This is a genomic window from Arthrobacter sp. NPDC058192 (genome assembly GCF_042883665.1).
GTDB lineage: Bacteria > Actinomycetota > Actinomycetes > Actinomycetales > Micrococcaceae > Arthrobacter.
The window spans coordinates 230,687-288,010 of the sequence record NZ_JBHVVJ010000004.1 but is presented as its reverse complement, the minus strand read 5'-3'; the positions used below and the strand labels follow the sequence as shown (position 1 = coordinate 288,010).

Annotated in this window: 50 protein-coding genes (2 of these 50 only partly in view); 22 read left to right on the top strand and 28 right to left on the bottom strand. The window is 63.2% G+C overall.

Annotated features, from left to right (window positions below; all coding sequences use genetic code 11):
• Positions 1-1,729: the 5' portion of an alpha-amylase family glycosyl hydrolase gene (locus ACFVVK_RS06390; protein WP_390264979.1), read on the bottom strand. Its footprint begins 155 nt before the window's first position; 1,729 of the gene's 1,884 nt are visible here — the first part of the coding sequence; its start codon is at positions 1,727-1,729; its stop codon lies off the left edge, out of view.
• A 267-nt stretch (positions 1,730-1,996) separates the two neighbouring features.
• Between ACFVVK_RS06390 and ACFVVK_RS06385 the strand changes: the two genes are divergently transcribed.
• Positions 1,997-2,521, top strand: coding sequence for a DUF2087 domain-containing protein (locus ACFVVK_RS06385; RefSeq protein ID WP_390264978.1), 525 nt, complete (start codon positions 1,997-1,999; stop codon positions 2,519-2,521).
• Between the two features lie 116 nt (positions 2,522-2,637).
• Here ACFVVK_RS06385 and ACFVVK_RS06380 read toward each other — a convergent pair whose 3' ends face one another.
• The gene (locus tag ACFVVK_RS06380; RefSeq protein ID WP_390264975.1) at positions 2,638-3,066 is read right to left on the bottom strand and encodes a hypothetical protein; all 429 of its coding nucleotides are present in this window, start codon (positions 3,064-3,066) and stop codon (positions 2,638-2,640) included.
• A gap of 518 nt (positions 3,067-3,584) precedes the next feature.
• Between ACFVVK_RS06380 and ACFVVK_RS06375 the strand changes: the two genes are divergently transcribed.
• The 3 genes from ACFVVK_RS06375 (at position 3,585) to ACFVVK_RS06365 (ending at position 6,973) form a co-directional block, all read left to right on the top strand.
• A complete protein-coding gene (locus ACFVVK_RS06375; protein ID WP_390264972.1) occupies positions 3,585-4,190 on the top strand; it encodes a DUF1326 domain-containing protein in 606 nt (201 codons plus the stop codon).
• Position 4,191: 1 nt separating this feature from the next.
• Entirely contained in the window at positions 4,192-4,959 is a 768-nt protein-coding gene (locus tag ACFVVK_RS06370; protein ID WP_390264970.1) for a DUF2182 domain-containing protein, read from the top strand.
• 124 nt (positions 4,960-5,083) lie between these two features.
• Complete coding sequence (locus tag ACFVVK_RS06365) at positions 5,084-6,973, top strand: DUF222 domain-containing protein (protein ID WP_390264967.1); 1,890 nt, start codon at positions 5,084-5,086, stop codon at positions 6,971-6,973.
• 362 nt (positions 6,974-7,335) lie between these two features.
• Here the strand turns inward: ACFVVK_RS06365 and ACFVVK_RS06360 are convergent, their stop codons facing one another.
• On the bottom strand, positions 7,336-8,790 hold the full coding sequence (locus ACFVVK_RS06360; RefSeq protein WP_390264964.1) for a purine-cytosine permease family protein: 1,455 nt from the start codon (positions 8,788-8,790) through the stop codon (positions 7,336-7,338).
• A 347-nt stretch (positions 8,791-9,137) separates the two neighbouring features.
• The gene (locus ACFVVK_RS06355) at positions 9,138-10,271 is read right to left on the bottom strand and encodes an alkaline phosphatase family protein (RefSeq protein WP_390264961.1); all 1,134 of its coding nucleotides are present in this window, start codon (positions 10,269-10,271) and stop codon (positions 9,138-9,140) included.
• Positions 10,272-10,425: 154 nt separating this feature from the next.
• Between ACFVVK_RS06355 and ACFVVK_RS06350 the strand changes: the two genes are divergently transcribed.
• Positions 10,426-10,560 (top strand): hypothetical protein, encoded by a 135-nt coding sequence (locus ACFVVK_RS06350; RefSeq protein ID WP_390264958.1) that lies wholly within the window; start codon positions 10,426-10,428, stop codon positions 10,558-10,560.
• Between the two features lie 44 nt (positions 10,561-10,604).
• The gene (locus ACFVVK_RS06345; RefSeq protein WP_390264955.1) at positions 10,605-11,309 is read left to right on the top strand and encodes an SDR family oxidoreductase; all 705 of its coding nucleotides are present in this window, start codon (positions 10,605-10,607) and stop codon (positions 11,307-11,309) included.
• A gap of 163 nt (positions 11,310-11,472) precedes the next feature.
• On the opposite strand, the gene ggt is transcribed toward ACFVVK_RS06345, so the two are convergent.
• Positions 11,473-13,302 carry a gamma-glutamyltransferase gene (ggt, locus tag ACFVVK_RS06340; protein WP_390264952.1) on the bottom strand — a complete coding sequence of 610 codons (1,830 nt, stop codon included), beginning with the start codon at positions 13,300-13,302 and terminating at the stop codon, positions 11,473-11,475.
• 254 nt (positions 13,303-13,556) lie between these two features.
• On the opposite strand from ggt, the gene ACFVVK_RS06335 reads away from it, so the two are divergent.
• The 7 genes from ACFVVK_RS06335 (at position 13,557) to ACFVVK_RS06305 (ending at position 20,533) form a co-directional block, all read left to right on the top strand.
• A complete protein-coding gene (locus ACFVVK_RS06335; protein WP_390264949.1) occupies positions 13,557-14,000 on the top strand; it encodes a hypothetical protein in 444 nt (147 codons plus the stop codon).
• A 42-nt stretch (positions 14,001-14,042) separates the two neighbouring features.
• Positions 14,043-15,284, top strand: a complete 1,242-nt coding sequence (locus ACFVVK_RS06330) for an NAD(P)/FAD-dependent oxidoreductase (protein ID WP_390264946.1) — start codon at positions 14,043-14,045, stop codon at positions 15,282-15,284.
• Positions 15,285-15,443: 159 nt separating this feature from the next.
• Positions 15,444-15,860, top strand: coding sequence for a hypothetical protein (locus ACFVVK_RS06325; protein WP_390264943.1), 417 nt, complete (start codon positions 15,444-15,446; stop codon positions 15,858-15,860).
• 1,007 nt (positions 15,861-16,867) lie between these two features.
• Positions 16,868-18,016 carry an alkaline phosphatase family protein gene (locus ACFVVK_RS06320; RefSeq protein ID WP_390264940.1) on the top strand — a complete coding sequence of 383 codons (1,149 nt, stop codon included), beginning with the start codon at positions 16,868-16,870 and terminating at the stop codon, positions 18,014-18,016.
• A 174-nt stretch (positions 18,017-18,190) separates the two neighbouring features.
• Positions 18,191-19,297: an alkaline phosphatase family protein gene (locus ACFVVK_RS06315; RefSeq protein WP_390264937.1), complete on the top strand. Its 1,107-nt coding sequence runs from the start codon at positions 18,191-18,193 to the stop codon at positions 19,295-19,297.
• A 138-nt stretch (positions 19,298-19,435) separates the two neighbouring features.
• Positions 19,436-19,612 carry a CsbD family protein gene (locus ACFVVK_RS06310; protein ID WP_390264934.1) on the top strand — a complete coding sequence of 59 codons (177 nt, stop codon included), beginning with the start codon at positions 19,436-19,438 and terminating at the stop codon, positions 19,610-19,612.
• Between the two features lie 507 nt (positions 19,613-20,119).
• Complete coding sequence (locus ACFVVK_RS06305) at positions 20,120-20,533, top strand: nuclear transport factor 2 family protein (RefSeq protein ID WP_390264931.1); 414 nt, start codon at positions 20,120-20,122, stop codon at positions 20,531-20,533.
• Positions 20,534-20,730: 197 nt separating this feature from the next.
• On the opposite strand, the gene ACFVVK_RS06300 is transcribed toward ACFVVK_RS06305, so the two are convergent.
• A complete protein-coding gene (locus ACFVVK_RS06300) occupies positions 20,731-22,122 on the bottom strand; it encodes an FAD-binding oxidoreductase (RefSeq protein WP_390264928.1) in 1,392 nt (463 codons plus the stop codon).
• Between the two features lie 200 nt (positions 22,123-22,322).
• Here ACFVVK_RS06300 and ACFVVK_RS06295 point away from each other — a divergent pair, with 200 nt between their 5' ends.
• A complete protein-coding gene (locus ACFVVK_RS06295; protein ID WP_390264925.1) occupies positions 22,323-23,387 on the top strand; it encodes a spore photoproduct lyase family protein in 1,065 nt (354 codons plus the stop codon).
• Between the two features lie 109 nt (positions 23,388-23,496).
• On the opposite strand, the gene ACFVVK_RS06290 is transcribed toward ACFVVK_RS06295, so the two are convergent.
• The 4 genes from ACFVVK_RS06290 to ACFVVK_RS06275 form a co-directional block, all read right to left on the bottom strand.
• A complete protein-coding gene (locus ACFVVK_RS06290; RefSeq protein ID WP_390264922.1) occupies positions 23,497-25,023 on the bottom strand; it encodes a PTS ascorbate transporter subunit IIC in 1,527 nt (508 codons plus the stop codon).
• 38 nt (positions 25,024-25,061) lie between these two features.
• The gene (locus tag ACFVVK_RS06285) at positions 25,062-25,334 is read right to left on the bottom strand and encodes a PTS sugar transporter subunit IIB (RefSeq protein WP_390264920.1); all 273 of its coding nucleotides are present in this window, start codon (positions 25,332-25,334) and stop codon (positions 25,062-25,064) included.
• A gap of 34 nt (positions 25,335-25,368) precedes the next feature.
• Complete coding sequence (locus tag ACFVVK_RS06280) at positions 25,369-25,824, bottom strand: PTS sugar transporter subunit IIA (protein WP_390264916.1); 456 nt, start codon at positions 25,822-25,824, stop codon at positions 25,369-25,371.
• Between the two features lie 136 nt (positions 25,825-25,960).
• On the bottom strand, positions 25,961-27,121 hold the full coding sequence (locus tag ACFVVK_RS06275) for an ROK family protein (RefSeq protein WP_390264913.1): 1,161 nt from the start codon (positions 27,119-27,121) through the stop codon (positions 25,961-25,963).
• Positions 27,122-27,208: 87 nt separating this feature from the next.
• On the opposite strand from ACFVVK_RS06275, the gene ACFVVK_RS06270 reads away from it, so the two are divergent.
• Both ACFVVK_RS06270 and ACFVVK_RS06265 read left to right on the top strand, forming a co-directional pair.
• A complete protein-coding gene (locus tag ACFVVK_RS06270; protein ID WP_390264911.1) occupies positions 27,209-29,236 on the top strand; it encodes a transketolase family protein in 2,028 nt (675 codons plus the stop codon).
• Between the two features lie 575 nt (positions 29,237-29,811).
• A complete protein-coding gene (locus tag ACFVVK_RS06265; protein ID WP_390264908.1) occupies positions 29,812-30,324 on the top strand; it encodes a hypothetical protein in 513 nt (170 codons plus the stop codon).
• 42 nt (positions 30,325-30,366) lie between these two features.
• Here ACFVVK_RS06265 and ACFVVK_RS06260 read toward each other — a convergent pair whose 3' ends face one another.
• Genes ACFVVK_RS06260 through ACFVVK_RS06240 form a run of 5 tightly spaced genes read right to left on the bottom strand, consistent with a single transcriptional unit; the run spans position 30,367 to position 32,775 of the window.
• A complete protein-coding gene (locus ACFVVK_RS06260; RefSeq protein WP_390264905.1) occupies positions 30,367-30,984 on the bottom strand; it encodes a hypothetical protein in 618 nt (205 codons plus the stop codon).
• A gap of 47 nt (positions 30,985-31,031) precedes the next feature.
• Positions 31,032-31,625 carry a DUF6286 domain-containing protein gene (locus tag ACFVVK_RS06255; protein ID WP_390264903.1) on the bottom strand — a complete coding sequence of 198 codons (594 nt, stop codon included), beginning with the start codon at positions 31,623-31,625 and terminating at the stop codon, positions 31,032-31,034.
• On the bottom strand, positions 31,622-32,038 hold the full coding sequence (locus tag ACFVVK_RS06250) for an Asp23/Gls24 family envelope stress response protein (RefSeq protein ID WP_390264900.1): 417 nt from the start codon (positions 32,036-32,038) through the stop codon (positions 31,622-31,624). Before ACFVVK_RS06250 ends, ACFVVK_RS06255 begins: the two co-directional genes overlap by 4 nt.
• Entirely contained in the window at positions 32,035-32,214 is a 180-nt protein-coding gene (locus tag ACFVVK_RS06245; RefSeq protein ID WP_390264897.1) for a hypothetical protein, read from the bottom strand. Before ACFVVK_RS06245 ends, ACFVVK_RS06250 begins: the two co-directional genes overlap by 4 nt.
• Before the next feature lie 57 nt (positions 32,215-32,271).
• Entirely contained in the window at positions 32,272-32,775 is a 504-nt protein-coding gene (locus ACFVVK_RS06240; protein WP_390264895.1) for an Asp23/Gls24 family envelope stress response protein, read from the bottom strand.
• Between the two features lie 191 nt (positions 32,776-32,966).
• On the opposite strand from ACFVVK_RS06240, the gene ACFVVK_RS06235 reads away from it, so the two are divergent.
• The 3 genes from ACFVVK_RS06235 to ACFVVK_RS06225 are packed head-to-tail and all read left to right on the top strand — an operon-like array spanning position 32,967 to position 34,556.
• Entirely contained in the window at positions 32,967-33,563 is a 597-nt protein-coding gene (locus ACFVVK_RS06235; RefSeq protein WP_390264892.1) for an RNA polymerase sigma factor, read from the top strand.
• Positions 33,554-34,168 carry an Asp23/Gls24 family envelope stress response protein gene (locus ACFVVK_RS06230; protein ID WP_390264889.1) on the top strand — a complete coding sequence of 205 codons (615 nt, stop codon included), beginning with the start codon at positions 33,554-33,556 and terminating at the stop codon, positions 34,166-34,168. The genes ACFVVK_RS06235 and ACFVVK_RS06230 overlap by 10 nt, the downstream gene beginning before the upstream one ends.
• A complete protein-coding gene (locus ACFVVK_RS06225; RefSeq protein WP_390264887.1) occupies positions 34,161-34,556 on the top strand; it encodes an Asp23/Gls24 family envelope stress response protein in 396 nt (131 codons plus the stop codon). Before ACFVVK_RS06230 ends, ACFVVK_RS06225 begins: the two co-directional genes overlap by 8 nt.
• A 307-nt stretch (positions 34,557-34,863) precedes the next feature.
• Here the strand turns inward: ACFVVK_RS06225 and ACFVVK_RS06220 are convergent, their stop codons facing one another.
• Complete coding sequence (locus ACFVVK_RS06220; RefSeq protein WP_390264885.1) at positions 34,864-35,934, bottom strand: FUSC family protein; 1,071 nt, start codon at positions 35,932-35,934, stop codon at positions 34,864-34,866.
• A 108-nt stretch (positions 35,935-36,042) separates the two neighbouring features.
• Here ACFVVK_RS06220 and ACFVVK_RS06215 point away from each other — a divergent pair, with 108 nt between their 5' ends.
• Positions 36,043-36,618, top strand: a complete 576-nt coding sequence (locus tag ACFVVK_RS06215) for a MarR family winged helix-turn-helix transcriptional regulator (protein ID WP_390264882.1) — start codon at positions 36,043-36,045, stop codon at positions 36,616-36,618.
• Between the two features lie 424 nt (positions 36,619-37,042).
• On the opposite strand, the gene ACFVVK_RS06210 is transcribed toward ACFVVK_RS06215, so the two are convergent.
• Positions 37,043-37,849, bottom strand: a complete 807-nt coding sequence (locus tag ACFVVK_RS06210; RefSeq protein WP_390264880.1) for an IS3 family transposase — start codon at positions 37,847-37,849, stop codon at positions 37,043-37,045.
• Between the two features lie 1,443 nt (positions 37,850-39,292).
• On the opposite strand from ACFVVK_RS06210, the gene ACFVVK_RS06205 reads away from it, so the two are divergent.
• Together ACFVVK_RS06205 and ACFVVK_RS06200 are read left to right on the top strand one after the other, a co-directional pair.
• Positions 39,293-41,044 (top strand): hypothetical protein, encoded by a 1,752-nt coding sequence (locus ACFVVK_RS06205; protein WP_390264878.1) that lies wholly within the window; start codon positions 39,293-39,295, stop codon positions 41,042-41,044.
• 547 nt (positions 41,045-41,591) lie between these two features.
• Positions 41,592-41,957: a hypothetical protein gene (locus ACFVVK_RS06200; protein WP_390264875.1), complete on the top strand. Its 366-nt coding sequence runs from the start codon at positions 41,592-41,594 to the stop codon at positions 41,955-41,957.
• 387 nt (positions 41,958-42,344) lie between these two features.
• On the opposite strand, the gene ACFVVK_RS06195 is transcribed toward ACFVVK_RS06200, so the two are convergent.
• The 11 genes from ACFVVK_RS06195 to ACFVVK_RS06145 form a co-directional block, all read right to left on the bottom strand.
• Positions 42,345-44,291 carry a DUF262 domain-containing protein gene (locus ACFVVK_RS06195; RefSeq protein ID WP_390264873.1) on the bottom strand — a complete coding sequence of 649 codons (1,947 nt, stop codon included), beginning with the start codon at positions 44,289-44,291 and terminating at the stop codon, positions 42,345-42,347.
• The gene (locus tag ACFVVK_RS06190; RefSeq protein ID WP_390264870.1) at positions 44,288-45,679 is read right to left on the bottom strand and encodes a DUF262 domain-containing protein; all 1,392 of its coding nucleotides are present in this window, start codon (positions 45,677-45,679) and stop codon (positions 44,288-44,290) included. The genes ACFVVK_RS06195 and ACFVVK_RS06190 overlap by 4 nt, the downstream gene beginning before the upstream one ends.
• A 164-nt stretch (positions 45,680-45,843) precedes the next feature.
• A complete protein-coding gene (locus ACFVVK_RS06185; protein WP_390265030.1) occupies positions 45,844-47,406 on the bottom strand; it encodes a zinc-ribbon domain-containing protein in 1,563 nt (520 codons plus the stop codon).
• A 29-nt stretch (positions 47,407-47,435) separates the two neighbouring features.
• Positions 47,436-48,758 carry an SNF2-related protein gene (locus ACFVVK_RS06180; protein WP_390264867.1) on the bottom strand — a complete coding sequence of 441 codons (1,323 nt, stop codon included), beginning with the start codon at positions 48,756-48,758 and terminating at the stop codon, positions 47,436-47,438.
• A gap of 115 nt (positions 48,759-48,873) precedes the next feature.
• Positions 48,874-50,226, bottom strand: coding sequence for a cyclic GMP-AMP synthase DncV-like nucleotidyltransferase (locus tag ACFVVK_RS06175; protein WP_390264865.1), 1,353 nt, complete (start codon positions 50,224-50,226; stop codon positions 48,874-48,876).
• Positions 50,223-51,209: an SAVED domain-containing protein gene (locus ACFVVK_RS06170; protein WP_390264862.1), complete on the bottom strand. Its 987-nt coding sequence runs from the start codon at positions 51,207-51,209 to the stop codon at positions 50,223-50,225. Before ACFVVK_RS06170 ends, ACFVVK_RS06175 begins: the two co-directional genes overlap by 4 nt.
• A gap of 455 nt (positions 51,210-51,664) precedes the next feature.
• Entirely contained in the window at positions 51,665-52,639 is a 975-nt protein-coding gene (nrdF, locus tag ACFVVK_RS06165; protein ID WP_390264860.1) for a class 1b ribonucleoside-diphosphate reductase subunit beta, read from the bottom strand.
• A gap of 91 nt (positions 52,640-52,730) precedes the next feature.
• A complete protein-coding gene (nrdE, locus tag ACFVVK_RS06160) occupies positions 52,731-54,851 on the bottom strand; it encodes a class 1b ribonucleoside-diphosphate reductase subunit alpha (RefSeq protein ID WP_090953763.1) in 2,121 nt (706 codons plus the stop codon).
• A 62-nt stretch (positions 54,852-54,913) separates the two neighbouring features.
• Positions 54,914-55,411 (bottom strand): class Ib ribonucleoside-diphosphate reductase assembly flavoprotein NrdI, encoded by a 498-nt coding sequence (gene nrdI, locus ACFVVK_RS06155; RefSeq protein ID WP_390264858.1) that lies wholly within the window; start codon positions 55,409-55,411, stop codon positions 54,914-54,916.
• A 79-nt stretch (positions 55,412-55,490) separates the two neighbouring features.
• The gene (gene nrdH / locus ACFVVK_RS06150) at positions 55,491-55,736 is read right to left on the bottom strand and encodes a glutaredoxin-like protein NrdH (RefSeq protein WP_018773329.1); all 246 of its coding nucleotides are present in this window, start codon (positions 55,734-55,736) and stop codon (positions 55,491-55,493) included.
• 413 nt (positions 55,737-56,149) lie between these two features.
• A protein-coding gene (locus ACFVVK_RS06145) for a class I SAM-dependent methyltransferase (protein WP_390265027.1) crosses the window boundary here: on the bottom strand, positions 56,150-57,324 show its 3' portion. The gene runs 262 nt beyond the window's last position; 1,175 of the gene's 1,437 nt are visible here — the last part of the coding sequence; its start codon lies off the right edge, out of view; it ends in the stop codon at positions 56,150-56,152.

The following is a 57,324-nucleotide window of genomic DNA, read 5'->3' as shown; positions in this document are numbered from 1 at the left end:
TGGTCACCCACGCTGTTCTGTGGGACACGATGTCTGTGTTCATGGCACAAATGACCTCCCGGTTTGCAATGATCCGGCTCCAGGCCACGATGGATGTCATTCTTCCCGAGCCGATGCGGCTCGGGTACCAGAAGCTGATTCCGTCCTCGGATATGGGCCGCAGGTACTGCCGGCCACGGCGGAGAGCGAGATCGTTCTTCCGTATGGCCAGAACCTTGGCGAGCTGCACGTACGCATCGGCCGACTCGTCAAAGAAATGCCGGCCGCGGCTCCGGAACGAGCCGAAGCTACCGCCGAACATTGCTTCGCGTATATATCGGTCTGCCTTAAAATCGCTGGCAGGCTGCGGATCAACCGCCGTCGGGAACTTTCCGTCGAAACGCTGCTCGCTGCCGTAGTAGATGCACGGGATGCCGAGCGTCGTCGCGTTCAAAGCCAGGACGGCGAGTTCCAGTGCACTCCCCTCCTGGTCGGAGGCGAACCGCGCCTTGTAGCTTCTGCCCATGCGCACGAGGTCATGGTCATCAAAGTTGGTGACGACGTGGTTGCGGAACCAGGTGTGCGTTGCCTTGTCGACCTGGTAGGAGTTGCGGAAGAGGTCAAAGTAGTTTTGCGGGTTGGTCCACCCCTTCACCGTGTCAACCATTTGTCCCTGAACGTCAGCCAGGCCCAAGGCCGCGTCGAGCCCGGTTTCGTCCCGTATCTCGACGGCGTCCTCGCGGCTGCCGGTGATCTCTCCGACCAGAAGAAACGAGTCCTTGCCAAGGGTCTGGGAGAACTCATGAATGGCGGAGGCAAAGTAACGCATAGCGCCGCGGTCCATGTGCTTGACCGTGTCCACCCGGAAACCGTCGACGTCCGCGTATGCGATCCAGTATTGGTACGCCTCGGTCAGAACCTGCATCGCCGCCGACGGCGTGTAGTCATCCACCGGGCCGGTTCCCTGATGGATGTCTTTGAGTCCCTCGAAGTCCCCTTCAGTCGTCTCCGGCACGTGGTCCCAATTGCCGATCTTCCCCTTGCGGGTGAAGACGCCGTCGGCCTGCAGTTCTTGGGGCCACACGGCAGCGCGCGTGTCGGCTGGATTGACCGGCGCGGGGAACGGCAGGCTGGGGACGCCGCTCCCGTCCCGCCAGCCGGCGACCGGAAACGTGGTGCCGTTCCACAGCGGCGCATAGAACTCGCCGGTGTTCGGATCGACAATGTCGTATTGGAAGACGTCGGCTGAATGGTTAAGGATCACATCGAGGATGACGTACAGCCCGGCCCCGTGGGCGGCGTCGACCAGGTCTTTGAAGTCTTGTGCCGTGCCGAAGTGCGGGTCCACTTCGAGGAAGTTCTGCGTGCCGTAGCCGTGGTAATCGTCCACTCCGGGTCGCTGGCGGAGCACGGGGCTGATCCAGAGTGCGGTTACGCCGAGCCTCTTCAGGTAGCCGATCTTGGACTGGATACCTTTGAGGGTTCCGCCAAGCCACTGAGCTCCGGCGGACTCCCAATTCTGAATGTCGGTCTGGGTCTGGACGGCGTTGCCCTCGTCCCCGGGTGAAAACAGCTGGGTGGTGCCGTGGACGATTTGGCCGGCAACATCCTTGTAGCCGTCTTCGTTGCCATCGGAGAACCGGTCGATCAGGAGGAAGTAAATCACCTGGTCCGACCAATCGCGGGGCGACGGGTGGTAATGGTTCTGCCTCAGGAGCTGCACCCACGGGATGTCCTTGATCGAGATCATTGTGTCCTCCCTGGATCCGAGTATTCGACGATCTGCACAATGAGCCAAGTATGGGGAACTCTTCCGGAGCGCGGAAGGGGCCTGAGGAAATAATCCATGAGCACAACCAAGGTGCATTCGCCGCGGTGGCTGACTCGGCCCTTGAGGGACGCCGGCCACCCGCCCGGAAACCTGTCCGTCCCACCCCAGCTGGACTACGATTCTGCCTGTTGGCCAAGCACCCTGTGACCCGCACAGGCGGGAACAGATGAGAGCGAGGAATGCGCTATGACCGGAGGGACAAAGCTGAGCGGACCGCACTGGCGGCGAGTGATGGCAGCGCTCGCCAATAACGACGCGCGGACCGCGTACGCGCAAATCGTCCTCGGCGCCGACCTCCTCGACGTGGTTGCTGACCTGAATGACCACCGGCGAAACCGTGCCATCGCCGTACTGCTTGAATCTGGGCTCGTCGAACGGAACGCCGCCAACGAACTTGAGGCACCAGAGGCGATCTTCCGCGACCTGCTCACGCAGCAACCCCGGCGACAGGCGCAGACCGGACTGGCCCGCTTCATGCGCCTGGGCAGGATCGAGAGGTATCCAGCCAACATGGCGGAACGGCGGGAGCTCCTCGCCTGGATTGTCAACGAAGCCTTCAAACCGGGCGAACACCTCACGGAAAAGCAGGTCAATGAACGGCTCCTCAGTTATACCGACGACGTCGTCATGCTGCGCCGATACATGGTCGACTTCCGCCTGTTGGAACGGACACCCTCGGGCTCCTCCTACTCGCGACACGACAAAAGCTAGCAACGGATGGGGTGCCTGCCAGCCAACACTCCCGTAAGCCGGTCGATTAAGGGATCTTGATCGCCGTGTTCCGCGACGCCACCTAATACTTGCTGGAACGGAGCGCGACGTCATCATCAAAAAAGATTCACGCAGTCGAGAAGGAGCGTGGCGTTGATCGTGCCCATATAGATCTCGACCCGTACATTGTGTGGCTGGGCGGCGCCAAGACTAAAGGTGTTGACAACGAGCTGCCAGGAATTTTCGTCGTCGGCAGTAAAAACTGTGGACGAATTCGTATTTGTGTCCAAGTTCCAAATGGCGAGTGTTCCTGACATTGGTTGCGGGCTAGTTGGACGCACGAAGGCAAAACAGGACACACTCGGTGCATTGACAGTCACATCCTGCCCCACGGAACCGGACTTCAGTGTCGTACTAATGGCACCAACATTCGTGCCCGACATCGCGCGAGGGTCAGCTCCCGTCCCCCATGAGACCGCACCTGCTTGGTTGATCGCTGTCCACGCCGAATTGGTATCGAAGTTCGGGTTGAGCAAAAACGACATCTCTCCACCTCCGGTTCCTCATACGCCTAGAAATCGAAACTTTCTGGTTGCGCCCACACCCCTGCACCGCGTTTTACCGTGTAGGAGCGCCCTTCACCGCGTAACAGCGAGTATGCCGTCACGGCGTTATAGCAGCGTTACAGCAGGAGGCCCTTGCAACTCCGGCGGGAACGGCACCGCTTCCCCCGGCTTGAAGACGCTGGTCCTGCATTCACGATCCGGACATCGATTAGGGTCGCTAAGCTGACGACGAACAGCACGTCCGGGTTGCCCGGCTGTAGTGCTGGCGAACCCCACCCGCACATGGCCGAAGCCGCGGCTCGGTCAGCCTCAGGCGGTTGCCGAAGCCGGCTAAACGGGAAACAGGATGCCCTAACAGAGCCGTCCGCTCCCGGCGTCTCCCCACTTTCATGTGCGCGCAGTAAGACGCCGTTTTTTGGTTATATCGGCGGTCTGGACAGTGGCCGGAGGCGGGAGGAAACTTCACATTGTGGGGGGCTCTTTGGAAGGAGCCTGAGATGGCTTGGCATATTGAAGGTACATATTTCGAGAACTGTAATTGCGACATGATCTGCCCCTGCACGACCTCCGGGCAGACGGCGCCGGCGGACAATGACCGCTGTCTCGTGGTCCTGGCGTTCCATGTTGATACCGGCGACGTGAACGGCGTTGACGTCGGCGGCCTCACCGTTTGCGTCGTTGCTGATGCACCGGCCGTGATGAGCGAGGGCGGCTGGAAGGTCGGTGTTTTGATGGATTCGGCCGCGTCAGCCGGGCAGGCCGAGGCGCTCGGTGCCGTGTTCGGCGGCCAGCTCGGGGGTCCGATGCAGGGAGTGGGTCCGCTGATTGGCGAAATGGTCGGGATGGAGTCATTGGACATGGCCTACGCCGACGACGGAAGGCGGCATCAGGTCCGGATCGGTAAGGCCGTGGACATGACTGTGGAGGACTTCGTTTCGCCCATGGACGCCACAGGACGCGGGGTGTGGGTGAGCGGCGTTGGTTTCCCGGCTGACCCTTTGGCGGCTGGCCGGTCCGTCGCTTCGCGCGGCGATGTCTTTGGAATGACCTGGGACTATAAAGGGCTGAACTCGTTCTCGGCGCCGTTTGCCTGGTCGGCATAACGTGCCGGGCCGCACGTATCTCGCGGCGAGCCACCGTGCATCACTGCTCGCTTTGCTGGGTTGCGCCCTCCTCGCCTGGTATTTCACCATCTCCGGCTCCGCTGGCATGCCCGCCGGCCAGGGCTCGATGGGAGCCGGCGTGGCGGGGTTCCTCGCGGCATGGACGCTGATGATGATGGCGATGATGTTGCCGGCTCTGGCCCCGCTCACGTCGATGTACCTCAGGTCCATTAGCGCCGTTCCCAGCAGCAGGGTCAGGGCGGCCCGCACCGTGGCCTTACTTTGTGGCTACCTTGTGACATGGATCGGGTTCGGCGTTTTTGCCTACGTTGCTTCGGTCGTCTCCGCGACGCTGGCCACGGATGCGCCGGACGTCGCTCCTTGGGTCGGCGCCGGACTCATTCTTGCTGCCGGAATTTACCAACTCACCCCTCTCAAGGATTTTTGTCTCCGACACTGCCGCTCGCCGATGGCGTTCCTGTTGCACGTGTCCGCATATAGGGGACGGTTTCGAGATGTGCGGGTCGGCCTTTACCACGGGCTGTACTGCATCGGCTGCTGCTGGGGGCTGATGATCGTTTTCGTTGCCGTCGGAGTGATGAACCTAGCGTGGATGGCGGTGCTGACGGCGACCATCCTGCTGGAGAAGACCTGGAAACATGGCCGGGCTTTCAGCCGGTTCACCGGGGCGGCGCTGATAGTTTTCGCGTTCTTCGTGCCCGCGCACCCATGGCTCCTGCCCGGGCTTTACATGAGCCCGGCAATGTGAGGCCAGCGACGCACTTCTCCCACGCACGGCGCTAGTCAGTGCCAGCGTCTCGAGGTGGTACAGCCTATTTTGGCTTATGGCGGTACCGCCTATTTTTGTCAGTGCACGGTGAGATGCTTGGGGCATGGACAGCAGTGCGGCTTTCACCGGGGAATCCTGGAGCGCGGAAAGCAGGGCGACCTTGGAGGCCGTCTTCGCGTCGGTTGCTGCGCTGGCTGACCTCGCCGGCCTGAACGTGAACCGCTCTGAACCGCCGGGCACTTGTTCGCCCGGCACGGGTCAGTCCGGTGCCGATGCGCACGACTCCGGTTCGCCCGGCAGGGATGCGTTGCGGGGTTCTGATCCGTTGCGGGCCTTCGCGGACGGCTGCCTGGACGGGCTGGCGGTGCTGGCCCGGCTGGAGCCCCGGGTGGCGGCGCTGAAGGCGCGGCTGGCCACGGATTACGTGCAGGCCGCCGGGGCGCTGGTTCCGCCGGCGGCGTCCCCGCGGGACCGCGCCGCGCAACAGATGGCCGCGGTCGCCGAGGTCGCGTGTGTCCTGACCGTCAGTGAACGCACCGCCGGGGCGCTCCTGTCCGACAGCCAGGCGCTGACCACAACACTGCCGCTGACCCTCTCGGCCCCGGAGGCAGGGGAGATCTCCTGGCAGCACGCCCGGATCGTCGTGGATGAAACCAGCGGCCTGGATGAGGCGGGTGCGGCCGGGCTTGAGGCGCACTTCCTGGACCCCGACGCGCCGGAGGCGTCCCGCGACTGCCGGGCCGGGGAGCTCGTGGCGTGCCGGTTCCGCGCCAAGGCCCGCGCCTGGCGCGAACGCCACCACCCGATCAGCATCGAAACACGCCATACCAGGAGCGCCGCGGACCGGCGGGTCGAGTACGTCCCGGACCGGGACGGCATGGCCTGGCTCTCCGCGTACCTCAGCGCCGAGACCGCCGCGGGCATCTGGGACCGGACCACCGCAGCGGCCCGGGCCCTGCAGAGACCGGGCGAGACCCGCACCCTGGCCCAGCTCCGCGCCGACATCAACGCGGCCTGGCTCCTGACCAGCGGCACCACCGGCACCGGCAGCGGGGACAGCGGACGGCCCGCCAGCGGGAGGCCCGACGGCGGAGGGCCCGACGGCGGGAGGCCCGGCAGCGGAACATCCGACGGCGAAGGACCCGGGCACGGAGCGGGTGCAGGCCGTGGGGATGCGGGGTGCTCCGGGAAGGTGCCGTCGCCGCGGGCGCAGGTCCTGGTCACCGTCCCGGTCCTGTCCCTGCTGGGCGCCACGGACGAACCGGCCGTCCTAGACGGGTACGGGCCCATCCCGCCCTCCATGGCCCGCCGACTGGTCACCGACGGCGCGGACTCCTTCTACCGGGCCCTGACCGACCCCCGCGACGGCGCGCCGCTGGAAATCGGGCGGAGCAGCTACCGTCTCAGCACGGCCCAGCGCCGCTGGCTCCGGCTCCGCGACGGCAGGTGTCCCTTCCCCGGCTGCGGCAACCACTCCCTGGACAACGACGCGGACCACCTGCTCGCCTGGGCCGACGGCGGCGGGACCGACATCTCCAACCTGGCCCAGCCCTGCCCTAGGCACCACCGCCTCAAACACCTCTCCGCCTGGACACCCACCGGAGCCGACAAAGACCACCCGCCCGGATGGACCTCACCATCAGGACGGCGCTACGCCAGCGAACACCAGGACTGGGAACCACCCCACTGGCCACAGCAGTCCGCGCCCGTCCCGGACCCCGGCCACGATCCCGGCGGCGATGCCGGCCGGAATACCGACCCGGAACCGCCTCCGGATCCCATCGCGGACTGGCACTCATTCATAGGCTGGGACCGACTCCCCGACTTCGACGCAGAGGATCCGTACTGGTCGGCGCCGCCCCCGGATCCCATCGCTGACTGGCACTCATTCATAGGCTGGGACCAACTCCCCGGCTCCGACGCAGAGGATCCGTACAGGTCGGCGCCCCCGGACGAAGCCATCCCGGAACGTTTCCTGCCCGAATATGCCTGATCGACCAGTTGCTTGGCGTTTCGGGGCGCAACTGAGGACAACCGAGCTTTCCGCACCATCGTGCGGGGGGCCTTCCAAACAGCAAGCGATTACATTGACCACGCCGACCTTCGGCGCTCCTGCTCAATTTTCATGGGGGACAGGTCGTGGACGGACCCAACTACGGCCAAAATGGGGCCTTCAGCAACGAGACAGCGACCATGTCGTCAATATGAACGACTGATCCTCGCCGATCTCGGCTTTGTTGGGGGGAGCCGGGTAATGCCGTTTGCGATCCTTCTGCCTGGCGCCGTTGGCATCGGGCGAAGGGGAAGCCGTGGACCTTCGGCCGGCGGCGGACCACCGCTTGCCCGGCCCCAGCTTCAGGGTTCGACGTGCTTGCTAGCGGCTTCCTCAAGTTCGATTGCCTGAGTCTCGGCCAGGCGCATCTCCGCGGCCGTGTCGATGTGGCGGGTGAGCACCCAGTACAGGAAGGCCGCGATCGGCAGGCCAATGAACAGGGAGATGTCTGCGCCGCCCATCGCTTCAGCCGCCGGCCCGATGAAGAGTTTTCCGGCGGAGAAGAAGGGAATCATCACCGCGAAGCCCACGAGGTACGAGGCGATTCCGGGCCAGCCCCAGCGTCCGTAAATGCCACGGGGATGGAAGATCTCCGCGATCGCGTAGTGGCCCTTGCGGACGATGAAGTAGTCCGTGAGGTTGACCGCCGTCCACGGGATGAAGAAGTACAGCACCAGCAGCAGGAAATCATTGAAGTTGGCAAGGAAATCAGCGGATGCGATGTTGGCGAAGATGAGTGAGATGGCCGCAGTGATCCCGATGGTGACGATGCGGATCCTGACGGTGGGCCGGATGCGGCGCAGGCTGTCGATCGAGGAGATCAGCGTCAGGGATCCGCCATACATGTTAAGCGCTGTGACCGACACGAGCCCGAGGGCGGCGATGAACAATGCGATTGATCCGAACCCCGGGAACAGCTTGTCGGCGGTGTTCTGGATCGAGGCGATAGTCTCGAAGTCCTTTCCGGCTGCCGCAGCGATGAATGCGCCCAGGAACATGACCCAGATGCCGCCCAGGGCGCTCCCCCAGAACGTCCACTTAAACGTCCCCCGGCCGGATTCCGGCGGGAGGTAGCGGGAATAGTCCGAGACGTAGATAGCCCACGAAATCTGGTAACCGGCCGCCACGCCCAGTTGCCCCAGGAACGGGACAAGGTGGAAACCGGCGAGATCGAACGCACCGCCGGGCAGGTCAAGGTGGGTAAGAACCGCCGCCGTGAGCAGTGTCAGCATGATGATGGTCAGGTAGGTCAGGTAGCGCTCGAAGCCGTGGATCAGGTCATAGCCGAAGAGTGCGACGACGACCGCGACAATTGTGATGACCCAGAACCAGAGCGTTTCGTTTCCCATGTGAAGGGACCCGGCCGCGGCCTCACCGGCCAGGACAGTGTTGAACACGTTGAATCCCGCGTACTGCAGGTAGGCGAACAGCCACACCAGTAGAGCGCCCACGTACCCGAACTGCGGACGGGACTGGATCATTTGGGGCAAACCGAGCTGCGGGCCCTGCGAGGAGTGTGCCGCCATGAACAAGGTGCCCACCAGGACGCCGATCGCGATCGCAATCAAAGACCAGATCAGGTTCCCGCCGGTCGTGATGCTGATCAGCCCCACGGCGAGTGTGGCTATCTGGGCGTTGCTCATAAACCACAGCGGCCCAATGTGCGAGACCTTTCCATGTCTCTCACTGAGAGGGACGTAGTCGATCGACCTGACTTCCAGTCCCCGACCCGTTGCCGGACCCGTGGCTGTACTCATGACATGTCTCCTAGAACGGGATGCTGCTGGCATCGGTGCGGGATCGAAAGCCGCAGCGACCGGAACCGCACCAGCGCCGCGAACTAGTGAAGCGAATCACATGCGGAGCGTGGACAAGAGTAAACTCCTGCCATTGCTTGCCCATATTCGATTGACAGAATCTTGGGCCCATTTCTATGCGAATGTCCATAGCCCAGGCAGACTGCCATTCTGTTCAATGGCGGCCATCAGTGGATCACTGCCCATAAGACCGGCGGGCGGCCGGAAGCGGAACGGACCAGCAGAACCGGTCACTTCGACCGCCGCCTATCAAAGTCACTTCAAAGGTAACTGACCACAGCCATCGCTCAGGGCTTCGTTGCCGTCAGGGGAACGTCGTTGGGCGGCGGGAGCGTCCGGCCGCCGCGCAGCACCACCGGCGGCACCGGAGCTGAGGTCAGCACGGGAGATACCGGCAACGGCCTTGGTTTCCGGGCCGGCTCCGGCGGAGCAGGGAGGGTGAATTCCGACCCGAAGGCAGGCGGTGGAGGGTTGTGCAGTGCCGGGTCAATCAGGTCCGCGAGCCCGGGGTCGTTGTCGACGCGGTCCACCCCCAGTTTTGGCAGCCCGAGCAGCTGCATCACAGTCTTGGGGATGCCGGCGTGGTTGGACCAGCGACTGTCGATGCCTGGCTTGACCGCGCCGCCGAACATGACCAGCGGGACCCGCGGGCCGTAGGCGAGTTGCACCCCGTCCGGCGTGTGTTCAACATTCGGAGTGGCGACGTGGTCATCCCAGCCGCCCCAATCGTCCCAGGTCAGTAAGAACACCGTCTCGTCCCACCCGCCGGACCGGACTACGGCGTCCACGGATTCCCAGATCTTGTTCATCCCGATCGTCACGTCGGCGGTCGGGTGTTCGTCCTCGGGCGCACGGTGCCACAGATAGGTCAGGGCTGGCAGCTTCCCGCCGGCGGCGTGAGTGACGAACTGTGACTCGGGAATCAGATGAGGGGAGCCGTTGAGTTGCTTGTAGTATCCAGCCGGGTAGTTGCCGTTGCTCGTGTAGCAGGCCCAGCCGATTCCCGTGTCAGCTGCCAGCCCGGGAACCGAGGGCATGTCCCACACCGGCGGAGGCAGGGTACGGGACGGGTTGCGCAACGTCGGTGACTGGCCGCCGACGATCAGGAGGTGGTTCGGCGTCGAGTTCGTGCCGAAGCCGCTGCAATGGTTTTCAAGGAACGCCCCGCTAAGGGCCAGATAGGCGTAGAACGGGATGGCCGTCATGGTGTCGAACTGGGTGTGGGTTGCCTGGTGCTCTCCGGTAAGCCAGCGGTAATAAGCGTGCCGGTCGTGGGGTTGATCCGATGCGGGCGGGTTGGGCTGGCTCGGCCAGTCTGAGGCAACGTTCGCCCCATACGGTGCTAGACCCCGGAAGTAATTGTCGGTGGTGTGGTTTTCCTGGACCATCACCACAACTCGCTTGACTCTATTGTTCGCCATGTCGTCCCGTTTCCTCCGCCGGTCGCCCCGGCGCTTGATCGGTCACCACCGAGACTATGCCGGATCCAGCCCCGAGTCGCCTCCCAGCGGCACCTTGACGGCCAGGCCCGATGTTCCCGACGGCCATCAGGGGTCAGACGGGGGCGTCTGCAGCATGGACGTTGATGGGTTCCGGCCCGGCACGTCCCGGCCCGACCAGATCTTGATGATCGTCCAGCCGACGGCGGCCAAGGGGACGGCGAGCAGGGCGCACCCGTCCCTCCGCACCGTCAGGGTCGTCCGCGAGTAGCGGGGGCACTTGCTCTCCTCGCCTGCTGCGCGTATGAGGAAGACATGGGCTCACAACGGGACATCCTGCGCGGGCGCGTGGCGGTCGTAAAGGGCTCCACGCGCGGTCTAGGGTTGGGCATGGCCCGGCTGCTGGGGCATCGGGGCGCGGCGGTAGTGCTGGCGTCCAGATCCGGCGCCGACGTCGCGGCCGCCGTCGAGCAGCTGCAAACGGAAGGGATCAAAGCGTCCGGACGTCCGTGCGACACCGGTGAGCTAGCCGACGTCGAGGCCCTGCGCGACGGGGCCCTCAGCCGCGGGATACTCGACATCTGGGTCAACAACGCTGGAGCGTCCGGCGTCTTCGGGCCGACGGCGTCCGCCCCGATCGATGACTTCACGCTGGTGGTGCGGACCAACATCCTCGGCACGTTCCATGGTTCGAGAATTGCTTTGCCCGTGTTCCTCGCCCAAGGCCCCGGGGACCTCGTCAACGTCAACGGTCACGGCGACCAGGGGCCAGTGGCGCTGCAGAACGCGTATGCGTCGAGCAAGGGTTGGGTGCGTCAGTTCACGGAGACACTGCGGCTGGAGACCAAAGGAACCGGCGTCCGGGTGCACGGCATGAACCCAGGTCTGGTGCTGACGGACATGCTGGGCGCATCACCTCCCAGCCCGGCTACGAGCATCGGCTGGGCGGGTTGCAGGTCGTCGTCGGACTATGGGGGCAGACCGCTGACGACGCCGCCCGCCCTCTCCTGGACCTCGTAACGTCGGACGCCGCCGAGTTCCGGTATCTGACCAAGGCGACCATGGTGACCCGCGGGGTGCGGAACTTGCTGGCCGGACGCCTTCGTCGCGCCAACCGCATGCCTATGCACGTCACCGTACTGGACAAGCATCGCAGCGGCTGACTGAGCCGGTTCCCCCAGTCTTACTTCGGCGACGATTTGAGTGCCATAGCCGATCCCCCGCCGCGTCTGACGGGCTCAGCGGCTGCGACCATAGCGCCGTCGTCCAGGAATTCGATGGCGGTCGCGGCGCCTATCTCCGCTGCCGACGTGAACGCATCCCCCGACGGCGTGAACTCGTGGCCAAAGGGTGTCAATTGCTTGCCGTACGCGGCGATGAACTCCGGCTCGGCCGTGACCTTGGCCGTGTTGCGTTGCGAGGCGCGCGGTGCAGCAATCGCCTCGGAGATGGTCATGCCCAAGTCCACCCGGTTCAGGATGGTCTGCAGGACAGTCGTGATGATGGTCGAGCCGCCTGGCGAGCCGAGAGCGAGGAACGGCTTACCCTCCTTGAGGATGATGGTCGGCGACATGGACGAGCGCGGCCGCTTCCCCGGCGTGATCCGGTTCGGGTCCGCCTCGTTGTAGACGGTCGAGAAATCGGTCAGCTCGTTGTTGAGCAGGAAGCCGCGGCCGGGGACCACCATGCCGGACCCGCCGGTCTGCTCGATCGTGAGGGTGTAGTCGACCACGTTCCCCCACTTGTCCGCGACCGTCAGGTTGGTCGTAGAGACGTTCTCGGTGTCCTTTTCGTCAGCGGGCGCCACGGCGGCAGCCGGGCACGCGCCGTCGTACGAGGACACGGACCCCGGCGCAACTGGCTTCGCCGCCGCATGCAGCGGGTCGATCTGGCAGGCGCGCTCCTTGCCGAACAGCGGGTCAGTGAGCGCGGCCGTGGGGACGTCGACAAAGGCGGGGTCACCCACGTACTTGCCGCGGTCGGCGAAGGCAAGCGCGCTTGCCTCGAGGTAGTGATGCAGGGCGCCGGGCGTGGACATCCCGGACAGATTGGACGGCTCCAGAATGTTCAGCGCCTCGCCGACCGTGGTGCCGCCGCTGCTGGACGGTGCCATACCGTAAACGTCCAGGTCGCGGTAGTCCACGTGTGTGGGCGCCTGATCCAGGGCGCGGTAGGCGGCCAGATCCGCCGTCGTCATGTGGCCTTTCGGAACGGGCAGCGTTGTCCCGGCCCTCTTGGGCGGAGACTGCACGGTGGCTGCGATTTCGGCGGCGAGCGGGCCACCGTAAAAGCTTTCGGTGCCGTTCTTGGCGAGGAGCCGGTAAGTCTCGGCGAGGTCGTGGTTCTGGAAGACGCTGCCGACGGCGGGAGCGTCACCGCCCGGGAGGAAGAGGCTGCTGGTGGAGTTGAACGCCTTGAACCGGAGCTTGTTGTCAAGGGTCTGCTGGCGGAACGTCTTGTCGACCACGAACCCACGGGTCGCGACTTTGATGGCGGGCTTGAGGGCGTCCCCAAGGCTGAGCGTGCCCCACCTGTCGAGGGCCCGCTCCCACGTGGCTGGCGTGCCGGGGACGCCTACGGAGACACCGCTCGTGACGAGCTCGGGCGTGAAGTTATAGGGCTGCTTGGTTGCAGGGTCGATGAACGCGTCGTGCTTCATGGCTGCCGGTGCGGTCTCGCGGCCGTCGATCGTGCCCACCTTGCCGGTCTTCGCGTCGTAGAACACGAAGTAGCCCCCACCCCCGATCCCGGAGCTGTAGGGCTCGGTGACCCCAAGGGTCGCGGCCGCGGCGACGGCGGCGTCCGCCGCGTTGCCGCCCTTGCGGAGAACCTCGATCGCCGCTGCGGACGCCTCCGGGTCCACGGTGCTCACCGCGCCGCCGTAGCCGGTGGCGGTCGGGGTCTTTTCCGTCACCCGCGGATCGGCGAACGCCGGGGCGGCGACCGCGCCGCTGGTCACGCTCAATGCCAGAGCCGCGGTGACGGCCACCAGCCCACGTTTCATATCTGCCATGATGGCCCCCGAGTCCTTGTGATGCGAGTTGACAACAATTGTCACGCTACTCCCCCGGCCTGCGACACTCAACACTTGCGCCGTCAGGAATGGATGCCATTTCAGTAGCCCGCAGAAGAGCGGCGGATGTACGGATGTATGGGACATCCGGCACGCCATTTACGGAAAAATGTGCCACGAGCTTGGTTGTGGGGAATCCCCCTGTGTTCAACTGATGAGGCAGCGATGCGCCAATTCAGAGGCGTGCAGGGTGCTTGGTATCCGCTGCAAACGCCGGCAATCGCTGGTCGCACACGCCGCGGAAACCGCACGTGGCCCTGGCCGGACTCAGCCCCACCCACGTCTTCTTTACCGCGTGGAGCCGCAGGCCTAGCGAAGCCAACAACATTACCGTCAACGCCGCCATGGTCCGCAATGTCCTCGACACCACGGGCCCATCCGGGAACCTGCAGCACGTCGGACTCGTCACCGGCCTCAAGCACTACTTGGGCCCCTTCGAGGCCTATGGCACCGGCGCGACACGCCTCACCCGTGTGGCGTCCTCGCGGCACACCGACAGCGACCTCAACCGCCCTGTCGAGTGCTTCACCGACATGACCCGCAGCCGCAACGCCGGTTTTACCGGCTACGCCGACACGCTCACTGCCTTCGCCACCCTGTTCGACACCCTGCGCGACGAACGTGTGATCCCCGCCTAGCCAGCGCTGTTGCGCAGTGGCCCCGCGCGGTATCTTGCTTGAATGGACGATACATCTCAGGTCATCGTGGTTGGCGGCGGGTTTGCTGGCATGACCGCGGCCGAGGAACTCGGCCGCAAGGGCATCCGGGTACTCCTGATCGACGCGAACAACTACCACCAGTTCCAGCCCCTCCTTTACCAGGTGGCGGCGTCGCAAATCGGCGTTTCGGCGGTGGCCCGGCCACTGCGTTCCGTGTTCCGCGGTATCAAAGGGGTGCGCGTCCTGACCGCCGAGGTGACGGCGATCGATGCCGCCACCCGGGCTGTCACCACCGCCGACGGCTCCCGTTACCAGGCACGCATCCTTGTCATTGCACCAGGCGCCGTCCCTAACTTCTTCAACACCCCGGGCGCCGAGGAACATGCCTACCCGCTGTACTCCGTGGCCGATGCCACGCGTCTGAGCGCTGCGCTCACCGGCGTCCTGGATGCGGCGGACCGCGAGCAGGCGGGCAACGCGGACGTCGTCGTGGTCGGCGGCGGGCCCACCGGAGTAGAGACCGCCGGTGCCCTGGCGGAGAACGTCAAGTACCTGGTGCCGAAGTATTTCTCCCCGGAGCTCGCGGCTAGGTGCCGCGTCCATCTGGTGGATATGCTCCCCAGCGTGCTGATGGCATTCTCTACCAAGTCGCAGGAGTACACCCGGGGCCGGCTCGCGAAACTCGGAGTTCAGCTGCACATGGGTCAGGGGGTCACCGACGTCCGTGCCGACGGCGTCACGCTGGCGGACGGGACGGTCATTCCGGCTCGGATCGTGGTCTGGGCCGGCGGCCTGCAGGCCGGAAAAATCATCGCCGAGTCCGGCCTCCCGCAGGGGAAAGGCGGGCGCATCGACGTGCAGCCGGATCTCACCGCGCCCGGCGTCGACGGGGTCTACGTGCTGGGCGACGCAGCCAACATTACCGATGCCGCGGGCGCCAAACTGCCGCAGCTCGGTTCGGTCGCGCAGCAGTCCGGAAAATGGGCCGCCCGCAACATTTACGCTGACCTGGCCGGCGGCACCCGCCAACCGTTCGCCTACTGGGACAAGGGCTACATGGCCATGGTCGGCCGTGGAGCCGCAGTAGCCGAACTCGGCCCCAAGCGCATCCAGCTGCAGGGCCCGCTGGCATTCGCTTCCTGGCTGGCGGTTCACCTCGCCCTGCTCCCGGGTTTCCAGCAGAAAGCCCGGGCGCTCTCCTCCTGGGCCGCCGGCTACGTGACGCACAGCCCGTCGCAGGTGATCGTCGGCAGACCGGACTAGGGCACCTGTTTGGCCTAACTCGGAATCAATCGTCTGACGGCGCGGGCAGCGCCTTCCGACCCGCCGTCGTCGGCCCACCGCCCCTCGACTGGCTACCCAACGGGAGGTAAGCTGGCTCACCACCGAAAAGCGGCAGAGATGAATCGCAGGGGTAAGCCGATGACCGAGAATTCGCAAGGCGGCCAAGACGCTGCGGCAAGGGCCGGGAATCCCGCACCGGGGGCCGATGAGTCCCGCAGCGGTGCAGATGTGGGCGAAGCGGTCCAGATCGCGGAGTCGGGCACCAACGCGGAGGGGGACCACTCGCATCCGGAACGGGCCAAATCAGGCGAGGCGCCTGTCGAGCAAGTGTTCAACGATTCCGCCATGACGCAGGGGCAACGGACTGTGACCGACTCCGCCAAGACAAACGGGACCGTACCGCCTGGGCCCCCACCTGCAAAGGCCGGATCCGGTGGCGCCCAGTCCGTTGTCGGGGCCCGCGAGTCGGACCGTCTCGCGGGCGGCGAGCAAACGGCCACGGGCAAGCCCTTCGACACCGGTACGGGCGACGCCGAAACCGGCGACGACGAATAGCACGTCTGGGCTCAGGCCAACAGATCCAGCAGGGCCACCGGGCACACCGCCGGCGCCCCGGAGCCGTGGCCCTCGCGTCAGCCTTGGGTGAGGACGCAGAACTCGTTGCCCTCCGGGCAGACGAAGCCCACGGGTTCAACATTGGTCACACCGGGGCCCTCAAAAGGAACACCCCAGCCGAGTGTCTCAGCCGAGTGCCTCAGCCCAAAACCGGCCGAGCGCTGAGTGATCACCGGCTGGACGTCCGAAGTGCACCCAACAGCCACCCCGGGCCCCGCCGTCGCCGTCGACTTTTAACCCAGACACCTTTCAGCCAAGTCAGCAATACTCTTGGCACGCCCTACAGCCATTACCGGAGGAAGAATGCCAGCCTGTTTTCCGGATCGCCGCTCGTCCCGCGACAGTCACGTCCGTGCGGGACAGGTTCCGGGGTGTGAGCTGCATGGGGCCGGCGCCCGGGTGAGAGGCGGCTGGCAACCATGACTATCGTAGGTGTGGTTTTCCTTCTGGCCTGCCTCGTCTGGATGGTAAGCCTCTTCGGGGAGTTGAAGTCGAAGCGCAGGAACTGGATCCGGCTTTCCACCTTGGGCTGGAGGCATGGCGTCTTGCGGGTGGCGGGCCTTGCCGGAGTTGTCGGACTCATCGTGCTCGCCTGGCCGTGGCGTCCTGTGGCACTGTTCGCTTCCTCGGGTACCCCTGAGCTTTTCGCCTTGGACGTTTTTCTGTGGTGCCTGTGTCTAGCCCTGACAACATTGACATCGCGAACCGGGCCCGCGCCGATCCAGCAACGTTCCGAGGCGCCGCCACCGGCCTTCCCTCAGCAACCCCCCACCCCGGCGCAGGGGCACGCGTCGGCCTGGGTGTCGCGGTTCACGTTCCTTGCCGGGCTGGCAGCCGCTGCTGCATGGATCGCCGTCAATCGGTTTACATCCGAACCTCCAGCGGGCAGTACGGGCAGTTCATCCTCCGGGTCCGAACTCACCCTTCGGACTCGGGTCAGGCATGTTGTGGTCTTTGTCCAAGAGAACCACACCACGGATAACTACTTCGGGGGCCTGCGGCCTTACGGCGCCAACGTCGCCACTGATTGGCCGGAACAACCGAACCCGCCGGAAGCCGACCAACCACACGACCGGAAAGCCTACGCCCAGTGGCTCCAGAACGGCACGGCCACCCGCACTCAGTTCGATACCCTCGCCGTCATACCGTATTACGCATACCTGGCGGTGACAGGCGCCTTCCTGGAAAACCACTGCAGCGGATTCGGCACCAACTCCACCCCTAACCACCTGCTGCTCCTGGGCGGACAAAGCCCTACGCTGCGCAATCCCCCATCGGACGAGGACTTCGAATGGGACATGCCGTCCGTTCCCGGGCTTGCCGACGAGGCGGGCCTGGACTGGCGCTGCTACACGGGCGAAGACCACTACCCGGCCCGCTACTACACGCAGTTGACGGACTCTCCCAATCTGGTACCGACGTCGGCGTTTACGGCCGATGTCGCCGCCGGATCCCTGCCTGCTCTTTCCTACGTATGGCATGAAAGCCCAGGAAACGAGCACCCCACCCAAAATGTGTCAGACGGAATGAACGCTGTCTGGCAGGCGGTGGACGCCGTCGTGAAATCCGGGCACTGGGACGACACCGTCTTCCTGCTCACCTGGGACGACTGGGGCGGCTGGGATGACCATGTCAGGACGCCGAACGTGGAGCACACTCCCGACGGCGTCCAGCTCGCCTACGGCCCCAGAGTCCCCCTCATCATGTTCGGCGGCTCCGTCCGACCCGGCATCGACAGCCGCTGGTCCTCCCATGTCGGAGTGGCCAGAACCGTCATGCAGCTTCTGGGCCTGCCCCCGCTTGGGGTCGACCGCGTCGATACCGACCCCGGTCTCGCGGACCTGATCGACCCCACCCTGCACCAGCCGCCGCCACCCTCCTACGGCTCCCGAATTTCCATGCCCCCTCCACCCAGCCCAAGGCCGCAGCCCGCACCAATGCCGCCGGCCCCCATCACGGCGTCCGTTCCGGTCCCCCCGGTGATCCTGCGCGATGGCACCACGATTCCGCCGCCCCACGACGTGCTGGTCAGGGCATCCCGACCCCCCGACCCGTCGACGCCAAAACCAGCGGCGCCGGCCACTGACCGTGCGTAGCGCGGCGGTTCTGGGGGTACGGCGGTACCCAGGCCGCAGCAGGGAACGACGGGGGACATCCCCGGCCGGAGACCTATGCTGGTGTCACCAATTCGTCGGTCTTGAGGGCAGAGCCATGACCGAATCAGTAGTGGGCCGCCCGACTCCACGCGTCAACACGAAAGCGGGATGCGCATGACGACCGGAAAATCAAAGGGAACCATCGGCCGGGGCGCTGCCGGTCTGCTGGTGCTGGCTACGGCGATAGTCCTGGCAGTTTCGGGCTGCCAGCCAGGGTCGGTGGCGGGCAACCAGGCGCCCGCGACGGGCGCCCGCGCGGACCGCCCGGGGCACGTGTTTGTGATCAATCTCGAGAACCAGGGATTCGACGCGGCCTGGGGTGCTGACTCGGACGCTCCCTACCTGTCTCAGACGCTTCGCCCCAAGGGCGTGTTGCTGTCCAAGTACTACGCAATCGCCCATCATTCCGCTCCCAATTACATCGCGCAGATTTCGGGGCAGGCCGCCAACCCCATGACCCGGAACGATTGCGGCACGTATGCCCCGTTCGTGCCAGAGGGCACCGCATGGCCGGGGCAGGTGAAAGGCACCGGCTGCATCTACCCCGCCTCGGTGCCGACCGTCGCGGGGCAACTCAGTGCGGCCGGGAAAACTTGGAAGGGCTACATGGAGGGGATGAAGAGTCCATGCCGGCACCCTGAAGCCGGGGCCGAGGACGCAAACCAGGATGCCTCACCGGATGATCAATACGCGACCCGGCACAATCCCTTTGTGTACTTCGCGGCGATCACATCCTCTCCGGATTGTCAGAAGAACGTGGTCGACTTCACCGAACTGGCTGGCGACCTTGGATCCGAAGCTACCACGCCGAACCTTTCCTACATCAGCCCCAACTTATGCAATGACGGGCATGACAGCCCCTGCGCGGACGGCAGGGAGGGCGGTCTGGTCAGCGCTGACGTCTGGCTGCAAAAACACATCCCCACGATTCTGGACTCCCCGGCCTATAAGCAGGACGGAATGCTCGTCATTACCTTCGACGAAGCTGACGGTGCCAGACAAGGCCCAAAGGGCGCCGTTCCCGGCGGAACAGCCGGGGGCCGCGTCGGCGCCCTGGTGCTGTCCCCCTTCGTCCGGGGCGACACAACATCGGACAAGCCATACAGCCACTACAGCCTTCTGGCCACGATCGAAGACACTTTCTCGCTGCCACGCCTCGGCTATGCCGGTGCGCCCGGAGTCAACGCTTTTGGATCCGACGTCTTCAACTCGCTGCCATGACCCCCTCATGCCTTCCTTGCAAACAGACTGGCGGTGGAATGCAAACAGGCGCCCCCGACTTGATTTCCTGGTCGTAAGCATGCTTAGGATGGGTTCAGGCCGTATCAATCGGCTGCCAAACCAGAGGAAGGAAACACCATGGGACTAGGCGACAAGATTGAGAACGCTGCCGAGAAGGCTGGCGGCAAGGGCAAGGAAGCTGCCGGGAACGCCACGGGCGATGAAAGCCTGAAGGCTGAAGGCCAGGCGGACCAGGCCAAAGGTGATTTGAAGCAGGCCGGCGAGAAGGTCAAGGACGCCTTCAAGAAGGACTGACCAACCGCAGGCAAAGGGCGCATCTCCGACAAGGGGGTGCGCCCTTTGCTGTGCCCGGACGAGTCGAAAACCCTGCGACTCCTAAGTGTCACACTCGGTGACCGAACCTCGACCCTTCTCCGCCGATGCCCCAACCTAATGCTCAAATCCTGAAGTATCTCTGTCCATGAGCCAGCCAACAGCATGGTTTGGGTCCTGCTTTTCTAATTCATCAGGTTCTTCGGCGGCATGCTCGCCCTCATAGGGGTCGGATTCGTGCTGGAATCGATGATCTTCCCTTCACTGTCGTCATGACCGCAAATTCCGCTCGCCCCTTCCTTCGCTCGGCTGGACCGACGACGGTCTGGAAGTGGGCGGGGCGGCGGCGTAGATTGGCGATGCTGGCGGCCATGTCCCGCCGCGGTTTAGGTCCGCCGACGTGCCTGTGCACGATCCAAGGTGAGGCCGTTCATGAGGCTGTACTCGCGACGGCGCACAACCCCCGCCGCGGCGGAGAGGAGTGATCAGATGAGCGAGGTTATCCAACGGCTGCTGGCTGCGATGAATGACCAGGACCTCGAGTCAGCCGCCGCGTTGTTCAATCAGTCGTACAGGAGTGTGCAACCGGCCCATCCGGCCAGGGCATTCGTGGGCAGGGCTCAGATGCACGCGAACTGGGCAGCGATGTTCGCCGGCATTCCGGATTTTCACGCGGAAGTGGTGCGCTCGGTGGACGACGGCAATGCCACGTGGAGCGAATGGACTTGGGCCGGCACCCGCACCGACGGGCAGCCCTTCGACATGCGGGGTGTGACGATCTTCGAGATCGAGGACGGCCTCATAACGGCCGGCCGCCTCTTCATGGAAGAGACCGAACGAGAAGATGTGGGCATCGCCGAGGCAGTCCAGACGTTATCTGGCCGCTTGCCCGAAAATCCATAGCCAGGTCCCGTTCGCCAACGTGCTGCAGCCCCGGAGGGTGGACAGCCACGGGACACCTAGGCTGCAGCCAACTCCTTGAGCTGCCTGCGTTTGAGGTTCGCTGAGGACGGCGGTCCTGGACCTGCCATCGCCGCTCCCGGTCCGGACGACGCCGGAAACCCGCCGCAGTCATGGCGCAGAGGACCGGACCTGCCAATCTAATCCCCAAGACGCGGAGCGATGTTGTGATTGAGTCGGAAGACGTTTTCGGGATCGTAACGGGCCTTCACCGCCGCCAGCCGCTCATAATTGACACCATAAGCGTCCCGAACGCGGTCATGCTCCTGGTCTCCAAGGTTGTTCACGTACACGGCTTCTTTGATGTGCGGACGCATCGCGTCGAAACAGCGGCGGGTCCAATCGATATTGCGGTCGGAGTCGGCCGGATCCTCCCACTGGGACAGGATCAGGAAATCGTACTGCCGATCACGGTGGGCAAACGCGGTGGCCCGCGGATCCACACGGCTGGCCACTCCGGTCATCTGCTGCAACCCGATCCCCGTGTGAGGCGACGGGCTTGTCGCCGCGAACTCCAGAAGGACGTCGATCGCTTCGTCGGAGAGGTCCTTGACATAGCTGGACTTCCAGTAATGTTGTCGGCCGCGCGGGAAATCCGAATCGGATCCGCTCTGGAAGGCCTCGTAGGGCAGCGGACCAATAGCCCCGGCTACCGGACGGCCAAAGTCTCGCAGGGGCTGAAGGACCCGTTCTCCCTCGTTAAGCGGCCCGCAATAGCACACGGCTATCGAGACCATGGATCCACCCTCCGGGTGGCGGGACAGCGAGCCGGCCGTCGACAGCTCATCCGGCGCCCCGCTCGCGAAGCGATGGTAGAACCGGAGCGCATCCCGTGCCTGGTCCGGAGGGAAACTCAGGCCGCCTGCGAGCACCGTGGTGACCGGGTGGAGCTGGTACGTCAGCGAGGTGACCACCCCGAAGTTCCCGCCGCCCCCGCGCAAAGCCCAGTACAGGTCCTCATGGTCGGTCGCACTGGCGGTAACGAGCGCCCCATCGGCGGTGACCACATCGGCCGCGAGCACATTGTCGCAGGCGAGACCGTACTTGCCGTTAAGCCACCCGATGCCGCCGCCGAGGGTAAGGCCGGCGATGCCGGTGACCGAAACAGCCCCCAGAGTCGTAGCCAGCCCAAATGCCTGGGTCTCGTGGTCGAATTCGCGGAGCAAGAGACCAGTCTGCGCCTGGGCTACGCGCCGGCCAGGAATGACGCGCATACCCTTCATCCGCGAGAGGTCGAGCATTAGCCCTTCTTCGCACACCGCGGAACCGGCCACGCTATGCCCGCCGCTGTGGATTGAAAGCGGTAGCTGCTGCGTGCGGGCGAAGAGCACGCCCTGAATGACATCAGCCACCCCTGCGCACCGCAGTATCGCCGCGGGACGGCGATCAATCATGAAGTTGAAAACCCGGCGCGCCCGGTCGTAGTCTTCGTGGGCCGGGGCCAGCAGATCACCACGTATCCGAGCCGCCAGCTCGCGAATGGGGCCCATATCTTGGCCCTGCCGGCTCCCAGCGCGTGCTTCTTCTGGCATGAGGGGCCCCCGATCATTTGAGCCGATCGTCCGCTCTGGGGATAAACATGTCAAGGCTCGGGGCATGCCTCCGGCACCGATAGGCCGCCTCCGAGACGGACCAACGGTAGGCATCATCATGCGAACCGTGCGCCACCAGCGCGAAAACGCCTCTTGGCGTATTAGCACGCGGCATCTTCGGCGTCTTGGAGAATGGAATCATGGAATTCAACCGGCTGCTGCAGATCCGGCGCATCTATGCGCAGCGTGCTGCACTGGAGCTTCCCAGGGGCAAGGAGATTATCGAACGCTGGCCGGACGCCGACGTCGTGCTTGTCGACAACCACTGGAACATCCCTGAGGTGCACGGTGACGAAACAAACGTGCCGCGCTGGTCCCGGATCAAGACGGAGGCGCTGGTCCTCGGGGTCAAGAAAGCGCTGACGGTCAAGCCGAATGGCCGGTCCGCGGACTTTATCGCACCCTCAACCGCGAACGGCTGCGCGATGGCATGTGCCTATTGCTACGTGCCCCGGCACAAGGGGTACAGCAACCCGGTAACCGTGTTCGCGAACATCGACCAGATTGCCGGGGCGCTTGAGCGGCACGCCACACGCCAGGGCATAAAACTGGAGCCCAACCAGTGCGATGCGGAACTCTGGGTCTACGACGTCGGTGAAAACAGCGACTGCTCTGTCGACGCGCTGATCAGCGACAACGTGGAGGATCTCGTCGCGCTCTTCCGCGACTTGCCCACCGCCAAGCTGTCTTTTGCCACCAAGTACGTGAACCCGGCAATGCTCGGCTGGGACCACGGCGGTCACACCAGGATCCGCTTTTCCCTCATGCCCGCGAATTTGGCGAAATCGATTGACGTTCGGACCCCGCCGGTGGCTGAACGGATGGCTGGCATCAACGACTTCGTCGATGCCGGGTACGAGGTGCATGTGAACTTCTCCCCCGTCATCATCACGGACACCTGGCTTAGCGACTGGAAGGAGCTGCTGTGCCAGCTCGATGCCAGCCTGACAGCCGCGGCAAAGGCCCAGCTGGCGGCAGAAGTCATCTTCCTGACCCACAACGAGCGGCTCCACGAGGTCAACCTGGGTTGGCACCCGCAGGCTGAGAACGTGCTGTGGCGTCCGGATCTGCAGGAATCGAAGGTCTCCTCCAACGGCTTCACCAACGTCCGCTACCGTTCAAGGGCCAAGGCGGGCTATGTGCGGCAACTGACCGCACTGATTGCGGAGATCGCCCCTTACTGCCGCATCCGCTACGCGTTTTGATGTTTCACGGTTTGTCTCACTCGACGGTCAGCCGAGTGGAGCCGTTTTAGTTGTGCGGGCCGGGAAGATCCCGGCCCGCACAACTAAACGCTCTGAGAATGCCGCGCGGTTATTTCGCCAAAGTCTGCGCTGGCTCTTTCCCTAGCTTGTTTGCCTTCTCCGCTTCCAACCTTGCCTTTTCCTCTGCTTTGACACCCGCAAGCCATTCGTCGCGGTTGGAGCCGGGGACCCAGCCGGTGTCGACGACCTTCCGCTGGAAGACGATTGCGGCGGATACCAGCACGACAGCGATCAGGATGGTGAGGACCACGCCTGCAGTGGTCCCGGCCCGAAGGCTGACACCGATGAGCGTCCCGAACCAGCCGAAGTCCGCGTCGCCGAAGGTGCTGTTGGAGAAACCGAGTTGGCCGAGCACCAGCAGAAGGATTGCAGGCAGAAGGGTGATGATCACGCCATTCACGAACCCTCCGAACATCGCACCACGGCGCCCGCCGGTTGCGTTGCCGTAGACACCGGCTCCGCCACCGGTGAAGAAGTGGGGCACCATACCGGGCAGGATCAGGGCCAGGCCGAAGGCCGGGTTGAGCCACACGGCGAGGACACCGAGAGCAATGAGTCCTCCGGCGAAGGAGCTTAGGAAGCCGATCAGGACGGCGTTGGCGCCGAAGGGGAAGACGATGGGGATGTCCAGGGCCGGCTTCGCGCCGGGGACGACCTTCTCGGCGATGCCCTGGAATGCCGGCACAAGCTCACCGAGGACGGTGCGGACACCGTAGAGGATGATGGCCACGCCCACGCCGAACTGCAGCGCTTGGCCAAAGCCCGCCATGATGAAGGCGCCCCCGTCTGCAACATCGAAGATGGCCAGCGCTTTGTCGAGCGGCAAGGCGATCAGGCCCCAGATAGCGAAGACCATGTAAATCAGGACCATGGACAGCGAGGTGGCGACCATGGAGTCCCTCAGGAACTTCAGCCCCTGCGGAAACTTGATTTCCTCTGTCGACTTGCTCCGACGGCCGGCAGCCTGGCCGGCCGCACCGGCAGCGATGTAGCCCAGCGTGCCGAAGTGGCCGATCGCAATGGTGTCGTTTCCGGTGATTTTCTTAGTCCAGGGATGCGCAAAGGCAGGCATGACCACCATGATCACGCCGAGCAGGACCGCACCGATGATCACCACAAGCCAGCTCAGGTTGTCGCCCAGCCCAACGGACAGCACCACGGTGAGCATGGTGGCCATGAAGACCATGTGATGCCCGGTCAGGAACACATACTTGAGCGGTGTGAATCTGGCCAAAAGGAGCATAAAGAGGAAGCCAAGGGTCAATACATAGGCGCTCTGGGCTCCAAAGTCTTTTTGCGCAATCGCCGTGATGACTTCATTCGTGGGAATTACACCCTGCGCGCCGGTCACATCAAGAATCAGCGTGCCAAGCGGAGTCAGCGAGCCGACAACGACCGTCGCCCCGGCTCCGAGGATCAGGAATCCAAGAGCAGCCTTCAAAGCACCACCGACAACCTGGCCGGCGTTTCGGCGCAGGGCGATGAGCCCCACGGCAGTGATGATGCCGATCAAGTAGGCCGGCACGTTCAGGATGTGCTGGCCGATAAAGTTCAAAACGACGACGAGCCACTCCATCGTGTGTGCTCCTTTTCTGTTGGTCTGGGTGTGGGTGGTTAGTTGACGGCTTCGGTGAGCTTGTCGGTGATCTCATCAAGATCGAAAAAGTTGTCGATAATAATCACGCGTGCAGGCACATCGCCGATCTCGGGGGCGAGCTCGTCAGACGTGAGGACGATGTCCGCCGTTTGCGCTGCTCCGCGCGCGACGCCGATATCGGCAGCTTCGACGTCGGCATCGACGCCGAGGCTTGTGAGGACTTTTTCTGCATTCATTTTCAGGAGCACTGAAGTTCCAATGCCCATTCCGCACACTGCGACGATCTTCATGGGGTGCCTTTCAATCCAGGGGTGTAAACGAAAACTATTTGGCGGCCAGGTTGCTGAGGATGGCCCTGACTTCATCTGGAGTCGCAGCCGCTTCGAGCTCGGCGCGGGCTTCCTTATCCGAAAGGACTCCCGCGACGGCTTTGAGGACTTCGATGTGCGCGGTGTGGTCGAGGGCCGCCAGTCCAATGACCAGTGAGACCGGATCATTCGAGGAGTGCCCGAATTCGACCGGGGCCTCCAGGCTGACCCAGCTCAAGCCGCCCTTGAGTACCGACTCGGCAGGCCGCGCGTGGGCGAGGGCAATACCGGGCGCGATGACGATGTACGGTCCGTGCTCCTCAACCGCTGCGATCATTTCGTCCGTGTAGTCGTCGGTGGTCACTCCCCCGGCGACGAGGCCATCTCCCGCCAATCGGATGGCCGCCCTCCAGTCGGCGGCCGCCGCGCGGGTGGTGATGGACGACAATTCTTGGGCAAGGTTCAACGCCACAGTGGGAATCCTTAGGTCAACGGAATACGCACAAAGTCGATGTGCGTGACACACGCTACAGCCGCGGCGGACCTTATGTCTACAAATGATCCAAAGTCGCGCTCAGCCGGGTTGCCATTGCCGTTCCCAAGCCGACTTAGGCCTGGGCCCCGGCTCGCGTGATTCTGCTGATGCGATCAGCGTCGAAGAGCGCATCCTGGGCGATCAGGGACGCGCCGGTGACTCCTGCCCCTTGACCGAGACGGCTGGGCTCCACGACCAGGTCCTGGGTCCCAAAATTCCTCGCTCCCGCAAAGATGGCCTCGCGGATCGGCAGCAGGAATGCCTCCCCGGCCTCCGCGAGGTTGCCGCCGACGATTACCGCTTCAGGGTTGAGGAGGCCGACCACATCGGCGATGGTCTGGCCGATGGTGGAGCCGGCCTGCCTGACGAGTGCCAAGGTTGGCGCATCGCCCTGGCGGGCAAGCTCGACGATGTCCGCACTCGTCCGGACCCTGTATCCGCGGCGAATCAATTCGTCCCGGATGACGGCTCCACTTGCGACATCCTCGAGGCGCTGCAAACGTCCACCGTCCGCCCGCGGCTTGCTGGCGTCACCGGCACCTCCGCGCGCGCCGCGGTAGACCTGGCCATCCAGAACAAACGCAAGCCCAAGCCCCATGCCAGCTTTGGCGACAACAAGGTTCTTGTACTCGCTCCACCCGAGTCGCGCCTCAGCGAGAGCCATAATGTTGACGTCGCGGTCCACGGCGAAGACCGCGTGATCATAGCGGCCGGCGAAATACTCGCGGACAAGGATGCCTTCCCACTGGCGGTCGATTTGCGGAGCGGCAAGACGCCCCGACGCGACATCCACGGGTCCCGGAACTCCGACGCCGATGCCGACGACGTCGTTTCTGGTTTTTCCGAGGCGCTTGAGCATATGGTCGAACACCTGGCCGGCCCACTCGAAGATTTCGGCGGGGCCCTCACTCAGGCCGATATCCGCTTCATCGACAGTCAATATCGTGGAGACAAGATCAGTGATCGCAAGGCGTGTATGCGATCCGCCGATATCGACAGCCAGGAGCAAACCTGCATTGGGGTTGACCGCAAAAGTCTCGGGCGGGCGGCCGCCACGGGAGTCAAGCTGCCCCACACTGACAATGACGGATGAGGCAAGCAGTTCATCGAGCCGCCGGGCGAGGGTGATCCGTGACCAGCCCAGCGCTTCGATCAGGTCATTGCGCGTGGTCGCCTTCCCGGACCGGATGAGACTGAGTGCTACACCGGATCCAGTTGAAAGCCCCTGAGCCATAACAGCCTCTCCCTAAGCCCCGGCCTATTGCCGCGGCGACACCTGCAACCATTGACTTAAGTACATTTGTATACCAAAGTAGCCGGCGTGACTACAGCCCCGCTTTCGACCGTCCCATTGTCCTCTGCCCGCCTCGACTCGCGCGCAGTCGCTGCCGCGCAAGCCATCGCGGCGCATCTCGTGGAATCAAAAGGCCACGGGCACGCGGGCACTGCCATGGCATTGGCGCCATTGTCCCATGTCCTGTTTTCCCGGGTCCTGCGCCACTCCCCTACCCGCCCGCACTGGCCGGCACGGGACCGATTCGTCCTGTCCGCGGGCCATGCGAGCCTCCTGCTTTACACCCAACTCTTTTTCACAGGCTACGGACTCACTTTGGCCGACCTTGCCGGAAGCCGCACGCTGGGATCGAAGACGCCGGGGCATCCGGAACTGCATCACACTGTCGGCGTGGAGATGAGCACCGGCCCCTTGGGCCAGGGACTTGCTTCCGCGGTCGGCATGGCCATGGCGGCGCTGCATGAACAGGCCGTGTTCACCCCGGACTCCCAGATCCTGGATCATACAATTTGGGCCCTGGCCGGCGACGGCTGCCTTCAGGAGGGCGTTTCCGCCGAGGCCTCGAGCCTTGCTGGCACCCTCCGCTTGGAGAACCTGGTCGTAATCTGGGATGACAACGGCATCACGATCGACGCCGACACAAGCGGCACATTCTCCGAAGACGTCCGCGCACGCTATGCCTCCTACGGCTGGCGCGTCCTTGAGGTCGGCGATGCCACCGACTTGGATGAGCTCGAGAGGGTGCTCCGGAAGGCCTCGGAGCGGGCTGGCAAACCGACCCTCGTAGCCGTGAAAACCGTCATCGGGGCTCCGTCCAGCAAGGTTGGCGGCACCCCCGCAGCCCATTCCGGAGGATTCGGGGCGGAAGAGCTGGCGAGGGTGAAGGAAAAGCTCGGATTCGCCCCCGACGCTCGGCTCGAAGACCTCGTGGACGAGGAGCTCTTGAACCACACGCGAAAGGCTTCCACCCGCGGAGCAACGCTGCACGCCGAGTGGGACCGGCAATTCGCGCGGTGGGCCGCAGACCACCCAGAAGCAGCCCGCCGCTGGGAGGGCTTCCGCTCCGGCGAATGCGATCTGGCCATGCTCTCGGGTATCGAAACGGGCACCCCAAACGACATGGTCGCTACGCGCAAGACCAATGGAGCGGTTATTGCCACCCTCCACGGAAACGCCCCACTCTGGGGAGGTTCAGCCGACCTCAGCGGCTCCACGAACGTGACCGTCCCGGGCCAACCGTTTTCCGCGGGACATCCTGCAGGCGGGTTCATCCGCTTCGGGATCCGGGAACACGCCATGGCCGCGATTCTAAGCGGCATCGCTCTGCACGGGCCGTGGCGACCTTTTGGCTCCACCTATCTGGCCTTCAGTGATTACATGCGGCCCAGCATCCGGCTCGCGGCGCTCATGGGACTCGGCGTGGTCTACGTCTTCACGCACGACTCCGTGGCGGTGGGTGAAGACGGACCGACACACCAACCGGTGGAACAAATCGCGTCTTTGCGGACGGTGCCGGGCCTGGACGTGGTTCGTCCGGCCGACTCGGTGGAGGTCCTGGCGGTCTGGCAGCGCATTCTTGCAGCACCGGACCGGCCCGTGGCGTTGGTGTTGAGCCGGCAGGACCTACCCGTGCTGCCCTCCACCGCCGAGACTGGGCACGGTGCGAGGTCCGGCGGATATGTCAGATGGCAGAGCGGAGCAGGAGATGACCTTGCGCTCATCGCAACGGGCAGCGAAGTGAGTCTGGCCATAGAAGCCGCACGCACCCTCGAAAGCGAAGGCATTGCCGCGCGCGTCGTCTCGATGCCATGCGTCGAGTGGTTCGGTGCCCTAGACGAAGGCGACCGCGAAGAGGTTCTTCCGTCGACACTGACCGCCAGGGTCGCTATCGAGGCAGGCCGTGGCGATGCCTGGTATCGCTGGGCCGGCTCTGCGGGCCGGGTCGTGTCGATCGAAGAATTTGGGGAGTCCGGTTCAGGGGCCGAAATCATGATGCTTCGAGGCATCCACCTAGACGGAATCCTTGGGGCGGCCCGGGAAGTAATCGGCTTATGAAGTGCCCGTGCAATCCGGCCTTCGAACCCGTGTCGTCTTTTGTCCGGATTCCCCCTCGTTTGAGCAAGGGGACGATCACGGCAATGCCGAAGGCCCCCGTGAGGACGCAGAAAATCGCCAGCGCGGGGTCCCTCAGGCCCCGGGTACGCAAGACCCTTGATGTGGCACCGGGGCGCCTGGCGTAGAGTCTGCGCAAGACACTGCAACCGAATCGAGGGATGACCGATGACAGTTAAAGGCTGGAACCCGCTGGTGCTTTTGCCCGTCGCGTTCGTTGTGACCTTCGTTGTTTGGGCAGGTCTGCGCGTCCGACGCCGGTCCAGAGGCTAACGACTCGTTCAGTTAGCATCGTCTCGTGGCTGAGTAAGCCGGCCGCCGCCTCAGGTGTCCGCCCCGGGTGTCCGGTGTGCGCTCCCGTCCGGTCCGCACGTCCCCTGAGAACCTATGGCCGAATGTAAGATGTCTCCGTGAAGAAGCTCCTCCCTCTCTCCTTGCTGGGCGGCGTTGTCGTCTTGTCCGTCGCCGGATGTTCAACCGCCACCCCTGGCCCAGGCGCGGCCGTTCCGACTCCGAGCGTGACCCCATCCCCCGTAGCCGCGGCTCCGGCCACCGGCTGGGAGCTGGACACCAAGGGCGGTGCCGACCGGATCAAGGCCGCCGGCCTGCCGGTGCTCAACATGGAAGGGGCAGCCGAGCACTTCCACGCCCATCTGGACGTTTTCGTGGACGGCAAGCCCGTCGCTGTCCCGGCGGACATCGGCTTCAGCTTCTCCTCGACCGGTCAGCCTAACGGCATCTCGGCGTTGCACACCCACGACGAGTCGGGCATCGTCCACATTGAGGCGCCGGTCGCGGGTGACACCTATACGCTTGGCCAGCTTCTGACCGAATGGGGCGTCCTGGACGGCAGCGGCAAGCCCGGGACCGCGCGCTCAGGCACATCGGGCTGGTCGGTCGCCGTGAACGGCGCGAAGCAGCACGGGCCCGCCCAGGCTGTCGTACTGAAAGCCCATGACGAGGTCGTCCTGTTCTATGGGACAGCACCGGAACCGCTGCCCACCGCGTTCAAGTTCCCGGCCGGCCTCTAAGCCCCCGTCGCCCGAGCCTGCGGCGCACGACAAGATCAGTTACTAATGGACGACGGTGCCGGTGGATCGCACAACGGTTCCGCTTCTTTGGCTTCGCCCGCTGATGTCGATCTGCAGCCGGCTGCTTTGCAGGGGCGCCTCCAAGGCGTTGGAGAGCTCCGGCAGGGTGGATGTCTGGATGCTGCGGATGAGGTCCCGGACGTCGGCCCTGTCATTTAGGGTCACCTTCAGGGTCAGGTCGGGGGCTATGGCTGAACCTCGCAGCAGGGCCTCGGAACTGACGACACCTGGCAGGGTGTTGATCTGGTTTTCGACGGCGGCGGCGATGACGGACGGGTCGCAGAAGGTGAATCCCTGGCTGCCGTCTTCATGGAAGCGGTACGTGCCCGCCGTGTTTTTCCTGGGGACCTGCGCAAAGATCCACAGCAGCCCCAGCACCCCGACGATGAGGCCGATGATCAGCATGACGGCCGGCGCCCACGGCTGCGCGAGGAGTGAGTACAGATCAACGGTGATGACGGATATCCCTGGGGGCGCGGTGTTTAGCAGGGAATGTAGTGTCCCGTTGGCCTGCAGGAGCAGCGCCGTGCCAGCGGCCACGACGAGGACACCGAGAATTGCCAGCCAGATCCGGTTCAGGGGTCCTGCGGTCTGTCTCATCGGAAACCTTCCGTCAATCGTCGCTGCTGGCGGGCGCGCGAACGGTCCTAGTCTCTGGACCGGACCGTGGCGGTCACCTGCGGAACCGGGGAGAGCCCGGTTTCTTCCAAGCGGGACCGGACAGCCTCCGGGATCCTGGTGCGCAGGTCTCCTGGCTCGTGCAGGTAAGTCCTCACACTGAGGTGTACGCGCCGGGCTGTGGCTGTCGCTGCAGCCGTGTCTACGCCGTCGATCTCCAGGCACCGGGCTTTCGCCAGCCGGGCTACGGCACGGCGCGTCATCACAGTTTCCTGCTCCTGCACCGCCCGCACCTCATCTCCGCCGCCGACTCCGGTAGCGCCGAAACCATCGATTGCGAGCGCACTGTACCGCCCGGGAATGATGGCGCACAGTAACAGGATGATCCCTGCCACTATGGCGGCTATCCCGATCTGCCATACGACGGGGTCGTTCCACGCGAGCGCGGCAAGCCAGTCGCGTGGTCCCTGCAGCAGGGCGGGCCACGTGCCGTTGACCAGCCGGCTGACGCCCAGCCAGACCAGGGCGACGCCGACGGCCAGGAGCAGGATACCCACGATGAGCGCAGGGACGGCGCGGCTGGGCCGGTGCCGCAGGCGCGTTGACCGTTGGTACCCGCTCATAGCAATTTCCTTCGTCCGCCCGTGTCGGCGCCCGTGGACAGCCACGAGATCCTGATGTCGATCTGTCGAACGTCAACCCCGGTCAACTCCGTCACTCTGGTCTTGATCCGGTGCCGCAAGGCCTCCGTGGCCTGGCGTAACGGCACCGGATAGGCCATCCCGACCTCCACACTTAAGGTCGCGATGTTCCCGGAGAGTTCCACGGATGCCTTCGGCCGGGCGGAGAAACCGGCACGGGGTCCGACGCCCAGAAATCCCCCACCGGATGATTCGTCGCTGACCACCTGGGTGGCAATTTTCTCGATCACCCTAGCCGCTAGGACGGTCTGCCCGCGGGCGCCCGTCTCGCCGAAGTCCTCGCCGGCGTCCTCGGCCCCGGGCAAAGGCAGGGCATGGGCTCCTTGCGGGTTCATCGGCTCGATGCTCTACCGAACAGGGCCTGCAAGTCGAGTTTTCCTTCCGCGACCCGGCCGACCAGCAGGCCGACGAAGCCGAGGACCACCACGGCCAGCAGCGCCAGCCAACCGCCGAAGCCCAGAACGATGCCCAGAACGAGACCTATCGTCAGGCACCACCGTGTAGTAGACATAGCCATCCTTTTCGTCATCGTCCCGTTGCCCCTGGCGGAGGATTCTGGGACGGGTGGTTACTGCAGTTGGGTCTTCTGGACCTGTTGGTCTTCGTGGTCCTCGTCGGGCAAGTGGACATCGGTGACATTGATGTTCACTTCGAGCACCTCCAGTCCCGTGGCGCGCTCGACGGACTGGATGATGTTGCGGCGGATGGCCTGGCTGACCTCCACCACGGAGAACCCGTACTCGACGACGATGGACACATCGACGGCTGCCTGGCGTTCGCCCTTTTCCACGCTGACGCCGCCGCTGACATTGGTCTGGGACCCGGGAATGCGTTCGGTCAAGGCGCTGAACGCGCGCCGGCCCGCACTGCCCATGGCGAATACGCCGGGAACCTCGCGGGTGGCCATGCCGGCCAACTTCTGCACTACGGTTTCCTCGATCGTGGTGTCGCCGCGATCGGTGTGCAGTGCGTCCCTCGCCTTCAGTTGTGCCACGTCGCTGCCGTGCTTCTGCTCCTGGGGTGTGTTCACGACGCCGCTGGAAGTTTCGGGGGTCCGGGGTGTCTCGGTCATGGAAAACATCTCCTTGTGGGACTGGTGAGCGTGCTTACACCGGTAAAGACGAAGCCCGGCGGGAATCGTCACGTGATGGCGCGGATTTTTTCCTCACTGGGCAACAGAAGGGCCGTTCGGTTCACGGCGTTGCCCGGCTGTGGCATATTGGGGCACGGGACGGGTCCTTAAGCGGACGGGATGGACAGAGCATGTGTGATCATGGCCCCGGCTTCGAACCGGACCTGGACGAGGGAAGTGTCGTCGCCCGTGCCCAGGACGGCGACCTGGCAGCATTCGAACACCTGGTGCTCACCTATCAGCACAGACTCTTTCGGCTGGCGTATCGGATGCTCAATGACCGCGGCGAAGCCGAAGACATCGTGCAGGAGACTCTGACCACGAGCTGGCGCGGTCTTCCCATGCTCGCCAATGTCGATGCTTTCGGTGGCTGGATTTACCGGCTGGCAACGAACAAATGCCTGGACCTGCTGCGCAAGCGGTCCGCCCATGCCGAGAACATCATCGGTTTGGAGGACATGGACACCCTCCCCGAAGCCGGTTGCCGCGCGGTGTCGGCCGCATTGGATCCAGCCCACGAGGCCGAATTGTCCGCCGAACAGGATGGCCTGACCGCAGTCCTGAGCACACTTCCCCCGGCACAGCGGGCATGCTGGCTGCTGCGGGAAATGCACGGACGCAGTTACGCCGAGATTGGTGTAACACTGAAGATAAGCCCGACGGCGGTTCGCGGCACACTCGCGCGGGCACGGCACCAGATAGCGGAAGGGATGAGCCAATGGCGCTAGACGACTTCCCCCGGCTCGGCTGTGGCCGTAGCCTTGACAGCATCTGGGCCACGATCGACCGCCCACCCACCGCACACGAGGAACAGTGCGACCAATGCCAGACCGCCAGAACCCGGCTGCAAAGACTCAGCGAAGCAACCAAATCACTGCGTGAAAGCGATCTTCACGACCCCACGCTGAAACCCCGTGCCGGGATCAAAAACGCCATCATGGAAGTGGCCCGCGCGAAAGTCCGCCGCGGCAACAGGATCCTCCTGCACAGCGCAGACAACGGCACCACGGAGATCAGCGAACAGGCCCTGAGCTCCCTCATCCGGTCGGCAGCAGCAGGCGTCCCGGGTGTCCACTCACGGCGCTGCAGCATCGAAGTACTCTCGGCCGCCGCCAGCGTCGCCGATGAAAAAGCTCCGGCCGGAGCCACCGATACCTCCACTAATGCCGGTCCTCGCCTCATTATCAATCTTCGGGTTGCCGCCGCCCCGGGTATCGTCATCCCCACAACAGTGGAGACGCTGCGACACGTGATCAGCAAAGCGATTCCCGCCGTCGTCGGTATCGGCGCCGGAACCGTCAACATCACCGTGGAGGACCTTTACGATGTCTGACCAATCCCTCAAAGGTTCCATCATCACCAGCCAGCTCATTGCCTCCATCGCCGCCCGCACGACAGTGGAAACGCCCGGAGTCCTCAGACTTGAACCCACCCACCAGGGCTTCCTCCCCCGGCTCCGTCCTGCCGCCCTGCAGAATCTCCGCCATCCCGGCAGCCAGAACGGCACCTACCAGCACGACGGCGTCACCGCGACAATCAGCGACGGCACTGCGTCCGTCCAGCTCTATATCGCAACCGACGTCGCCTATACCGCCCTCCACGTCGCCGACCAAGTGCAACAACGCGTGCGTGAAAGCATCAGCCACACGGGCCTCACCCCAGGCACGATCGACATCACAATCCTCGCCATAGAACCCCGCCGCGGCACAAGAACCATGTAACCCGAGAAGCCCGGCCCGGGTCGCCCGGCGGCTATGGGAGCGTTGGCCGGGAGTCGCATGACGAAGGCGAGTCGGCCGCCGCGACACTTGCACCATCGTCCGTCTAGTCGGGCTTCCGGTCGTGACCTTCCCCCGGTCCGGATGGCGGAAGGGCAGCGGCAGGGCGGCCATGGTTGCCCAATAAATTTAAGGGCTCAAGGAAGGGCACCATAGGATTTTGGCAGCGCATAGGGATTGACGGGCCGGTCCTCCTCGGATGAAGAGGGTTCCCGCGACTGAGGGCAGGTTCGCCTCCACGTGGCCGCCTTTACACGTGGTCGAGCAGATGATCACGCGGTGGGGTCCGGCTCGCAGGAGTGCGCCTTTCGAGGGTGATGACAGTGGCGGCTAGGGCGATAGTGAGGCCCATGACGGTCTCGAGGGCGCGCTGAGTCAGGAGGGTGCCGATCGAGGCTGGCAGCATGAGATCGCCGAGCAGAAGGGCCATCGGGGTGAAGAAGACCAGGCCGAGGCTGTAGTTGCGCCCGGTCGTCAGCTCGGTGCACGCCTGGAGCACGGCGATCAGGATGATCGCGGCATAGCCGCTGGGGTGGGCGGCCAGGACGAGGGTTGCGACGCCGAGGCCGGCGGCGGTGCCGATCACCCGCTGGGCAGCGCGCGTGAGGCGGGCGTGCAGGTCGGGTGCCGACATGGGGACGGATGCCGTGACGAAGGTCCAGTAGGGGTGGCCGATGCCGCTGGTCGCGACGGCGAGGCCGGCGGCGGCAATACCGAGCAGATAGCGGGCGGCGTGGCGGCCCACCGGGTCGGACGGGCGTAGGCCGCGCCACGACAGCCGATACCGCACCGGGGCGCCGCCGTCACGGGCGGTGCGACCCGGAAGGGCGAGCAGCAGCGCAAAGACGGCCGCGCCAGCCGCAGCGAGGGCGGCGGCGGGCACCGTGCTCAGCGCGATCGGGACCGTGGCCGAGGCTGTGAGGGCGAAGACCGGGTTGAGGGCTCCGGCCGGATGCCATCGGCCCAGCTCGGCTAGCACTACCGCGACGCCGGCCCAGGCAGCCGCGACCGGGACGAGCAGCCAGAGCCGGAACGGGACGGTCGCCACTAGGGCGCCGACGACGACGCCAACCACCAGCACCACACCAGCCTGCGCCTGCATGGCCAGGCGTACCCGGGCCGGCTCGTGTCGGCCGTACAGGGCGGTGAAGGCACCGATCGCCGCATACAGCAGCAGGTCGCCGCGACCGGACGCCAAGCAAGCCACCAGCGGCACGAAGATCGCCAGGCTTGCGCGCAGGGCGGTCCAATGGGCGCCGGCATGCGGGCCCAGGTCGAAGACTGCCGCCCACCAGGACCGCGTGGGGGTGGGCTGTGTCATTTTAACCTTCCGAGGTGGTACAGGAATGAAGTACTTCGAGGTTACTACACCTATGAACTACTATTGTGGTTGACCGAGGCGACCGCCACGGGGGCGCGGAGGAGGCGGATGGATCAGGACGCAGACGGCCTGCCCGCTCATGGCGACGTCGTGGACCGGATGCAGCGTCAGTGGGCCCGGCTGCGCCCGGACCTGAACTTCACCAGCCTCGGGGTGATCCACCGCGTGCTGCGCGCTTCCCGCCTCATCCTCGAAGCCAGCGACGCCTTCCTCGCCGACTACGGGCTAACCCGCGGCGAGCTGGACGTGCTTTCCGAGCTGCGCCGTACGGTCGAACCTCTGAGCCCAACGGCGCTGGCCCAGACGCTGCTTGCCCCGCGCTCCGCGATCACCATGCGGCTGAACGCCCTTCAGGCTCGGGGACTGCTGAGCCGGACGGCCAACCCGGCCGACGGCCGCTCGTCCCTGCTCGTCCTCACCGACACTGGCGCCGCGCTCGTGGACGAGGTGATTCCCGCCCAGCTCGCCCTCGAAGATGCCCTACTCGCCGAAGCCCCGGCCTGGGCCGTCGAGGGCTTGGTCGATCCCCTGCGGGCACTGACCTCCGTGTGGGAGCAGGGACGCGGCCACGCAACCGGCTCCAGCAAGGACCGGGGGAACGGCGCGCTTGAGCCCTCCGAATGAGCCGCAGCAGCGCGCGCTTCGGGTGAGCATCAGCCGACGCGCTACCGGGTTCCGCGAGGTAGACCACCAACGGCTCCAACCTGAGGACGGAGGTTGGCTGTGGAAGCAGCGTCAGACTGGACTGCCGAAAAGTCTTCCTGGACATGCACGCCGAGCAGTCTTGGATTCAAAACTGACACCCAATCCTGCTTGAGGGTCTTTGAGACTGCTCAAGGTTTCGTTGACAGCGGGGTTGGTAGGTTCTTACGCGGCTGAGGCCGCGTTTTTTATTGCCTCAAACTCCATGGGTGTCAGACGTCCGGGGGCACGTTGGCGGCGTTTTCGGTGGTAGCTGCGCTCGATCCAGGTTGTGATGGCGAGCCAGAGTTCGGCCCAATTTCCTGCAGGGTCCAGGAGCCTGGCGGAACCGGACCGGGCCGGGGCGTCACTTGAGCTTCAGAATCGCTCGCGCGACGACCAGCGCCTCCAGATTGGATTGCACCTCCGTGACCGCTTCCCGGATCGCCTGTTCGGCGCTGGGTCCGTCACCGGCGCCGGCCAGCCCGCGGACGTATCCTGCCAGGTCCTCAACCTCGGTGTCGTAGCAGTTGCCCTTGCGGGACATCGACTGGACCGCGCCGGCGCCCTCCAGGAGAACGCGCCAGGAGACGTGGCGGTACTGGAAACCCTGGTCCGAATGAACGAGCGGTTGCTGCCCGCACGCGAGCGTTGCCAGCGCCTTGCGGAGTGATGTGTTGGTGAGGTCAAGATTCGGGGAAAGGCCCACCGCGTAAGAGATGATCTGCCGGTCGAAGAGGTCCATGACCGGTGAAAGATAGAGCTTCCGGTCGCCAACGCTGAACTCGGTCACATCCGTCACCCACTTTTCATTCGGAGCAGTGGCTCCGAACTCGCGGTTCAGCACGTTCGGGGCAACCGCGCCCTGCCCGCCCTGATAAGAGTTGTAGCGCCTCTTTCGCCGGACCTTGCAGACCAGCCGCAGCGCACGCATCAGCTTCAGCACGGTCTTCTTCGCGACCGTCCACCCTTGCTTGACCAGCTCGGTGTGGATGCGGCGGTGCCCGTACCGCCCATGGTTCTTCTCGAAGTAAGCCACTTCCGCCCGCAGCCGTTCGTTCTCCCGCCGCAACCGCTCCAGCTCCGGTATCTCCGCGGGCTGTGGAGCGTGGGGCGCATTTGGCCTGCCTTTCGGCTTCGGACGCAGCGCATCGGCACCCTCGCGGCGATACACCCGCGCCACGTTTTCAGTAACCCAGGCGAGGACAATCCCACCTCCGCCGCAAGATCCGGGGCAGTCTCACCCGCGATGAACCGTTCGACCAATGCGAGCTTGAATTCGAACGAGTACACCTGTCTCGTCGGCTTGGCCACCAGCGCTCCTCGACCATGGATCCTCCACCGCCGATAGAGAAGCTTTACCGGTCCACGAGACACGCCCAGTAACCTCGCCGCCGCACTATCCGCGATGCCCTTCTCAAACCACGTTACAGCGGCCTCGCGTTGATCCTCGGATAACGAACTAAATGCATGCATAAAAATGCTCCCCGGGAGTCGGAACCGAATTTCTCAGTCCAACTTCCGGGGAGCAGTTCATTCATCGGGCGGGGCTTTCTTTCCGCAAATCACGAGCCATTAGTAATGGGAACACCAACAACGGAGGAGTGATGTGAGACCGAGGCCTAGGTGGCGGCTTCCGCCACGTACGAAACGCCAAGTATCCGCGATTGGAAATATCCTCGTAGCTGACACCAGCCCGGACCTAGTTGGCGAACGAGAGGGAGACCGTGCTAATTCGGCCGCTCACGCATGTGGAACACGCTATACATCTACGACGAAGCCTGGCGACCCATGCAACTGGCGCTTCTGCCGTTGAGTACACTAAAAATCTCACGGCCCACGGCCCACGGCCCACAACGGCGAACTCGTCGTTTGCTGTCCAGAGTCTCGCAGGACATTATGGTGAGCGCACCAACAGCTTTCACGATCGCCTGCCGAGGAGACCAAATCCGATGCCACATACCTGCAAGCCATTGTCATTTTGCATTTCAGCGGTTGGCAGGCGTACTAGATGACTCGCTCGAATTTTGACGGCGCCCAGCCTGGCTCGCGGACAATCTCTCGCTCGATCCGAAAAGCGCCGCTAGATGTACTTTGGCACATGGGACAAAGGGACCATAACGACCAGCAGTCGCGTGACGCGAACGAATGGTATTGGATAAATCGATTCGGTCACTCGCTAGTCGATCACTATGGTTCTGGGCTCATGGGCCAGACCTCCTACTATGCGGGACCTCTGACAGAAGAGGAGATCGATCGCCTGACACCGGAGGACCTGGCAATGCTCGCTTGCTCCGCAAGCGTGGTGGCGCGCACGACAGCAGCAGGCAGCGCGGCAACTCCTTCAAGCTCGCTCGAAAAGCTAGCCTTCGACTCCGAACGAGACGTCCGCAGGGCAGCGGGTCACAACCCCTCAACCCCCGCAGCGGTGATTCTGCGCATGCCTAGCCGAAACTCAGATGGCACGTAAAATGGTGAGGTCAGCGAGCATCGTCTTGAGTTTCTGTGGGCCGAACTCGAATCTGTCCCAGTCGATCGAGAACTCGCTCTAAAAGTCGCAGCCGGCCGCTACGAGGATTTGCATCGCGTTGCACTTGCCCGAAAGAAGTCAGTTTCTGTGGATATTCTTACGAGGCTTGCTGCCAGTTTCCGTTTGCCACCAGAAGCGGCATTAGAACTTGCTGAGAACAATCACATAGAAGTTCGAAGCTCATTGGCGGCGAATAGGTCGGATAAGATTCCAACGGAAGTTCTCGTGGGTCTTGCAGACGACGCCGCACCCGAAGTACGGGCAGCCGCAGCGACAAACTACAAACTGCCGGACGACGTGCTCCTGCGCCTGCTCGATGACGAAAGCGCCGAGGTCCGTCATGCGGTGATTGTTCACGGTCATTTAAGCTACGACGTTCAGCAAGACCTGGACGGTGAGGATGAATCGCGCCGTAGTCTTCAAGAGCGTCTGCGGTCACACAAATGGTCCGGGCGCTACCCGGAGGATGATGGGGAGGAATCTCCTCGTGCAGCGCTCCTGCGCAAACTAGCTGGATCACCGTACGCGCTAACGCGTGCTGCAGTGGCCCAGAATCCTGAAACACCTATCGACGTTCTCGAAGAACTCGCAGGCGACACCGAAGAAGAAGTCACTCGTGCCATTTCGTATGGGCTCGGATACGACACGGCCAACCGCTTCGTCGATGGGGGCTACAATTTCACCACGATTTGGTGGTACCGCCGGCGGTTGAGCAGGACAGAGTTTTCAAAACTTCTGAACTCTCCTATGGCCCTTCTCCGAGCCCTGGGAGCCGCTCGCCATGAAGCCTTCCTTCAAGACGACCCCGAGGCGATGTCCAGGCTGGCACGAGACTCAGCTCCCATTGTCCGGGCTGCGGCGGCGACAAGCCCTTTTATTTCGTTTCTAGACTTCGTCGAATTGGCGAGTGACACGGAAGAAACCGTGCAGCAGGCCGCTTCGTCATCCATCATTGACTGGCTTAGACGGCAGCAGGAGCCGCATATCCCTTATGAACAGAGGGAAAACTTCGATAACAACTGGCTTGTCCGAATGGAATCGGTTCCAGATGGAGTTCCTGAGTTTCTTGGGAAGCCGAATTGGTACGAGTTACACTTTGACCGTATTCCCGTAGGCGGGTTCGGGTGGTCTGTAGGAGACGAGGAGCTTGAGCTTCTGGCGAAATCCGGAAGCAGTGCCGTGCGCGCCGCGGTTGCCTCCTACCCTGGACCTCACGAGTCACGTTACAGTTCGGCTCGCCTGACTCCGAAGGTGCTTGCTCTCCTGTTGAGGGACGAAGACAGCACTGTTCGCGAGCGCGCGCTCGGCAACACCGGCACGGCTGCTGTCAGCTTGGCTGCCTCCAGCGAAGCGCCAGCGGAGGCGCTGGGCCACTATGCGCGTTCGAGGAACCCTGACTTGCGCCGCGCGGTCGCGGCCAACCCGCTGACGCCGGGCCCTATTTTGGCGAACCTCGTGCGCGACACAGAGGACTCCGTCCGTGCGGCCGTTGCCGCAAACCTTGCTACGCCGGGCGAAGCCCTCGTCGTCCTCGCTGGTGACCAGAGCGAGGAAGTTCTACTTGGGTTGCTGGCCAACGAGAATACTCCTCAGGCAATCCTTGAGCAGCTAGCCATCCGCCCGGCAGACTACGGGGAAGCCGAGCGGCATAGAAGGCTCGCCATAAACGCAAGTTCGCCCGCGCATGTCCTTGCCAGGATTGCATACAGTTGGTCGGGCGAAATTCGTGAATTAGTTGCAGGGAACCCGAACACGACCGTGGGTACTCTGGAGATCCTGACGTTCGATGAGAACCCGCGTGTGCGTGCTGCTGCGGAGCGTCGCCTCCAAAGAGATTGAAGGTGTTTGAGACCTGGTCAATGCCATGTGATTTACTTGCCTCATTCGCGGAACCCTACCAAGTAACCGGCGAAGCGCAGCGACCGATCAGGAACACGGAATGCTATCGGTCATCCTCGAGCGGGTTCACGACGCTCCCAATAAGCTCAGGTTGCGCCCGTGAAGGCCATGCCAGCTGGTGAGAACCCCTGTCCTCGATGTCCAAAGGCTCAACCAGCGGGTGCGTCGTACTCGCGCTCACTTGCCTTAGGAGTGTCAAGAGTGCGTGCATGGTCTGATGACACGAACCTGTTCAACCAGTTCGTGCTCCGCGGACTGCGCCTCGGCATAGCACCCATTGGGAAATCCGAATCTGGAATGAAGCGGGGGCTGCCGGCTACGGGATCGTGTCCACGGACACAGCCCTTAACCAACCCTCCGTGGTCTCACCGTTGATCGTTGCCTCACCCGATTCCACGACCATCTGGACCTTTGTACCGTCCCGCCACCCGGCAGCATCCGACTCGTCAACGAACACAAGGGCGTCACCGCCGCTGGGTCCGGAATCGTGCGGGAAAAGACGAAAGGCACCTTCGGGGAGCTCGTCGAGCACATCAACAGGCTCTTCGAAGGCGTCGGGATCAGCGACGAGGACCAGATCAACGTCATCTCCTCCGTCATGCGCCACGCGGAGAACAACGAACAGCTCCAGCGCGAGGCCATCGCCAACGGGCCCGTGGACTTCGCCGCCTCCCCCACCCTGCCCGAAGCCATCGAGGAAATCGTCTACGTCGCCGGCGAAGGCCACCAGAAGGCCATCAACGCCCTGCTCGAAATGGCCGACAACGGCGGGCTCATCGACGTCCTCCTCCGCGGCGGACTCCAGCAACGCCTCCGCGACCGGGCACAACAGGAAGCCGCCGAGGTCGGCTGAGTCTCCCACAATGCAGGAAGGCCCAGGCTCCAAAACGGAGCCGGGGCCTTCCTGCGTCGAGCCCAGTGCAGACGAGCGTGAAGTCACTATTGCCCAACTATCTTGGAATTTCACACTGACCGCGGCTAGTCACGACTAAATCGCGAGTACCTTTTCAAAAGTCGCGCAAACTCTGCAAAAGTCGTAACTAGACGTTCAAGTCACAGTGAGTTGTCGATCTATACGACCGCCAACTAGGCCGATCGCCGCCAACTATCCAGTCCCGTTCGGGTCTGCCCCGGCTTTTGTTGACTTGGGGTCAACAAAAAGCGGGTAGGCCCATTGTCTCGTATTCGAAGGGGTCAATCGGGCTGGGACGACCTTGTCAAGGATCCCCGCAGAGTGGATTTAAACGTCGTAGCCTGCCTCTCGTAGATCCTCGCGGAGCACGTTCACCATTGCCCGGTCGTGGTGGCGAATTGCCGTCTTGTCCCATGTGGTTCCGCTCTTGACCAGTTCTGCAATCAGTTGCAGCTTCGTGCTCTGCCGGACGATCTCTGTCTTGTTCGCCTTATAGGGAGGCAGATTGTTACTGAACTTGGAATTCGTGCTGACACTAACAAGTGCGAGATTTCCAAACATGTGGAGCTCCTCATCATCAGGCGTCACTAAGTCCCAACCGTCATCGTCTCGGTTGGCGTACTGAGGAAAGAAGTGCTCGACGGAGTTTCGGTACACGAATGTGAAGTTGGGATCGGCCGGTAAGGCGGGGTCGGCACCCTTCGCTGCGAGAAGATAGTCAAGGTAGGTGAAAACGATTCGCTCGATGTCGAACCCACGCGGTTGGGCTCCCACAAAGAATGCCTGCTGCACCTTTTGGCGTGCGTGCGTCCTCAGAACGCGGAGGATCGCATGAGCCGCCTCCTGCCGTGGCAGGCCAATAAGCGGTTCGCGCAGAATTCTCGTGATCCAGTGCATCGTTCGCGGCGAGGTGTAGGTGACTCGAAACATTGACTGGAGCAGGAGCACCTCACGTGTTGCGTCGTCAACGGGGGTGTCCTCCCACTCCCCCTTGCCGGGTGAGAAGGCGTTGGGGAAGCGCGCGTTGGTCTTAGTCCGTTTGCCTTGTTGAGGCTCTGACTCGCCGCGGGTCAGTCGTTTAAGAGACCAAGCGCCGTCGTCAGCGTTGGTTGCCGTGAACTCACGCTTGAGGACGTAATTGTCAAGCACAAACTTGCATTGCAGAAGAACCTCGACGAAGTGCTTAGCCCGGTCCGACCGTTGTGTCTCGGAGAGCGGTTTGAAATCGCTTTCGAAGAGTTTAATTAGCTTGCTGTCGTCGAGGTGGCCGTCGACGTCGTCCTCGCCGCCCGTTTCCCGCAGAATCTTCAGAGCGTGGAGGAGCAAGGTCGGAAACTTGATCGGTGATTCAAATCGGCGGTGTTCGAAGTCTTCCTGGGCTGGCTCCTCAGCGGTGCTGGCGTAGAGCCGGAGCGCTTCCCGCATGCTTACACCCGTACTCCGGCTCACACCACTTCGGGCGTGGATCTGAGGCCTTTTGGCGCGCAGGTCGTCGAAGCTTGAAACCTCTAGGCGGTCCCATGTCGAGCTGAAAATCTCGCTTCGTAAGGCCGTGCTGCTTGGAGCCAATGCCATCTGGATATATGAGTCCATCTCGGCGCATGCGTCCCAGACCCACGCGAGGCAGGCTCTGTCGTCTTCGACTTTCCCCGTCTCATTGCGTAGGTAACTCATGAGTCGCGCCTTAACGATGTCTACCTGTTCTAGTTGCTGGCCACGGGTGTTCATGATCTCGAAGTACTTGTTCAAATCGGTTCGTACAGGGAGGATCGCTCGCACGAGCTGCACGTTATCCTCTAGGAACTTCTGAAACTTGTCCCGATCTTCGGGCGTCCTGAACTTCGCCATGCGCGACGCGATCATCTTGAAGCCCACGTGGATGCCTGCACCCTCGTCGTCGTCCGAGGTTGTGAGGCGCGTGAGCGCGTGGGTAGCGTTCCTCCGTGATTGATACGTGAGCCGCGCCGTTGGCTCGACCCGGAGGTACTTCAGGAGCATGAACAAGGTCGTCAATCGTTGTTGACCATCAACGACCTCGAAGGTCACAACACTCATCCCGGCCTCAGCAGGCTTCTGAGCCACGATTAGGTTGCCCAGAAAGTAATCGTTGGCGCCCTCCTGCGCGGCGGCCCACACGTCGTCGATGAGTTGCTCGATCTGCTCAACACCCCAGGCGTAGTTGCGTTGATAGATCGGGATCTCGAAATGCGTTTCCACCTCACCAAAGAGCTTGCCAACCGTGAACAGATTTGCTTGTAGCGTGCTGATCCTCAACGGGCCAACCTGTCCAATAGGCGCAGTAGGTCCTGCTCGTGCTTCGGGTTGTCATCTCGCCCTCGGACCTCGAGGCGTAGCCGCCGAAGTTCGGTGGCGGTCTCAGCACTTCGAAGAAGAACAAAAGCGGATTGGCTGTCTTCCAACGAACGGGCGTATTTGTTCACGGCAGCTAGCTGAAGCCTCTGATGCCTTGTACGGAGGTGGTAGGCCCACGTGAACAACCGGTGCCTTGACTCGCGAATATCGGCGTCGCCGAACCGGTTCGTGTAGTAGAGCAGCGATGCCAAGTAAAGCTCGGAAACGTATCGGTACCGTGCCCGCGACGGGAGCTCACGGAAGTCGTCGTCCGTGGAGGCGAAGTCGTCCCAAGCCTTCTCCGTGCCTTCGTCCTCGTACCGTTCGTCAAAGCCCTCCTTGCGGAGTCTCCGTAGTTCCCCCAACATAAACGTAGCCATTTCGAAGAAGGGCCTGCCTGCAACCACGGGTGCGTCAATCTGAAAGCGGGTTCGGTTGACCATCCGGTCCGTTTCATCGGAGTGCTCGGCCCAGGCCCCAAGCATGGGAACGGCTGTTTGAGCGGCGAGGTGGTAGCGCGCGGCGGGAGTGCTTGCCGATTTGGGCGTCAATCCCTTAAAGGCGTCGATGTGTCGCACGGCAAAGGTCGGTGCGGAAAGTCCGCGCGCCCACCGCTTTATACGCCAGAGGTACGTCGAGAATAGCCGGTCGAGCTCTGCGTCCGGGACGTTCTCCCAGACCTCGACGAGGGCTTCTCGCATAGCGTTAGACTCGCCACTCATCTCGCGCAGGTGGTATGCCTTCAGCAGATCGTGTGGAAGCAGGGGCTTGCCCCGATAGTTCTGCGAGTCGAAGACCCGGAAAGCTTCGTCGGCGTCGTCCGTCTCCACGCGGATGATTTCACAGTTGTTACGGATGAAGTCAGCGAAGGCCTTGGCCGGCTCCTCCATGTGTCTGACCCGCCGGTCCAGCTCCGTACGGACCCGAACCACGGGAGCGGCCTGGTCCTCATGCTCTATCGGCAGGACTTCGGTGGGGAACCCGCTCGCCTCGTCGAGCAAATCTAACAGCATGGTGAGCGTCAAAAGACGCTGCTGGCCGTCGACAACATGGGTTTGAACATCCTCGTTGTCCCGGTGGAGGATGACGGCGCCGAGCACATACGAAGGCTTCTGAGCCTGCTCCGCATCTGGCAAAGCATTCGGCGCACGGTTCTCTGCCCTAAAAGCGTTTCGGATGTCGTCGAAGAGTTGAAGCGCGGTGGCGGGCTCCCAACTGTAGGACCGCTGATAAGGCGGGATCGTCAGCCCTTCGTCTAATAGTTCGCCAACGGTGACGACTCTGACGCCCTTCTCGCGTTCAATAGCCACACGGACACCCCCTTCGCAGATTGGGCAACCAACCAGCAGCCCGTCATTGAGACTCTAAGAGACTAGCCGCCTTACACAGTGCTTCGCGTGTCGATCTACAGCGCGTGTTCTATGGGAAGCCCAATCGATACGTTGGCATTGTTGGAAACACCGCCAAGGTCGCTTCAACCTGGCGGCGTCTTGGAGCAACCTCTTGCCACCCGCTCTGCTGAGGCACAATTCGTGCAGCCTCTTGCGCGCCTGCGGTTCCCGACGCTGGTGTGCTGTGTGTGGCCGTTCTTGCAGGTCCATGCGTAGGACTTTGTGCCCGGCACCACTTCGCTTGGGCTGAACCCATTCCGCTCGCGGTCCCAGTCCTTCACTAGGGCCGGCTCTTTGGTCGCCAAGTCATTCGTTCCTATGAGAAGCATGCGGCCTGTGTCTACGGGACAGGTCCTCTTCTTCTGTTTACAGCGGTAGTTGATCCTCGCCGGAAACGCATGTCCGTCATCGCACTGCCACCAGACCTCCAAATCGCTCCCTCGTGTGACCGGTCCGGGGTTGGTCGCCTTGGCGTCGACGCCGATGCTGCTCAGGTGCTCACCCAGATCCTCGAGGGGTTCGGAGAGGCAGAACGTCGGGTTGGAGGGGTCGGGGAAGTCCACCGCGATGAAGGCTTTGGAGACTACCTGCCCGCGGCGGTTCATCAAGGTCCCCATGAGCAGCACTTGGGCGGCGTCCACGTCGCCGCGGACCACGAGGACCTCGCTGCGGGACATCTCGGACAGGGCCCGGTCCCTGGCCCAGTCCAGGACGGGGTGGAGCGGGCCGAGGTAGTGGGCCTCGGGCCAGCTCATGTCATCGGATTCACGGGCGCGGTTGAGTTCCCGGGTGCCGGCGTCGACGGTTGTGGCGAGTTTGAGCCGTTCGGTGACGCGCCGCTCGGATAAGTAGTCCTGCGGGAGGTAGCCCAGGCGGTGCTGAAGGTCAACGGGCGGGTTGAGCTCGGCGAGGCCGTGGCCGGCGTGGACGGTCCAACCGAGGACCTTGTGCGGATCGCCGAAGGCCTCGTTGAGGGCCTCGTCGAGGAAGTCCAGGTCCGTGGAGTAGAGGCCGAGGGGCTTCTCCACCGTTATTGATTCGGTTTCTTGGTCGTTCTTCAGGGCCTCGAAGTCGAGGAAGTCCCAGAGGTCACCTGAGTCAGGGTCGGCGTCGGGCTCTCCGACGACGTCCTCGAAGTCTTTCTTGCCGAGCAGGACATCGCGGATGGCGTCTTCCTCCTGCTTGACGCTGTACTGCCCCATGAGGGAGGCGACGTCATTGAGGACCGTGTGCGCCTCGTACTCGCGTTCCATGAGACGCGTGAGGACCTTAATGTCACCGGAAAAGCGGGTGTTGTGCGGGTTTAGGAGCAGGGTGGTGATCTGCGGTTTCTGGCGCTGGCCGAAGCGGTCGATGCGGCCGTTGCGCTGTTCGATCCGGATGAGGCTCCAAGGGATGTCGAAGTGGATCAGGTGGTGGCATTCGGCGTGCAGGTTCACGCCTTCGGACGCGACGTCGCCGGTGACCAGAACCCGAAGCGGGCTGTTGCCGCGCTTGAACTGGTCCACGATGCTTTGCTGCTCGACGTCGCTGAGGCCACCATGCAGGAGGCCGACGTTTTCCGGTTTAAGCCCGAGTGCCGTTGGCAGCGTCTCCTGCAGCCACTTGAGCGTTGCGACGCGCTCGGCGAAGACAACCGCCCGCATTGGGGATCCCTTGCCGACGCCGATCTTCTTCAGGTACCTGACGAGTTCGGTGTACTTGGCGGGTTCACTGGTGTTGGCTGACTCGGCGAGCTTGCTGAGGCGTTTGAGGGCTTCGGTTTCCTTTGCCTCGGAAGGTGAATCGGCGTCGAGCTTCCTGAGACGATCAGTGACCGTTTCGAGAAGCGCGGCAGGGCTGGATAGGAACGCCTTGGCAAGGAGCCAGGAGAACAGCGCGCCGTTCTGGCCCGAATACGGTGCCGGCCTGCCTTCGGGGTAGAGCCAGACGTCGGAGAGCTCCTCGGCGATGGCGTTCTCCGCTGCGGAGGCGGACACGAGCCTGTTGTCCGGCTCTTCCCGCTCGGCCCAGTCCGCACCGACTTCCTGGGCAACTTCGGGGCTGTGCCGGTGCCGGCGGATGATGAGGTTCTCCACGTGCTTGGGGTCGAAGGTGCCGTCCGGGCGGACGGCGGTGGGTCCAGCAGCCGCAGGATTTCCGCGAACGACTCGTTGCGTCCGTTGTGCGGGGTGGCGGAGGCCAGAGTGAGCGCCTCGGTGTTGGGCGCGAGCACCCGGGCGAGCTCGTTGTTCATGGCCTGGGTGTTGGTGACGTTGTGGGCCTCGTCAGTGACCACCGCGTCCCAGTGCAGTTTGCCGAGCTGGGCCCGGTAGCGGGGGCTTTTCAGCGTGTCCATGGAGATGATGGCGCGCTTGTAGTAGGTGAAGGGGTTGCGCGTGGCCGGGAGCTTTTGCCGAATCTTCTGGATGCCGGCGGAGTCGAGGCGGACGAAGGGCAGGGCGAAGCGGCACCAGAGCTCGTGCTGCATCTGCTCCAGCACGTGCCGCGGGGTGACGATGAGGATGCGTTCGCCGCGGCCGCGTTTGACCAGTTCGCTGAGGATCATGCCGATCTCGAGGGTCTTGCCGAGGCCCACGGCGTCTGCGATAAGGATGCGCGGGCGGATGTTCTTGGTGTCCAGGGCCTTCGCGACGGCGATCTGCTGGTACCTGAGGTTCCGCGACAGCATGCGGGTGGAGACAGTCAGGTACTCCGCCGACTGGGGTGTCGGAGTCTTGCGGAGAGTGGTCTCCAGGAACAGCCGAGCCCGGCGGTAGTTGGGGGTGTCGTCGGCCACAACCTTGGACTTGGCAGGGTCCACAACTTCGATGGTGTCCAGGGCGGAGTAGAACGCGGCAGCGGTGTCCCGAACGAGCTCGCTGAGGCCCTGGACCCTCATGAGGGTGCCGTCAACGGACTTCTCGACGCTGGTGACAAGCCAGTCCTCGTCCATGACACGGACCACTGAACCGGGCGCGACGTTGAGTTCAGTTTTGGTGATTCCCTTGATGGTCAAGTGATACTCCTGTATTCGGTTGCTCCCCCTGCGCATCCGCAGCAGCCTGTAACAGCTTAATGCAGCTCTCCGAAGGACATCGGCATTGCACCATCAACGGAACCGAGAGTAACGCTCAATTGGGCAAGATCGTTACGTCCTGAATATCCGTCGCGACTGCAATGCGATCCTTCACGATCCAAACCTCGACCCAGTGCTCGCCGTGGAAGCTACTCGTTTCGGTGATTTCGTGACCCCGCTTACGAATCTCACCTCGGAACGATTGCCTGCGGGCAGCTTCTTCGCCCGCGTTGCGTACCTTCCAGTACACGTCGTAGGGTTCCGTGACCGTACAGTCTTCGACGCTGAACCGAAGCGAACGACCCACTGGGACATGGTTGCCTCTCCCGCTCAGCGGACGGTAGCGACCACTTCCTTTACTATTCGCTGACATGCGACCCACAACACGAACCCGCTGCCGTGGGTCAAGCGACAACAAAATGCCGTGATCCTTCTCAATGTCCTGTTCCCCGGGAGCCAGCGTCTTTTCGTAGTGACTTGATGCCGACGCCAGAAGGGCGCCGCTCTCGCCGGCTTCCCGTGTCGTGGAGCCGAACGATTCGCCGAACAACTTGCGCCACTTTTCCACGCTTTCGTCGGCGTCAGCATCCAGAGCTTCAGTCATGAGCCTTGACCAGGTCTTTACCTGGCTTTGAAGGTTTTCAAACCCGCTGGGGGTGAGCCGATCGGCGAGGTTCTGCCCGATGCGGTCGTCGACCCACGGGGGCGTCAACATTGGATCGACATATTCATGCAAAGCCTTGACGAGTGACGTGAGGGTGCTCGCGACGTTGGCATAATCGTCCACGCCGGCGAAGGACCTCACGCGCTCTGCCAGCAATGCTGACAAGACAACGGAGGGAACCTGAATCGAGCTCCGGTCGCGCAAGTACTTCATCAGGCGTACCACCCGCACCAAGTGCCCGTGCGTCGTCCGGTTGTTGTCCTCAAACCAGGCAGTGTAAGCGACCGGATCCTGGCGGATGAACTCGTTGCGGGTACGGTGCGTGATGTAGGTATTACCATCGTCCCGCGTTACAAAGGGGACAAGATCGATGTGGAAATCCCCTGCATAGTCCAACTTCACGCACCGCTTTCCGAGGACCGCCATGTCACGGTAACGGGCGGAAGACTGAAGGGCTTTATGGAGCGCTTGGGTGTACTGCTTGGGCTCCCAGTCATCTTGCTCGTCCATGGGCACGAGAACGTCGGCGTCGAAGTCGTTCCCGCTGAAGGGCCTAATTATCGTCTTGTGCGCAAACGAACCCTGGGGAATCACGTCATCCGTCACGACGACAGCTAGGTCTTCATGGCCGGCGATGAAAGAGTTCACCGCCGATACCCGCGCATGGAGCGTACTTGTCCGTGTCGCATCGAGGTTTACGTAATCGCGCAGGAAGAGATTGAATTCCTTAGTTCGTGCCGTCATGCTGTGACCTCCAGAACCGCATCATAGGAATCGTCATCGTTTCGCTGGTATAGGACTAAATCCGGCTGGGCTTCACGCATGTGATGTCGCCCGAGAGTGACTGCCGCCGTGGTTGGTACCGCGGCGATCAGGTGAATCTTGCTAGCCTTCGGGAACGTCGCTTCGATCAGGCTCAGTGCACCGCGCCACGTTTGGCCAAAGGCGTTCAAGGCGGCACGGCTGTCTATCACGTCCGGAGTCGGTTGCAGTGTCTTAGGGCGAAGCTCCAACACTGGCATTCCAGCGAGCGTGCTTGGAATACGTTCACGACTCACTCGCGCACTCAAACTCACGAGTACAACTACCTCTTCGACAGCACCAGCAGGGCTGAAGGCGTCCAGTCCAGTTACGTGCTCGACTGTGAAGGTAGGGACTGGGGTCGCGGGGCCCGCTCCAGGCCAGGTCCATGCATCCACTCCGTCCTGGCGTTGACGGTGGTATAGGAGAGTCTCGGCCTTGTCATCCAGACGGGATCCCAGATAAATGAGAACGGGAACAGGAGCTATGGCGAACACGCTCAATACCGAGGTGTCCTCCGCAGCAATGGCGTCGAACACCCTGTCGACCGTCTTGTTTATGATCTCCTTGGCGCGAGCCCAATACCAGGACGCGCTTTCAGAGTCGGGAAGAGCGATGTCAAAGACGCCGTTCCTTGTGTCCTCGCCCATGCCCGTCAGTCCTTCTCGACGCAGCGCCTCTGAGATCTGGGCTGGTGGAATCGGGCTAAGCGTCCCACGCACAGACCCAACAAGCCGAAGCACTGTCGTCGGCCTCAGAGTGGCGAAGTCTGTTACTTGCCTTACACGCTCCTCGTGTTCGCTCTTCTTCGATGTCAGGAACTCCACCGAATAGCTGTCCCGGTGTTGGATGGAGTCGATTTTTTTGTGGCAGTCGTGGCACAGCAGGAACAAGTTCGATTCCCGAGCCCGGTCCTCTGCGGACAACTTAGACTTGCCTCTCGGTGACTTCGCGCCCGACGTAGCTCCGACGTTGTGCGCTATTTCGCCCGTTGGGACTGAATGCCAAAAGTTGCTCGAATCAATCAGCCATTCGGAGCAGAGGACGCACCGTGCCGCTGCTCGCCCCCAAACACGTTCACGAACTGCGTCAGGGATATTGCTGCGGGCGATCTCTGTGTCCTGTAGTTCTTCACTCAATGTCTGATCCTTTGCAGTCCGGACGCCAACGCGCCATCTTTCAACGGGCGCTCTGCCGTAAAAGCAGTGTTGAGGGGAGTCAAGGCAGCGACAAGCCTCGAAGAAAGCCCGGGCTTAGTTGCAAGTCATGCAACTAAGCCCGGGCGTGAGTGTCGCCAACTAGACCGGTCTTCGCCAACTTTCCAGTCGCGTTTCGCCAACTAATGGTCAAACCGCCAACTAGCTTCCGATCTCACAAGTGACTAGAAGTCCCAGTCCTCATCCTCAGTGTTGACAGCCTTGCCAATCACGTACGAAGACCCCGAACCCGAGAAGAAGTCGTGGTTCTCGTCAGCGTTCGGCGACAGGGCCGAGAGGATCGCCGGGTTCACATCGGTGACGGAAGCCGGGAACATGGCCTCGTAGCCCAGGTTCATCAGGGCCTTGTTGGCGTTGTAGTGCAGGAACTTCTTGACGTCCTCGGCCAGGCCGACGGAGTCGTAGAGGTCGTGCGTGTACTGGACCTCGTTCTCGTACAGCTCGAAGAGCAGCTCGAAGGTGTAGTCCTTGATTTCCTGGCGGCGCTCCTCGGAGACCTTTTCCAGGCCCTTCTGGAACTTGTAGCCGATGTAGTAACCGTGCACGGCCTCGTCGCGGATGATCAGGCGGATCAGGTCGGCTGTGTTCGTCAGCTTGGCCCGTGAGGACCAGTACATCGGCAGGTAGAAGCCGGAGTAGAAGAGGAAGCTCTCGAGCAGCGTGGAGGCCACCTTGCGCTTCAGGGGGTCGTCGCCCTGGTAGTAGTCCATGACGATCTGGGCCTTCTTCTGAAGGTTCTCGTTCTCGGTGGACCAGCGGAACGCCTCGTCGATCTCCTTGGTGGAGGCCAGCGTGGAGAAGATGGAGGAGTAGCTCTTGGCGTGCACGGACTCCATGAACGCGATGTTCGTGTAGACAGCCTCTTCATGCGGGGTCAGCGCGTCCGGGATCAGGGAGACGGCACCGACGGTGCCCTGGATGGTGTCCAGCAGGGTCAGGCCGGTGAACACGCGCATGGTGAGCTGCTGCTCGGCCGGCGTCAGGGTGTTCCACGACTGCACGTCGTTGGAGAGCGGCACCTTCTCCGGCAGCCAGAAGTTGTTGACCAGGCGGTTCCAGACATCCACGTCCTTGTCGTCCTGGATGCGGTTCCAGTTGATCGCCTCGACGTGGCTCAGCAGCTTGACCTTCTCGGTCATGTCATCCCCTCAATGTTGGGTTAGTTCTCTAGTTAAAGCGTATGACGGCGGGCGGCCGCCCGCCGTCGTACAATCACGAATTAGTTGAAAATTAAAGCATGCAGCTGACGCAACCCTCTACCTCGGTCCCTTCCAGCGCGAGCTGGCGGAGACGGATGTAGTAAATGGTCTTGATGCCCTTCTTCCAGGCGTAGATCTGGGCCTTGTTGATGTCGCGCGTGGTGGCGGTGTCCTTGAAGAACAGCGTCAGGGACAGGCCTTGGTCCACGTGCTGCGTGGCGGCAGCGTAGGTGTCGATGACCTTCTCGTAGCCGATCTCGTACGCGTCCTGGTAGTACTCCAGGTTGTCGTTCGTCAGGTACGGCGCCGGGTAGTACACGCGGCCCAGCTTGCCTTCCTTGCGGATCTCGATCTTGGACGCCACCGGGTGGATCGAGGAGGTGGAGTTGTTGATGTAGGAGATCGAGCCGGTCGGCGGGACGGCCTGCAGGTTCTGGTTGTAGATGCCGTGCTCCATAACGGAAGCCTTCAGCTCACGCCAGTCATCCTGGGTGGGGATGTGGATGTTCTTGAACAGCTCCGCAACCTTGGCGGTCTGCGGCACCCACTCCTGCTCGGTGTACTTGTCGAAGAACTCGCCGGAGGCGTACTTGGACTTCTCGAAGCCGCCGAAGGTCTGGCCGGTCTGGATGGCCAGCAGGTTGGAGGCGCGGACGGCGTGGAACACCACCGAGTAGAAGTAGATGTTGGTGAAGTCCAGGCCCTCTTCGGAACCGTAGTGGACCCGCTCGCGGGCCAGGTACCCATGCAGGTTCATCTGGCCCAGGCCGATTGCATGCGACTGGTCATTGCCGCGGGCGATCGAGGGCACCGAGGTGATGTTGGACATGTCCGAGACGGCCGAGAGGGACCGGATGGCCGTCTCGATGGTCAGGCCGAAGTCCGGCGAGTCCATGGTCTTGGCGATGTTCAGCGAGCCCAGGTTGCAGGAGATGTCCTTGCCGGTCTGGTCGTAGGACAGGTCATCGTGGTACGTCGTGGGCTGGGAGACCTGGAGGATCTCGGAGCACAGGTTGGACATGATGATCTTGCCGTCGATCGGGTTTTCCCGGTTCACGGTGTCCTCGAACATGATGTACGGGTAGCCGGATTCGAACTGGATCTCGGCGAGGGTCTGGAAGAACTCGCGGGCCTTGATCTTGGTCTTCTTGATCCGGGAGTCGTCCACCATCTCGTAGTACTTCTCGGTGACCGAGACGTCGGAGAACGGCATGCCGTAGACCTTTTCGACGTCGTACGGGGAGAACAGGTACATGTCCTCGTCCCGCTTGGCCAGCTCGAAGGTGATGTCCGGGATCACGACGCCGAGCGAGAGGGTCTTGATGCGGATCTTCTCGTCCGCGTTCTCGCGCTTGGTGTCCAGGAAGCGGTAGATGTCCGGGTGGTGCGCGTGCAGGTAGACGGCACCGGCGCCTTGGCGGGCACCGAGCTGGTTGGCGTAGGAGAAGCTGTCTTCGAGGAGCTTCATCACGGGGATGACGCCGGAGGACTGGTTTTCGATCTGCTTGATCGGGGCGCCGACCTCGCGGATGTTGGTCAGCGCGAAGGCCACGCCGCCGCCGCGCTTGGACAGCTGCAGGGCCGAGTTGATCGAGCGGCCGATCGACTCCATGTTGTCCTCGATGCGGAGCAGGAAGCAGGAGACCAGCTCGCCGCGCTGCTTCTTGCCGGCGTTCAGGAACGTCGGGGTGGCGGGCTGGAAGCGGCCCTCGATGATCTCGTCGACCATCTGGGTGGCCAGCTTTTCGTCGCCGCGGGCCAGGTGCAGGGCCACCATGCAGACGCGGTCCTCGTAGCGCTCCAGGAAGCGCTTTCCGTCGAACGTCTTCAGCGTGTAGGAGGTGTAGAACTTGAACGCGCCGAGGAAGGTCTCGAAGCGGAACTTTTTCTTGTAGGCGCGGTTGAAGAGCTCGCGGATGAAGTTCATCGTGTACTGGTCGAGGGTTTCGCGCTCGTAGTACTCGTTCTTCACGAGGTAGTCGAGCTTTTCCTCGAGGTCGTGGAAGAACACGGTGTTGTTGTTCACGTGCTGCAGGAAGTACTGGTGGGCGGCCTCGCGGTCGGCCTCGAACTGGATCTCTCCGCTGGGGCCGTACAGGTTCAGCATGGCGTTGAGCTCGTGGTAGCCCAAGCCCTTGTAGGCGGCGGGCATCTCGGGCTTCTTCTTGAGTTCGACGGCGGCAGCGGTGCCGGTGCCTGTGCCTGCGCCCTCAGTTACTGCGGTGTCTGCGACAGTCGTGTCCAAAACTTTTCCAATCCTTCTTGTACACGGGTGACGTCTTCCGGCGTGCCCATGAGTTCGAACCTGTATAGGTGGGGGACGCCGCATTTTGCGGCGATGATCTCCCCCGCCATGCAGTAGTTGTCCCCGAAATTCGTGTTGCCTGCGCCGATCACACCTCGGATCAGCCTCCGGTTGCCCGGGTTGTTCAAGAACCTGATGACCTGTTTGGGAACAGATCCCTCTCCCCCGGTGCCGCCGTACGTCGGCACCACCAGCACGTAGGGCTCCCGGGCCACCAGCGGCTCGTCCCTCGGGTAGAGCGGGAGCCTGGCGGCGTCGACCCCCAGCTTCGCGACGAAGCGGGCCGTGTTTTCGGAGGTGGAGGAGAAGTAGATGAGGCGGCAGTGCGTTTGCTCGGGAGCCGCTGTGCTGACCGCTTCCCCGCCGTCAGCCGTAGCGGCCACCCGATCTTCAGTTGTTGCGGCCATGGGAGTGGTCACCTCACCTCATCTACCGTGAAATCCTGCCTGGTAGCGGCGTTCTGGGCTTTTCAGGCGACAGGGCGTTTCAGGCTACAGCGACGGCGGCGGCCTGCGCCAGTTCTTCGATCTTGTCCGGGCGGAAACCGGACCAGTGATCCTGGTCGGTGACGACAACGGGGGCCTGCATGTAGCCCAGGGACTTCAGGCGCTCGAGGGCCTCCGCATCCTGGGAGATATCAACGCTCTGGTAGGCAATGCCCTTCTTGTCCAGCGCGCGGTAGGTTGCGTTGCACTGAACGCAGGCCGGCTTCGTGTAAACCGTAACGGTCATGGTCCTAGTCCCCTTTGTTGAAAGTTCTCTTCGGAGCGCTTCCCCGGCTCCGACCGTCCCGCGCTGATGCTCTGCTGGAACTGTAAGTCGATACTACATGTAGTGCAAGAGCCTCACGCGGACCCCAAGATGATGTATTACAAGTATGTCATTTCATGCACCGTTAATCCACAGGAAGGGGCCCTCCAAATGTCCGGATTTCAGCCATTTTGGCGGACGAAATCCACACCCTGTGGAGTAGTTAGCCACATTAATCACTCCCGCGTGTCGCATGCTGGACGGCGTGTCGCGCCCGCACGGCAGGGGCCCTGATCGTGGGCCGGGACACTACATCTGGTGTCCGGGCACACGCGGGATTCGGCGCATGAAAGAGGCGGGCACCGTGGTGCCCGCCTCTCTCGGTCGTGAATGTTCTACACCCTGCGGTCGAGCACGATCTGCTGGACGTCGAGGTAGCCGGTCTCGAATCCGGCCCGGGAATAGCAGAGGTAGAACAGCCACATCCGCTGAAAGACGGCGTCGAAGCCCATGGCCCCCACCTCGTCCACGCTGTCCATGAAGCGTTCCTCCCACAGCCGGAGGGTCTGGGCATAGTGCTCGCCCATGGCGAGGCGTTCGCGGACGCGCAGTCCGGTCTGTTTCTCGGTGGTCTCCTCGATGGCCCGGACGGAGGGGATGACCCCGCCGGGGAAGATGTACTTGTGCACCCAGGTGTAGCTGGTCCGGGTGGCCATCAGCCGGTCGTGGGCGATCGTGATGGCCTGGATGGCCACCTTGCCGCCGGGGGCCAGGACCCGCTCGATGGTCTGGAAGTACGTGGCCCAGTATTCGAAGCCGACCGCCTCGATCATTTCCACCGAGACGACGGCGTCGTACTCGCCCTCGACGGCGCGGTAGTCCTTGAGCTCGATGGTGACGGCGTCCGCGTAGCCGGCGTCGGCCACGCGCCGGCGGGCCAGTTCCTGCTGCTCGCTGGAGAGGGTCACGGAGTAGACAGTGGCGCCGCGGGCGGCGGCACGCAAGGCCAGCTCCCCCCAGCCGGTGCCGATTTCCAGGACGCGGCTGCCTTCCTTGACGTCGGCCTTGTCCAGCAGGCGGTCGATTTTCGCCTGCTGGGCGTCGGCCAGGCCGTCCCAGGCCACCGTGCGGAGCGCGTCGCCGCTTTCCGGGAACAGGGCACTGGAGTAGGTCATGGTGCTGTCCAGGAAGGTGGCGAAGAGCTCGTTGGAGAGGTCGTAGTGCCTCGAGATGTTGGAGCGGGTGTTCTTCTCGGTGTTGCGTTCCCGGCGTGGCTGGCGCGGCAGGTAGAGGGCACGCAGCTTCTGCAGCGGCTCCGGCACGAGCGTCCCCACCCGCGCGGCGAACACCTCCATGACGGCGGTGAGGTCATCGGCGTCCCAGTCGCCGGCCATGAAGGACTCACCCAGGCCGATCAGCCCGCCGTCGCCGAGCCGGGCGGCGAACGCTTCCGGCCGGTTGATAGTCATGACAGGGTAGGCGGTGCCCCCGGAAGCCCGGTCCGCTTCTTCGCCCAACGCCTCTTCGCCCGCCGCTGCTTGGCCCGCCGCTGCTTGGCCCAGGACCGTGC

What these genes read in the sequence shown, in the direction of transcription:
- ACFVVK_RS06375 (WP_390264972.1), top strand. Translation starts at nt 3,585, where the DNA reads ATGGCTTGGCATATTGAAGGTACATATTTCGAGAACTGTAATTGCGAC.
- ACFVVK_RS06285 (WP_390264920.1), bottom strand. Translation starts at nt 25,334, where the DNA reads ATGAAGATCGTCGCAGTGTGCGGAATGGGCATTGGAACTTCAGTGCTC.
- ACFVVK_RS06355 (WP_390264961.1), bottom strand. Translation starts at nt 10,271, where the DNA reads ATGGCGAACAATAGAGTCAAGCGAGTTGTGGTGATGGTCCAGGAAAAC.
- ACFVVK_RS06215 (WP_390264882.1), top strand. Translation starts at nt 36,043, where the DNA reads ATGGATCAGGACGCAGACGGCCTGCCCGCTCATGGCGACGTCGTGGAC.
- ACFVVK_RS06360 (WP_390264964.1), bottom strand. Translation starts at nt 8,790, where the DNA reads ATGAGTACAGCCACGGGTCCGGCAACGGGTCGGGGACTGGAAGTCAGG.
- ACFVVK_RS06235 (WP_390264892.1), top strand. Translation starts at nt 32,967, where the DNA reads ATGTGTGATCATGGCCCCGGCTTCGAACCGGACCTGGACGAGGGAAGT.
- ACFVVK_RS06255 (WP_390264903.1), bottom strand. Translation starts at nt 31,625, where the DNA reads ATGAGCGGGTACCAACGGTCAACGCGCCTGCGGCACCGGCCCAGCCGC.
- ACFVVK_RS06365 (WP_390264967.1), top strand. Translation starts at nt 5,084, where the DNA reads ATGGACAGCAGTGCGGCTTTCACCGGGGAATCCTGGAGCGCGGAAAGC.
- ACFVVK_RS06325 (WP_390264943.1), top strand. Translation starts at nt 15,444, where the DNA reads ATGACCGAGAATTCGCAAGGCGGCCAAGACGCTGCGGCAAGGGCCGGG.
- ACFVVK_RS06300 (WP_390264928.1), bottom strand. Translation starts at nt 22,122, where the DNA reads ATGCCAGAAGAAGCACGCGCTGGGAGCCGGCAGGGCCAAGATATGGGC.
- ACFVVK_RS06385 (WP_390264978.1), top strand. Translation starts at nt 1,997, where the DNA reads ATGACCGGAGGGACAAAGCTGAGCGGACCGCACTGGCGGCGAGTGATG.
- ACFVVK_RS06275 (WP_390264913.1), bottom strand. Translation starts at nt 27,121, where the DNA reads ATGGCTCAGGGGCTTTCAACTGGATCCGGTGTAGCACTCAGTCTCATC.
- nrdE (WP_090953763.1), bottom strand. Translation starts at nt 54,851, where the DNA reads ATGCCCGCCGCCTACAAGGGCTTGGGCTACCACGAGCTCAACGCCATG.
- nrdH (WP_018773329.1), bottom strand. Translation starts at nt 55,736, where the DNA reads ATGACCGTTACGGTTTACACGAAGCCGGCCTGCGTTCAGTGCAACGCA.
- ACFVVK_RS06240 (WP_390264895.1), bottom strand. Translation starts at nt 32,775, where the DNA reads ATGACCGAGACACCCCGGACCCCCGAAACTTCCAGCGGCGTCGTGAAC.
- ACFVVK_RS06330 (WP_390264946.1), top strand. Translation starts at nt 14,043, where the DNA reads ATGGACGATACATCTCAGGTCATCGTGGTTGGCGGCGGGTTTGCTGGC.
- ACFVVK_RS06290 (WP_390264922.1), bottom strand. Translation starts at nt 25,023, where the DNA reads ATGGAGTGGCTCGTCGTCGTTTTGAACTTTATCGGCCAGCACATCCTG.
- ggt (WP_390264952.1), bottom strand. Translation starts at nt 13,302, where the DNA reads ATGGCAGATATGAAACGTGGGCTGGTGGCCGTCACCGCGGCTCTGGCA.
- ACFVVK_RS06380 (WP_390264975.1), bottom strand. Translation starts at nt 3,066, where the DNA reads ATGTCGTTTTTGCTCAACCCGAACTTCGATACCAATTCGGCGTGGACA.
- ACFVVK_RS06315 (WP_390264937.1), top strand. Translation starts at nt 18,191, where the DNA reads ATGACGACCGGAAAATCAAAGGGAACCATCGGCCGGGGCGCTGCCGGT.
- ACFVVK_RS06295 (WP_390264925.1), top strand. Translation starts at nt 22,323, where the DNA reads ATGGAATTCAACCGGCTGCTGCAGATCCGGCGCATCTATGCGCAGCGT.
- nrdI (WP_390264858.1), bottom strand. Translation starts at nt 55,411, where the DNA reads ATGGCCGCAACAACTGAAGATCGGGTGGCCGCTACGGCTGACGGCGGG.
- ACFVVK_RS06310 (WP_390264934.1), top strand. Translation starts at nt 19,436, where the DNA reads ATGGGACTAGGCGACAAGATTGAGAACGCTGCCGAGAAGGCTGGCGGC.
- ACFVVK_RS06225 (WP_390264887.1), top strand. Translation starts at nt 34,161, where the DNA reads ATGTCTGACCAATCCCTCAAAGGTTCCATCATCACCAGCCAGCTCATT.
- ACFVVK_RS06220 (WP_390264885.1), bottom strand. Translation starts at nt 35,934, where the DNA reads ATGACACAGCCCACCCCCACGCGGTCCTGGTGGGCGGCAGTCTTCGAC.
- ACFVVK_RS06185 (WP_390265030.1), bottom strand. Translation starts at nt 47,406, where the DNA reads ATGCGGGCGGTTGTCTTCGCCGAGCGCGTCGCAACGCTCAAGTGGCTG.
- ACFVVK_RS06350 (WP_390264958.1), top strand. Translation starts at nt 10,426, where the DNA reads ATGGACGTTGATGGGTTCCGGCCCGGCACGTCCCGGCCCGACCAGATC.
- ACFVVK_RS06305 (WP_390264931.1), top strand. Translation starts at nt 20,120, where the DNA reads ATGAGCGAGGTTATCCAACGGCTGCTGGCTGCGATGAATGACCAGGAC.
- ACFVVK_RS06250 (WP_390264900.1), bottom strand. Translation starts at nt 32,038, where the DNA reads ATGAACCCGCAAGGAGCCCATGCCCTGCCTTTGCCCGGGGCCGAGGAC.
- ACFVVK_RS06260 (WP_390264905.1), bottom strand. Translation starts at nt 30,984, where the DNA reads ATGAGACAGACCGCAGGACCCCTGAACCGGATCTGGCTGGCAATTCTC.
- ACFVVK_RS06175 (WP_390264865.1), bottom strand. Translation starts at nt 50,226, where the DNA reads ATGACGGCACGAACTAAGGAATTCAATCTCTTCCTGCGCGATTACGTA.
- nrdF (WP_390264860.1), bottom strand. Translation starts at nt 52,639, where the DNA reads ATGACCGAGAAGGTCAAGCTGCTGAGCCACGTCGAGGCGATCAACTGG.
- ACFVVK_RS06345 (WP_390264955.1), top strand. Translation starts at nt 10,605, where the DNA reads ATGGGCTCACAACGGGACATCCTGCGCGGGCGCGTGGCGGTCGTAAAG.
- ACFVVK_RS06230 (WP_390264889.1), top strand. Translation starts at nt 33,554, where the DNA reads ATGGCGCTAGACGACTTCCCCCGGCTCGGCTGTGGCCGTAGCCTTGAC.
- ACFVVK_RS06245 (WP_390264897.1), bottom strand. Translation starts at nt 32,214, where the DNA reads ATGTCTACTACACGGTGGTGCCTGACGATAGGTCTCGTTCTGGGCATC.